This window comes from Nocardioides litoris (genome assembly GCF_006346315.1).
In the GTDB taxonomy this organism is placed as follows: Bacteria; Actinomycetota; Actinomycetes; order Propionibacteriales; family Nocardioidaceae; genus Nocardioides; species Nocardioides litoris.
The window spans coordinates 55,265-110,410 of sequence record NZ_VDMR01000010.1 but is presented as its reverse complement, the minus strand read 5'-3'; the positions used below and the strand labels follow the sequence as shown (position 1 = coordinate 110,410).

General features: G+C 74.2%; 58 protein-coding genes (2 of these 58 only partly in view). 17 read left to right on the top strand and 41 right to left on the bottom strand.

All coding sequences use genetic code 11. The features are described 5' to 3' along the window. The 3 genes in view from FJQ57_RS21555 to FJQ57_RS21545 are tightly spaced (at most 59 nt apart) and all read left to right on the top strand, a layout consistent with a single transcriptional unit that may run on beyond the window. Positions 1 to 664 carry the 3' portion of a cryptochrome/photolyase family protein gene (locus FJQ57_RS21555; protein WP_246081963.1) on the top strand. Its footprint begins 662 nt before the window's first position, so the window shows 664 of its 1,326 coding nt (coding positions 663–1,326); the start codon falls outside the window, past its left edge; the stop codon is at positions 662 to 664. Positions 665 to 723: 59 nt separating this feature from the next. Next, entirely contained in the window at positions 724 to 1,431 is a 708-nt protein-coding gene (locus FJQ57_RS21550; RefSeq protein ID WP_139984356.1) for a hotdog family protein, read from the top strand. Next, complete coding sequence (locus tag FJQ57_RS21545) at positions 1,428 to 3,041, top strand: glycoside hydrolase family 13 protein (RefSeq protein ID WP_139984354.1); 1,614 nt, start codon at positions 1,428 to 1,430, stop codon at positions 3,039 to 3,041. The genes FJQ57_RS21550 and FJQ57_RS21545 overlap by 4 nt, the downstream gene beginning before the upstream one ends. On the opposite strand, the gene FJQ57_RS21540 is transcribed toward FJQ57_RS21545, so the two are convergent. Together FJQ57_RS21540 and FJQ57_RS21535 are read right to left on the bottom strand one after the other, a co-directional pair. Then, a complete protein-coding gene (locus FJQ57_RS21540) occupies positions 3,038 to 3,493 on the bottom strand; it encodes a MarR family winged helix-turn-helix transcriptional regulator (RefSeq protein WP_139984352.1) in 456 nt (151 codons plus the stop codon). The two genes, FJQ57_RS21545 and FJQ57_RS21540, sit on opposite strands and share 4 nt — an antisense overlap. Positions 3,494 to 3,500: 7 nt before the next feature. Then, positions 3,501 to 5,075 (bottom strand): MDR family MFS transporter, encoded by a 1,575-nt coding sequence (locus FJQ57_RS21535; RefSeq protein WP_139984350.1) that lies wholly within the window; start codon positions 5,073 to 5,075, stop codon positions 3,501 to 3,503. Between the two features lie 490 nt (positions 5,076 to 5,565). On the opposite strand from FJQ57_RS21535, the gene FJQ57_RS21530 reads away from it, so the two are divergent. Further along, positions 5,566 to 6,351: a crotonase/enoyl-CoA hydratase family protein gene (locus FJQ57_RS21530; protein WP_139984349.1), complete on the top strand. Its 786-nt coding sequence runs from the start codon at positions 5,566 to 5,568 to the stop codon at positions 6,349 to 6,351. On the opposite strand, the gene FJQ57_RS21525 is transcribed toward FJQ57_RS21530, so the two are convergent. The 17 genes from FJQ57_RS21525 to FJQ57_RS21445 form a co-directional block, all read right to left on the bottom strand. Further along, positions 6,348 to 8,321, bottom strand: coding sequence for an ABC transporter ATP-binding protein (locus FJQ57_RS21525; protein ID WP_139984347.1), 1,974 nt, complete (start codon positions 8,319 to 8,321; stop codon positions 6,348 to 6,350). The two genes, FJQ57_RS21530 and FJQ57_RS21525, sit on opposite strands and share 4 nt — an antisense overlap. Next, positions 8,318 to 10,057 (bottom strand): ABC transporter ATP-binding protein, encoded by a 1,740-nt coding sequence (locus FJQ57_RS21520; protein ID WP_139984345.1) that lies wholly within the window; start codon positions 10,055 to 10,057, stop codon positions 8,318 to 8,320. The genes FJQ57_RS21525 and FJQ57_RS21520 overlap by 4 nt, the downstream gene beginning before the upstream one ends. After that, positions 10,057 to 10,665, bottom strand: a complete 609-nt coding sequence (locus FJQ57_RS21515) for a TetR/AcrR family transcriptional regulator (RefSeq protein ID WP_139984343.1) — start codon at positions 10,663 to 10,665, stop codon at positions 10,057 to 10,059. Before FJQ57_RS21515 ends, FJQ57_RS21520 begins: the two co-directional genes overlap by 1 nt. Before the next feature lie 53 nt (positions 10,666 to 10,718). Continuing rightward, on the bottom strand, positions 10,719 to 11,999 hold the full coding sequence (locus FJQ57_RS21510; RefSeq protein ID WP_139984341.1) for a hypothetical protein: 1,281 nt from the start codon (positions 11,997 to 11,999) through the stop codon (positions 10,719 to 10,721). A gap of 48 nt (positions 12,000 to 12,047) precedes the next feature. Beyond that, complete coding sequence (locus FJQ57_RS21505; RefSeq protein ID WP_139984339.1) at positions 12,048 to 12,623, bottom strand: hypothetical protein; 576 nt, start codon at positions 12,621 to 12,623, stop codon at positions 12,048 to 12,050. Between the two features lie 258 nt (positions 12,624 to 12,881). After that, entirely contained in the window at positions 12,882 to 13,334 is a 453-nt protein-coding gene (locus FJQ57_RS21500) for a pilus assembly protein TadG-related protein (RefSeq protein ID WP_246081962.1), read from the bottom strand. Continuing rightward, entirely contained in the window at positions 13,327 to 13,782 is a 456-nt protein-coding gene (locus tag FJQ57_RS21495; RefSeq protein ID WP_139984338.1) for a hypothetical protein, read from the bottom strand. Before FJQ57_RS21495 ends, FJQ57_RS21500 begins: the two co-directional genes overlap by 8 nt. Continuing rightward, entirely contained in the window at positions 13,779 to 14,165 is a 387-nt protein-coding gene (locus tag FJQ57_RS21490; protein ID WP_139984336.1) for a TadE/TadG family type IV pilus assembly protein, read from the bottom strand. Before FJQ57_RS21490 ends, FJQ57_RS21495 begins: the two co-directional genes overlap by 4 nt. Positions 14,166 to 14,167: 2 nt before the next feature. Then, positions 14,168 to 14,362 carry an Abi family protein gene (locus FJQ57_RS21485; protein WP_139984334.1) on the bottom strand — a complete coding sequence of 65 codons (195 nt, stop codon included), beginning with the start codon at positions 14,360 to 14,362 and terminating at the stop codon, positions 14,168 to 14,170. A 42-nt stretch (positions 14,363 to 14,404) separates the two neighbouring features. Further along, positions 14,405 to 15,349 carry a type II secretion system F family protein gene (locus tag FJQ57_RS21480; RefSeq protein ID WP_139984332.1) on the bottom strand — a complete coding sequence of 315 codons (945 nt, stop codon included), beginning with the start codon at positions 15,347 to 15,349 and terminating at the stop codon, positions 14,405 to 14,407. Then, positions 15,346 to 16,200: a type II secretion system F family protein gene (locus FJQ57_RS21475; RefSeq protein WP_139984330.1), complete on the bottom strand. Its 855-nt coding sequence runs from the start codon at positions 16,198 to 16,200 to the stop codon at positions 15,346 to 15,348. Before FJQ57_RS21475 ends, FJQ57_RS21480 begins: the two co-directional genes overlap by 4 nt. A 4-nt stretch (positions 16,201 to 16,204) precedes the next feature. After that, positions 16,205 to 17,482 (bottom strand): TadA family conjugal transfer-associated ATPase, encoded by a 1,278-nt coding sequence (locus FJQ57_RS21470; protein WP_139984329.1) that lies wholly within the window; start codon positions 17,480 to 17,482, stop codon positions 16,205 to 16,207. Between the two features lie 156 nt (positions 17,483 to 17,638). After that, the gene (locus tag FJQ57_RS21465) at positions 17,639 to 17,878 is read right to left on the bottom strand and encodes a hypothetical protein (RefSeq protein WP_139984327.1); all 240 of its coding nucleotides are present in this window, start codon (positions 17,876 to 17,878) and stop codon (positions 17,639 to 17,641) included. Between the two features lie 49 nt (positions 17,879 to 17,927). After that, positions 17,928 to 18,350 carry a cupin domain-containing protein gene (locus FJQ57_RS21460; protein WP_211349294.1) on the bottom strand — a complete coding sequence of 141 codons (423 nt, stop codon included), beginning with the start codon at positions 18,348 to 18,350 and terminating at the stop codon, positions 17,928 to 17,930. Between the two features lie 38 nt (positions 18,351 to 18,388). Next, positions 18,389 to 19,210 carry a phosphoenolpyruvate hydrolase family protein gene (locus FJQ57_RS21455; RefSeq protein WP_139984325.1) on the bottom strand — a complete coding sequence of 274 codons (822 nt, stop codon included), beginning with the start codon at positions 19,208 to 19,210 and terminating at the stop codon, positions 18,389 to 18,391. Continuing rightward, complete coding sequence (locus FJQ57_RS21450; RefSeq protein WP_139984323.1) at positions 19,207 to 20,445, bottom strand: Tm-1-like ATP-binding domain-containing protein; 1,239 nt, start codon at positions 20,443 to 20,445, stop codon at positions 19,207 to 19,209. Before FJQ57_RS21450 ends, FJQ57_RS21455 begins: the two co-directional genes overlap by 4 nt. A gap of 262 nt (positions 20,446 to 20,707) precedes the next feature. Continuing rightward, positions 20,708 to 21,577 (bottom strand): methyltransferase domain-containing protein, encoded by an 870-nt coding sequence (locus tag FJQ57_RS21445; RefSeq protein ID WP_170219554.1) that lies wholly within the window; start codon positions 21,575 to 21,577, stop codon positions 20,708 to 20,710. 72 nt (positions 21,578 to 21,649) lie between these two features. On the opposite strand from FJQ57_RS21445, the gene FJQ57_RS21440 reads away from it, so the two are divergent. Genes FJQ57_RS21440 through FJQ57_RS21430 form a run of 3 tightly spaced genes read left to right on the top strand, consistent with a single transcriptional unit; the run spans position 21,650 to position 24,283 of the window. Next, a complete protein-coding gene (locus tag FJQ57_RS21440) occupies positions 21,650 to 22,486 on the top strand; it encodes a class I SAM-dependent methyltransferase (protein WP_170219553.1) in 837 nt (278 codons plus the stop codon). Continuing rightward, positions 22,477 to 23,481: a phytanoyl-CoA dioxygenase family protein gene (locus tag FJQ57_RS21435; RefSeq protein WP_139984317.1), complete on the top strand. Its 1,005-nt coding sequence runs from the start codon at positions 22,477 to 22,479 to the stop codon at positions 23,479 to 23,481. Before FJQ57_RS21440 ends, FJQ57_RS21435 begins: the two co-directional genes overlap by 10 nt. 1 nt (position 23,482) lies before the next feature. Next, complete coding sequence (locus FJQ57_RS21430) at positions 23,483 to 24,283, top strand: endonuclease/exonuclease/phosphatase family protein (RefSeq protein WP_139984315.1); 801 nt, start codon at positions 23,483 to 23,485, stop codon at positions 24,281 to 24,283. An 82-nt stretch (positions 24,284 to 24,365) separates the two neighbouring features. Here FJQ57_RS21430 and FJQ57_RS21425 read toward each other — a convergent pair whose 3' ends face one another. From FJQ57_RS21425 to ligD (FJQ57_RS21415), 3 genes are all read right to left on the bottom strand, one after another. Further along, complete coding sequence (locus FJQ57_RS21425; RefSeq protein WP_139984313.1) at positions 24,366 to 25,046, bottom strand: response regulator transcription factor; 681 nt, start codon at positions 25,044 to 25,046, stop codon at positions 24,366 to 24,368. Positions 25,047 to 25,113: 67 nt separating this feature from the next. Continuing rightward, on the bottom strand, positions 25,114 to 26,052 hold the full coding sequence (ligD, locus tag FJQ57_RS21420; protein WP_139984311.1) for a non-homologous end-joining DNA ligase: 939 nt from the start codon (positions 26,050 to 26,052) through the stop codon (positions 25,114 to 25,116). Continuing rightward, entirely contained in the window at positions 26,049 to 26,984 is a 936-nt protein-coding gene (gene ligD / locus FJQ57_RS21415) for a non-homologous end-joining DNA ligase (RefSeq protein WP_139984450.1), read from the bottom strand. The genes ligD (FJQ57_RS21420) and ligD (FJQ57_RS21415) overlap by 4 nt, the downstream gene beginning before the upstream one ends. A gap of 121 nt (positions 26,985 to 27,105) precedes the next feature. Between ligD (FJQ57_RS21415) and ku the strand changes: the two genes are divergently transcribed. Further along, positions 27,106 to 28,086: a non-homologous end joining protein Ku gene (ku, locus tag FJQ57_RS21410; RefSeq protein WP_139984309.1), complete on the top strand. Its 981-nt coding sequence runs from the start codon at positions 27,106 to 27,108 to the stop codon at positions 28,084 to 28,086. 26 nt (positions 28,087 to 28,112) lie between these two features. On the opposite strand, the gene FJQ57_RS21405 is transcribed toward ku, so the two are convergent. Next, positions 28,113 to 28,694 (bottom strand): hypothetical protein, encoded by a 582-nt coding sequence (locus tag FJQ57_RS21405; RefSeq protein ID WP_139984308.1) that lies wholly within the window; start codon positions 28,692 to 28,694, stop codon positions 28,113 to 28,115. Between the two features lie 66 nt (positions 28,695 to 28,760). Here FJQ57_RS21405 and FJQ57_RS21400 point away from each other — a divergent pair, with 66 nt between their 5' ends. Next, positions 28,761 to 29,555 (top strand): protein phosphatase 2C domain-containing protein, encoded by a 795-nt coding sequence (locus FJQ57_RS21400; protein ID WP_139984306.1) that lies wholly within the window; start codon positions 28,761 to 28,763, stop codon positions 29,553 to 29,555. A gap of 186 nt (positions 29,556 to 29,741) precedes the next feature. Here the strand turns inward: FJQ57_RS21400 and FJQ57_RS21395 are convergent, their stop codons facing one another. Both FJQ57_RS21395 and FJQ57_RS21390 read right to left on the bottom strand, forming a co-directional pair. Next, on the bottom strand, positions 29,742 to 34,622 hold the full coding sequence (locus FJQ57_RS21395; protein WP_139984304.1) for an NAD-glutamate dehydrogenase: 4,881 nt from the start codon (positions 34,620 to 34,622) through the stop codon (positions 29,742 to 29,744). Positions 34,623 to 34,875: 253 nt separating this feature from the next. Continuing rightward, complete coding sequence (locus tag FJQ57_RS21390) at positions 34,876 to 35,691, bottom strand: tryptophan 2,3-dioxygenase family protein (RefSeq protein ID WP_246081961.1); 816 nt, start codon at positions 35,689 to 35,691, stop codon at positions 34,876 to 34,878. 51 nt (positions 35,692 to 35,742) lie between these two features. Between FJQ57_RS21390 and FJQ57_RS21385 the strand changes: the two genes are divergently transcribed. Then, positions 35,743 to 36,237: a DUF2505 domain-containing protein gene (locus FJQ57_RS21385; RefSeq protein WP_139984303.1), complete on the top strand. Its 495-nt coding sequence runs from the start codon at positions 35,743 to 35,745 to the stop codon at positions 36,235 to 36,237. Further along, entirely contained in the window at positions 36,237 to 36,719 is a 483-nt protein-coding gene (locus FJQ57_RS21380; RefSeq protein WP_139984301.1) for a DUF2505 domain-containing protein, read from the top strand. Before FJQ57_RS21385 ends, FJQ57_RS21380 begins: the two co-directional genes overlap by 1 nt. Here FJQ57_RS21380 and FJQ57_RS22755 read toward each other — a convergent pair. Further along, a complete protein-coding gene (locus FJQ57_RS22755; protein ID WP_170219552.1) occupies positions 36,704 to 36,916 on the bottom strand; it encodes a hypothetical protein in 213 nt (70 codons plus the stop codon). The two genes, FJQ57_RS21380 and FJQ57_RS22755, sit on opposite strands and share 16 nt — an antisense overlap. A gap of 111 nt (positions 36,917 to 37,027) precedes the next feature. On the opposite strand from FJQ57_RS22755, the gene FJQ57_RS21370 reads away from it, so the two are divergent. Further along, positions 37,028 to 38,104 (top strand): alkene reductase, encoded by a 1,077-nt coding sequence (locus tag FJQ57_RS21370; RefSeq protein ID WP_139984299.1) that lies wholly within the window; start codon positions 37,028 to 37,030, stop codon positions 38,102 to 38,104. Between the two features lie 76 nt (positions 38,105 to 38,180). Here the strand turns inward: FJQ57_RS21370 and pruA are convergent, their stop codons facing one another. The 3 genes from pruA to FJQ57_RS21355 are packed head-to-tail and all read right to left on the bottom strand — an operon-like array spanning position 38,181 to position 41,717. Next, on the bottom strand, positions 38,181 to 39,809 hold the full coding sequence (pruA, locus tag FJQ57_RS21365) for an L-glutamate gamma-semialdehyde dehydrogenase (protein ID WP_139984297.1): 1,629 nt from the start codon (positions 39,807 to 39,809) through the stop codon (positions 38,181 to 38,183). Between the two features lie 58 nt (positions 39,810 to 39,867). Then, complete coding sequence (locus tag FJQ57_RS21360) at positions 39,868 to 40,245, bottom strand: DUF6912 family protein (protein WP_139984295.1); 378 nt, start codon at positions 40,243 to 40,245, stop codon at positions 39,868 to 39,870. Continuing rightward, on the bottom strand, positions 40,242 to 41,717 hold the full coding sequence (locus FJQ57_RS21355; RefSeq protein WP_139984293.1) for a WS/DGAT/MGAT family O-acyltransferase: 1,476 nt from the start codon (positions 41,715 to 41,717) through the stop codon (positions 40,242 to 40,244). The genes FJQ57_RS21360 and FJQ57_RS21355 overlap by 4 nt, the downstream gene beginning before the upstream one ends. 153 nt (positions 41,718 to 41,870) lie before the next feature. On the opposite strand from FJQ57_RS21355, the gene FJQ57_RS21350 reads away from it, so the two are divergent. After that, complete coding sequence (locus FJQ57_RS21350) at positions 41,871 to 42,242, top strand: hypothetical protein (RefSeq protein WP_139984291.1); 372 nt, start codon at positions 41,871 to 41,873, stop codon at positions 42,240 to 42,242. Between the two features lie 4 nt (positions 42,243 to 42,246). Then, complete coding sequence (locus tag FJQ57_RS21345; protein ID WP_139984289.1) at positions 42,247 to 43,599, top strand: hypothetical protein; 1,353 nt, start codon at positions 42,247 to 42,249, stop codon at positions 43,597 to 43,599. Between the two features lie 499 nt (positions 43,600 to 44,098). Here FJQ57_RS21345 and FJQ57_RS22750 read toward each other — a convergent pair whose 3' ends face one another. Both FJQ57_RS22750 and FJQ57_RS21340 read right to left on the bottom strand, forming a co-directional pair. After that, entirely contained in the window at positions 44,099 to 45,304 is a 1,206-nt protein-coding gene (locus FJQ57_RS22750) for a CpaE/TadZ family protein (protein ID WP_170219551.1), read from the bottom strand. After that, entirely contained in the window at positions 45,304 to 45,981 is a 678-nt protein-coding gene (locus FJQ57_RS21340) for a CpaB family protein (RefSeq protein ID WP_139984287.1), read from the bottom strand. Before FJQ57_RS21340 ends, FJQ57_RS22750 begins: the two co-directional genes overlap by 1 nt. Before the next feature lie 131 nt (positions 45,982 to 46,112). On the opposite strand from FJQ57_RS21340, the gene FJQ57_RS21335 reads away from it, so the two are divergent. Beyond that, positions 46,113 to 46,358: a helix-turn-helix domain-containing protein gene (locus FJQ57_RS21335; RefSeq protein ID WP_139984285.1), complete on the top strand. Its 246-nt coding sequence runs from the start codon at positions 46,113 to 46,115 to the stop codon at positions 46,356 to 46,358. A gap of 29 nt (positions 46,359 to 46,387) precedes the next feature. Here the strand turns inward: FJQ57_RS21335 and FJQ57_RS21330 are convergent, their stop codons facing one another. The 3 genes from FJQ57_RS21330 to sigE are packed head-to-tail and all read right to left on the bottom strand — an operon-like array spanning position 46,388 to position 49,114. Beyond that, complete coding sequence (locus FJQ57_RS21330) at positions 46,388 to 47,944, bottom strand: S1C family serine protease (RefSeq protein WP_139984283.1); 1,557 nt, start codon at positions 47,942 to 47,944, stop codon at positions 46,388 to 46,390. Between the two features lie 52 nt (positions 47,945 to 47,996). Next, complete coding sequence (locus FJQ57_RS21325; RefSeq protein WP_139984281.1) at positions 47,997 to 48,473, bottom strand: hypothetical protein; 477 nt, start codon at positions 48,471 to 48,473, stop codon at positions 47,997 to 47,999. Next, positions 48,470 to 49,114, bottom strand: coding sequence for an RNA polymerase sigma factor SigE (sigE, locus tag FJQ57_RS21320; RefSeq protein WP_139984279.1), 645 nt, complete (start codon positions 49,112 to 49,114; stop codon positions 48,470 to 48,472). The genes FJQ57_RS21325 and sigE overlap by 4 nt, the downstream gene beginning before the upstream one ends. Before the next feature lie 149 nt (positions 49,115 to 49,263). On the opposite strand from sigE, the gene FJQ57_RS21315 reads away from it, so the two are divergent. Beyond that, on the top strand, positions 49,264 to 49,908 hold the full coding sequence (locus FJQ57_RS21315; protein WP_139984277.1) for an O-methyltransferase: 645 nt from the start codon (positions 49,264 to 49,266) through the stop codon (positions 49,906 to 49,908). Between the two features lie 32 nt (positions 49,909 to 49,940). Here the strand turns inward: FJQ57_RS21315 and FJQ57_RS21310 are convergent, their stop codons facing one another. Genes FJQ57_RS21310 through FJQ57_RS21300 form a run of 3 tightly spaced genes read right to left on the bottom strand, consistent with a single transcriptional unit; the run spans position 49,941 to position 52,014 of the window. Continuing rightward, entirely contained in the window at positions 49,941 to 50,279 is a 339-nt protein-coding gene (locus FJQ57_RS21310) for a hypothetical protein (RefSeq protein ID WP_139984275.1), read from the bottom strand. Continuing rightward, positions 50,276 to 51,850 carry a leucyl aminopeptidase family protein gene (locus FJQ57_RS21305; RefSeq protein WP_211349292.1) on the bottom strand — a complete coding sequence of 525 codons (1,575 nt, stop codon included), beginning with the start codon at positions 51,848 to 51,850 and terminating at the stop codon, positions 50,276 to 50,278. The genes FJQ57_RS21310 and FJQ57_RS21305 overlap by 4 nt, the downstream gene beginning before the upstream one ends. Further along, complete coding sequence (locus tag FJQ57_RS21300; RefSeq protein ID WP_139984273.1) at positions 51,847 to 52,014, bottom strand: DUF3117 domain-containing protein; 168 nt, start codon at positions 52,012 to 52,014, stop codon at positions 51,847 to 51,849. The genes FJQ57_RS21305 and FJQ57_RS21300 overlap by 4 nt, the downstream gene beginning before the upstream one ends. A gap of 158 nt (positions 52,015 to 52,172) precedes the next feature. Between FJQ57_RS21300 and FJQ57_RS21295 the strand changes: the two genes are divergently transcribed. Then, a complete protein-coding gene (locus tag FJQ57_RS21295; RefSeq protein WP_139984271.1) occupies positions 52,173 to 52,967 on the top strand; it encodes an enoyl-CoA hydratase/isomerase family protein in 795 nt (264 codons plus the stop codon). 206 nt (positions 52,968 to 53,173) lie between these two features. Here FJQ57_RS21295 and FJQ57_RS21290 read toward each other — a convergent pair whose 3' ends face one another. The 4 genes in view from FJQ57_RS21290 to FJQ57_RS21275 are tightly spaced (at most 13 nt apart) and all read right to left on the bottom strand, a layout consistent with a single transcriptional unit that may run on beyond the window. After that, positions 53,174 to 53,956: a M14 family zinc carboxypeptidase gene (locus FJQ57_RS21290; RefSeq protein ID WP_139984269.1), complete on the bottom strand. Its 783-nt coding sequence runs from the start codon at positions 53,954 to 53,956 to the stop codon at positions 53,174 to 53,176. Between the two features lies 1 nt (position 53,957). Then, the gene (locus FJQ57_RS21285; RefSeq protein ID WP_139984267.1) at positions 53,958 to 54,383 is read right to left on the bottom strand and encodes a hypothetical protein; all 426 of its coding nucleotides are present in this window, start codon (positions 54,381 to 54,383) and stop codon (positions 53,958 to 53,960) included. A gap of 13 nt (positions 54,384 to 54,396) precedes the next feature. After that, on the bottom strand, positions 54,397 to 54,711 hold the full coding sequence (locus FJQ57_RS21280; RefSeq protein WP_246081959.1) for a DivIVA domain-containing protein: 315 nt from the start codon (positions 54,709 to 54,711) through the stop codon (positions 54,397 to 54,399). Further along, positions 54,708 to 55,146, bottom strand: the 3' portion of a protein-coding gene (locus FJQ57_RS21275) for an LOG family protein (RefSeq protein ID WP_139984265.1). It continues 287 nt past the right edge of the window; the window shows 439 of its 726 coding nt (coding positions 288–726); the start codon falls outside the window, past its right edge — the gene reads right to left on this strand; its stop codon occupies positions 54,708 to 54,710. The genes FJQ57_RS21280 and FJQ57_RS21275 overlap by 4 nt, the downstream gene beginning before the upstream one ends.

Sequence of the window (55,146 nt, the reverse complement as noted above, 5' to 3'; positions counted from 1 at the left end):
GAGCCACCACCTCAAGTACGGCGAGATCCACCCGCGCACGATCCTGGCCGACCTCGCCCGCCGCCGCGGCAACGGCGTCGACACCTACCGCGACGAGATCGCTTGGCGCGAGTTCTACGCCGACGTGCTCTACCAGCGGCCCGACTCCGCCCGGGAGTACTACCGCCCCGAGTTCGCGAAGATGACTTACGACGACCCCGGCGAGGGCTTCGACGCCTGGCGCGAGGGCCGCACCGGCTTCCCGATCGTCGACGCCGGCATGCGCCAGCTGCGCCACACCGGCTGGATGCACAACCGGCTCCGGATGATCACCGCCAGCTTCCTGGTCAAGGACCTGCACGTCGAGTGGCAGCACGGCGCCCGCCACTTCCTGCACTGGCTGGTCGACGGCGACCTCGCCTCCAACAACCACGGCTGGCAGTGGACCGCCGGCAGCGGCACCGACGCCGCGCCGTACTTCCGCGTCTTCAACCCCACCACCCAGGGCCGCAAGTTCGACCCGAAGGCCGCCTACGTCCTGGAGTGGGTCCCCGAGCTCGCCGACGCCGAGGACCCGCACGAGCCCAGCGCCGAGGACCGCGAGGCCGCCGGCTACCCCGCGCCGATCGTCGACCACAAGGCCGAGCGGCAAGAAGCCCTCGACCGGTACGCCGCCATCCGCTGAGCAGCTCCGGCGGCTCCGGCGGCTCCGGGGGCCCCGGCGCCCCCGGATAGCGTGGCGCGGTGCCCGCTCCCGTCACCGTCCCGTCCCGCTTCAACGGGCCTCCCTCGTCCGGCAACGGCGGATGGGTCGCCGGGGCCCTGGCGGCCCACGTCGGCCGCGGGCCGGTCCGGGTCACCCTGCGCACCCCTCCCCCGCTCGAGACGCCGATGACCGTCGAGGTCGACGGCGGCACCGCCACGATGACCCACGGCGACGTGCTCGTCGCCGTCGCCGAGCCGGGCGCCGAGGTCACCGCGCCAGCGCCGGTCGACGCCGCCACGGCCGCGGCCGCCGAGGCGTCGTACGCCGGGCTGCGCTCGCACCCGTTCCCGGGCTGCTTCGTGTGCGGCACCGGGCGGGCCGAGGGTGACGGGCTGCGGATCTTCCCGGGCCGCGTCGACGACACCGCCGACGGCCGGGCGCGGGTGGCCGCGACCTGGACCCCCGCCACCGCCGCGGACACCGACCTGCCGACCACGTGGGCGGCGCTCGACTGCGCGGGCGGCTGGGCGGGCGACCTGGAGGAGCGTCTGATGGTGCTGGGCCGCATCGTGGCCCACGTGCACGACCTGCCCCGGGCGGGCGAGCGGCTCGTCGTCGTCGGCGAGGCCCGCGGCACCGACGGGCGCCGTACGCACACCGCCACCGCCCTCTACACCGAGAGCGGCCGGCTGCTCGGCGCCGCCGAGCACACCTGGTTCGCCGTCGACCCGAAGGACTTCGCATGACCGAGACCCCGCCGACCGACGAGCACCGCCCCTGGTGGCGCGACGCCGTCGTCTACCAGGTCTACCCCCGCAGCTTCGCCTCCTCCGGCACCCGCGGCGGCGGCGCCGGCATCGGCGACCTGCCCGGCATCACCAGCCGGCTGCCCTACCTGCGCGACCTCGGCGTCGACGCCCTGTGGCTGACGCCCTTCTACACCTCGCCCCAGCACGACCACGGGTACGACGTGGCCGACTACCGCGACGTGGAGCGGCTCTTCGGCACCCTCGACGACGCCGACGCCCTGGTCGCGGGCGCCCACGAGCACGGCCTCAAGGTCGTCGTCGACCTCGTGCCCAACCACACCTCCGACGAGCACGCCTGGTTCCGCGCCGCGCTCGCGGCGGGCCCGGGCGGCCCCGAGCGGGCGCGCTACCTGTTCCGCGAGGGCCGCGGCCAGGGCGGCGACGAACCGCCCAACAACTGGCAGTCGGTCTTCGGCGGGCCGGCCTGGACCCGGGTCGACGACGGCCAGTGGTACCTCCACCTGTTCGACTCCACCCAGCCCGACCTCGACTGGCGCAACCCCGAGGTCGGCGACATGTTCGAGGACGTGCTGCGCTTCTGGCTCGACCGCGGCGTCGACGGGTTCCGGGTCGACGTGGCCCACGGCCTGTTCAAGGAGGAGTCGCTGCGCGACCAGGAGCGCGTGGTGCCGCCGCCCGGTCCCGACTCCCCGCCCGAGACCTCGATGGTCGAGCGCACCGAGGTCGACGAGCCCATGTGGGACCAGCCCGAGGTGCACGAGGTCTACCGCCGCTGGCACCGCGTCCTCGCCGACTACCCCGGCGACCGCATGGACGTCGCCGAGGCCTGGACCCGCACCCCCGAGTCGATGGCCCGCTACGTGCGGCCCGACGAGATGCAGCAGGCCTTCAACTTCGCCTGGCTGCTCGCGCCGTGGTCGGCCGAGGCCTTCGCCGACGTCGTCACCGGCACCTTCGCCGCCCTCGCCCCCGTCGGCGCCTCGCCGACCTGGGTCCTGAGCAACCACGACGTGATCCGCCACCCCACCCGGTACGGCGGCGGGCTGGTGGGCCTGGCCCGGGCCCGCGCGGCGACGCTGGCCATGCTCGCGCTGCCCGGGTCGTCGTACCTCTACCAGGGCGAGGAGCTCGGCCTGGAGCAGGTCGACGTGGCGCCCGAGGACCGGCAGGACCCGTCCTGGTTCCGCACCGGCGAGGTGGGCCGCGACGGGTGCCGGGTGCCGATCCCGTGGTCGGGCGACGCGCCGCCGTACGGCTTCGGGCCGGGCGGGGAGCAGCCCTGGATCCCGCAGCCCGCCGACTGGGCCGGCCTGACCGTCGAGGCCCAGACCGGCGACGACGGCTCGACGCTCGAGCTGTACCGCGCCGCGCTGGCCGCCCGGCGCGCCCTCCCGACGGCCGACGCGGTGGAGGTGTCCGTCGAGGGCGACGTGCTGCGCCTCGAGCGCGACGGCCTGGTCGTCCTGGTCAACTGCGGCACCACCGACGTGCCGCTGCCCGCCGGCGACGACACCCGGGTGGTCGTCGCGAGCGGGCAGGTGACCGACACGCTGCCGCCGGACACGGCGGTCTGGCTGCGGGGCTAGGGCGCGCCCTGGTCGGTGCGGTCGAGCGAGGCGTTGTAGCGGCTGAGCTCGGCCACGAACGTCGTCAGGTCGGCGTCGGACCAGTCGGCGAGCCGCTCGTCGAGGTACTTGCGCCGGTGCTCGACGACGTCGGCCAGGCGGCTGCGGGCCTCGTCGGTCGCGCTGAGCAGCGAGGCGCGCGCGTCGGAGGGGTCCTTGTCGGCGACGAGCAGCCCCAGGTCGAGCAGGTGCTTGACCTGGCGGCTGATCGCCCCCTTGTCGATGTCGAAGGTCTCCGAGAGCACCGAGGCGCGCAGCGGGCCCTCCTCGGCCACCATGGCCAGGATCAGGTACGACGGCGGCTGCAGGTCGGGGTGGACCGCCCGGGCCCGCTCGCCGATGACCCGGCGGACCCGGCGGATGAGGACCGCGACCTCGTGCTCGAGCTCGCGGAGGGTCTCGACTCGGACCATGACGGGCTCAGCGCTCCTTGTCGGCCGGGACCGGGGTCGTGGCCCCACGACCCTCGATCGCGTCCTTGACCGGGTCGCCGACCGACGTCCGCAACGGGGTCTCCTTGATGAACAGCACGCTCACGAGGGCCAGGATCGCAAACGGGACGGCGACGAGGAAGATGTGGCCGATCGCGGTGCCGAAGGCGTGCTCGTAGAGGTCGCGCCAGGGGCCGGGCAGGGCCGAGAGGTCCGGGATCGCGCTGGTCTGGTGCTGCTGGGCCGGCGGGGCCACGCCGTCGGCCGCCAGGCGGGCACCGCCCTCGGCGACGGAGTCGGCCACCTGGTGCGAGAGCAGGGCCCCCAGCACGCTCACGCCGATCGAGCCGCCGAGGGAGCGGAAGAAGGCCACGGTGGAGCTGGCAGCACCCATGTCGGACAGGGCGGTGACGTTCTGCACGGCGAGCACGAGGTTCTGCATGGTGGCGCCGAGGCCGATGCCGACCAGGGCCATGAACCCGGCCACCTCGAGCAGCGGGGTGTCGGCGTCGATCGTGCCGAGCAGGGCGAAGCCGACCACGACGAGCACGAGGCCGCCGACCAGCCAGCGCTTCCACACGCCGGTGCGGGAGATGATCCGGCCGCTGGTGATGCTGGAGACGAGCAGGCCACCGACCATGAAGATCGACATCAGGCCGGCCTCGGTCGGGCTCATGCCGCGGGCGAGCTGGAAGTACTGGCTGAGGTAGACCGTCGAGCCGAACATGGCGACGCCGATCATGATCGAGGCGGTCGTGGCCAGCGCGGTGGTGCGGTCGCGGAAGAGCCGGAGCGGGATGACGGGCTCGCGGGCGACCCGCGCCTCGACGTACACCGCGGCCGCGATGACCAGGAGCCCGCCGACCACCAGGAGCGCGGAGGTGGTGGAGACCCAGTCGAACTGCGCGCCGGCGAGCGAGACCCAGATGAGCAGCAGGCTGACGCCGCCGACGATGAGGGTGGCGCCGAGGTAGTCGATGGAGACGTCGTCGCGCTTGACGACGGGCAGGTGGAGGCGACGCTGGAGCACGACGAAGGCGGCCACGGCGAACGGCAGGCCGACGAAGAAGCATCCGCGCCAGCCCAGCGGGCTGTCGACGACCAGGCCACCGATGAGCGGGCCGGAGACGGTCGCGGTGGCGAAGACGGCCCCGATGTAGCCGGAGTAGCGGCCGCGCTCGCGCGGGCTGACCATCGAGGCGATGACCACCTGCACCAGCGCGGTGAGACCGCCGACGCCGAGGCCCTGGATGACGCGACCGCCGATGAGGACGCCCATGCTGGGCGCGAACGCCGCCACGAGCGAGCCGGCGGTGTAGATGACCAGGGCCGCCTGGACGAGCAGCTTCTTGCTCATCAGGTCGGCGAGCTTGCCCCACAGCGGCGTGGTGGCGGTCATGGCCAGCAGCGTCGCCACGACCACCCACGTGTACCCGGACTGCGACCCCTCGAGGTCGGTCACGATGCGCGGGAGGGCGTTGGTCACGACGGTGCTGGACAGCATCGCGACGAACATCGCGAGGAGGAGGCCGCTGAGCGCCTCCAGCACCTCGCGGTGCGTCATCGGGGCGGGTGCGGCTGGAGCCGCGGGCGTGGTCGAGGACATCGGTTCTTGCTCCATACGGACTAGAAGGTTGTTGCTGGCAACCTTATTCCGCATTAGTTGCCTGCAGCAACCACCCGTGAGGTGGGTCACGCTGGCGGTAGTCCCTGGCAAGAATCACGGGTGCAGGCTGAGCGACCCGTGATCCTTGCCAGGGACTATCGCGGTCTGTGAGCCCGAGCGTGACCGGCAAAACGGACGAACCGCCGGCGTGGCCCCTCGTGGAGGGGCCGCCCCCGGGGACGTGGGTTCCGGGTTCGCCGACGGTTCGGGTGACTGCGGGGTATTCGCCAGCAGCCGACGGGGACGTTGGACCCCGCCTTGGTGCTGGGCTGCTAGCGGGCAGCCACCTCACGCGTCCTAGAGCAATGCATTCTTCGGACCACCTCCTTTCCCGTGTACGACGAGCGTAGGCCGGGCCGCGGGACCGCTCAAGTGGTTTGCTCTCGCCATGAGCGAACAGGTGCGCACGACCCACGACGGTGCGGTCGCGGTCGTCACGATCGACCGGCCCGAGCGGCGCAACGCCGTCGACAGCACCACCGCCGCGCTGCTCGCCGACGCCGTCGAGGCCGCCGACGCCGACGACGCGGTGAGCGTCGTCGTGCTCACCGGTGCGGGCGGCACCTTCTGCGCCGGCGCCGACCTGCAGGCCCTGGCCGGCGGCGACCGCGCCGACCTCGACCCCGGCGAGGCGGGCGCGACCGGCCGCGGGCCGATGGGGCCCACCCGCCTGCGCACCACCAAGCCGGTCGTCGCCGCCGTCGAGGGGTACGCCGTGGCCGGCGGGCTCGAGCTGGCGCTGTGGGCCGACCTGCGGGTGGCGGCGAGCGACGCGACGTTCGGGGTGTTCTGCCGGCGCTTCGGGGTGCCGCTGATCGACCTCGGCACGGTCCGGCTGCCGCGGCTCATCGGGCACAGCCGGGCGATGGACCTCATCCTCACCGGCCGCGGGATCGACGGTGTCGAGGCCGAGCGGATCGGCCTGGTCAACCGGGTCACCGCGCCCGGCGAGGCCCTGGCCACCGCGGTCGCCCTCGGCCACGAGCTGGCCGCGCTCCCCCAGCGCTGCCTGCGCAGCGACCGGCGCTCGGCCATCGACCAGTGGTCGCTGGACGAGGACGAGGCCACCCGGCTGGAGTGGCGGCTCGGGCTCGCGACCGTGACCTCGGGCGAGACGCTCGACGGTGCGTCCCGGTTCGCCGGCGGCGCCGGGCGTGGCGGCGCCCGGGCCTAGCCGTCCCCGGCCCCCGCGCCGGCCGCCGCGAACTGCGCCCGGTGCAACCGGGCGTAGGCGCCGTCGGCGGCCAACAGCTCGTCGTGCGTGCCCTGCTCGACGATCGCGCCGTCCTCCATGACCAGGATCAGGTCGGCGTCGCGAATCGTGGAGAGCCGGTGGGCGATGACGAACGAGGTGCGGTCGCTGCGCAGGGCCGCCATCGCCTGCTGCAGCAGCAGCTCGGTGCGGGTGTCGACCGAGGAGGTCGCCTCGTCGAGGATCAGCAGCGCCGGGTCGGTGAGGAAGGCCCGGGCGATGGTGACCAGCTGCCGCTCGCCGGCCGAGAGGTTGGAGCCCTCCTCGTCGACCACCGTGTCGTAGCCCTCGGGCAGGGAGTGCACGAACCGGTCGACGTACGTCGCCCGCGCGGCCGCGCGCACCTCCTCGTCGGTCGCGCCGGGGCGGCCGTAGGCGATGTTGTCGCGGATGGTGCCGCCGAAGAGCCAGGTGTCCTGCAGCACCATGCCGATCCGGCCGCGCAGCTCCGCGCGGGGCAGGTCGGTGATGTCGGTGCCGTCGACGGTGATCCGGCCGCCGTCGAGCTCGTAGAAGCGCATGACCAGGTTGACCAGCGTCGTCTTGCCGGCGCCGGTGGGTCCGACGATGGCGACCGTCTGGCCGGGCCGGGCGACGAGCGAGAGGTCGGTGATGAGCGGGCGGTCGGTGTAGGAGAACGACACGTGCTCGAAGGCCACCTCGCCGCGGGTGACCCGCGACCCGCCGGCCCCGGCGGTCGCCGGGGCGTCCTCGACTTCCTCGTCGGCGTCGAGCAGCTCGAAGACCCGCTCGGCCGAGGCGACCCCCGACTGCAGCAGGTTGGCCATCGAGGCGACCGTGGTCAGCGGCTGGGTGAACTGCCGCGTGTACTGCACGAACGCCTGCACCTCGCCCAGCGTGAGCGACCCGCTGGCCACCCGGAGCGCGCCGACGACGGCGACCGCGACGTAGTTGAGGTTCCCCACGAACATCATCGCCGGCATGATCAGGCCGCTGATGAACTGCGCCTTGAAGCTGACCTCGAACAGCTCGGCGTTCTGCCGGTCGAACTCGGTCTGCACCGCCTCCTGGCGACCGAGGACCTTGACCAGCGCGTGCCCGGAGAAGGTCTCCTCGATGTGGCCGTTGAGGGTGCCCGTACGTCGCCACTGGGCGACGAACTGTCCCTGGGAGCGCTTCATGATGGCCCGGGTGACCACGAGCGAGATCGGCACGCTGACCAGGGCGATGAGGGCCAGCAGCGGGGAGATCCACAGCATCATGGCCAGCACGCCGACCACCGTCAGCAGCGAGGTCAGCAGCTGGCTCATCGTCTGCTGCAGCGTCGTGGACACGTTGTCGATGTCGTTGGTGACCCTGGAGAGCAGCTCGCCGCGGGGCGAGCGGTCGAAGTACCCCAGCGGCAGCCGGTTGATCTTGTCCTCGACGTCCTGGCGCATCCGTCGCACGGTGCGCTGCACGACGCCGTTGAGCACGTAGCCGGCCAACCACGACAGCAACGAGGCGACGACGTAGATCGCCAGCACCCCGAGCAGGACCTCGCCGACCGCACCGAAGTCGACGCCCCGGCCCGGCACGATGTCCTGCCCCTGCACGGCGTCGGGCCACTGGCTCTCGGGGGTGCCGGGCGCGAGCTGGCGCCCCACGAACCCGTTGAACACGAGGTCGGTGGCGTGCCCGAGCACCCGCGGGCCCACCGACATCAGCGCGACGCTGCCGACGGTGAGCACGACGACGGCGACGACGGGCAGCCGGTCGGGCGTGAGCCGGGCCAGCAGCCGCTTGGCCGACGGACCGAAGTCCATCGCCTTCTGGGCGACCATGGCCCCGCCCATCGGCCCGCGGCCCGGGCCGCCCTGGGGCGACTCGATGCGCTCGGTGGCCTCGAGCACGTGCTCCTTCTTCTTCGCACCCTCGCTCATGCCGGTCATGCCACGGCCTCCTCGGCGGTCAGCTGGGAGGCGACGATCTCCTGGTACGTCGCGCAGGTCTCGAGCAGCTCCTCGTGCGTGCCGTGGCCGACGACGCGGCCGTCGTCGAGCACGACGATCTCCTCGGCGTCGCGGATGGTCGACACCCGCTGGGCGATCACGACCACGGTGGCGTCGGTGGTCACCCCGGCCAGCGCCGCGCGCACCCGGGCGTCGGTGGCCAGGTCGAGGGCGGAGAACGCGTCGTCGAACAGGTAGATCCCGGGCCGCCGTACGACGGCGCGGGCGATGGCCAGCCGCTGCCGCTGGCCGCCGCTGAAGTTGGTGCCGCCCTGGGCGACCGGGGCGTCGAGGCCCTCGGGCAGCGCCTCGACGAAGTCGCGGCCCTGCGCGACCTCGAGCGCGGCCCACAGCTCCTCGTCGGTGGCGTCGGCGCGGCCGTGGCGCAGGTTGTCGCCGACGGTGCCGGTGAACAGGTAGCCCTTCTGCGGCACGAGGCCGATCTGCCCCCACAGCACCTGCGGGTCGAGGTCGCGCACGTCGACGCCGGCGACCCGGACGGTGCCCCCGGTGGCGTCGAAGAGCCGCGGCACGAGGTTGACCAGGGTGGTCTTGCCCGAGCCGGTGGACCCGATGACCGCGAGCGTGCGGCCGGGTCGGGCGCGGAGGGTGACGTCGCTGAGGACGGGGGCCTCGGCGCCGGGGTAGCTGAAGGTGACGCCCTCGAGGTCGAGCTCGCCGCGGCGGGCCGGGTCGGGGGGGACGGGCTCGGCCGGCGGGACGACGGAGGACTCGGTGTCGAGCACCTCGATGATGCGGTCGGCGCACACCGCGGAGCGAGGCACCTGCATCAGCATGAACGTGCCCATCATGATCGACATCAGGATCTGCATCAGGTAGCTCAGGAACGCCGTCAGCGCGCCCACGCCCATCTCGCCGCTGTCGACGCGGTGGCCGCCGAACCAGACGACACCGACGCTGGCAACGTTGACCACGAGCATCACCAGCGGGAACATCGTGGCCATCCAGCGGCCGGCGCGGGTGGCGACCTCGGTGAGGTCGTCGTTGGCGCGGCCGAACCGCTCGCGCTCGTGGGGCTCGCGCACGAACGCCCGCACCACGCGGATGCCTGTGATCTGCTCGCGCAGCACCCGGTTGACCTCGTCGATGCGGCCCTGCATGAGCCGGAAGCTCGGCACCATCCGGCTGATGACGAACCCGACGGAGAGGAACAGCGCCGGCACGACGACGGCGAGGATCCACCCGAGGCCGACGTCCTCGCGCAGCGCCATCACGACGCCGCCGACCATCATGATCGGCGCGGACGCGGCGATCAGGCAGGTCATCAGCACCAGCATCTGCACCTGGGTGACGTCGTTGGTGCCGCGGGTGATGAGCGAGGGCGCACCGAGCTGGTTGAGCTCGCGGGCCGAGAACGTGCCGACGCGTGCGAAGACCTCGCCGCGCAGGTCGCGCCCGAACGCCATGGCCGTGCGGGCGCCGTACCAGGCGGCGCCGACGGAGCCCGCGATCTGCAGGACCGAGACGCCGAGCATGATCGCGCCGAGGCGGACGATCTCGCCGGTGTCGCCGGTGGCGATGCCGTCGTCGATGATGCGCGCGTTGAGGCTGGGCAGGTAGAGCATCGCGACGACGCTGACCAGCTGCAGGCCGACGACGGCCAGCAACCAGGACCGGTACGCCGGGAGGCGCTCGCGCAGGAGGCGGAGCAGCATCAGGCCACCTCGTCCCGGTCGTCGCGGTCGTCGCGGTCGAGCAGGCCGTGCAGGACGGTGTCGACGATCTGCTCGGGCGTGAGCAGCCGGTCGTCGGCGACGTGCTGGTGGCTGCCGGCGAAGGTGAGCAGCCGGAGCACGTGGACGGCGTGGTCGACCCCGCCGGCGAACCGGTCGGCGTCGTCGCCGATGACGTCGGTGAGCAGCCCGGCGAGCCGGGCCCGCCAGGCGTCTGCCTCGGCGCTGTCGTGGAGGTGGTCGGGCGGGCGCACCAGCCCGACCTTCGCCATCAGCGCGAACGTCGCGCGGAACCGCTGCTGCAGGATCGAGGTGACCATGACCAGCCGCCGCTCGAGCGGCAGGGTGCGGTCGACCTCCTCGAGGCGTCGTACGAGGTCGCCGGGCTGGAAGGCGCGGGCGATGGCCGCGTCGACCAGCTCGTCCTTGGACTCCACGACCCGGAAGATCGTCCCCTCGGCCACGCCTGCGGCCTCGGCGATCTGCCGCGTCGTGACCTGCCGGCCGTGCTCGCGCATCAGCCGGAGCGTGGTGTCGACCAGCGCCTCGCGCCGGTCCTCGGGCGCCATCGCGCGCGCTCGTGGGCTCATGCCGACGAGCGTAAGTGAGTGAGCACTCACTCACAAATGCGTTTGCGCCCGGCTCAGGCGCCGATGCGCTCCTTGACCTGGCGGATCTGCTCGGCGTTCGCGGCCTCCTGCTGCAGGTAGGTCTCCATGACCTGGCGCAGCTTGGTGCTGATGGCCGCGGTCTGGGTCGACCCGCGGCGCAGCACGTCGGTCTCGAGCCGGTTGCTGAGGCCGTTGAGCGCGATCGACTGGTCGGCGGAGAACGTCGGCACGCGGGTGTACATCACGGGCAGCTCCACCGTGCCGCCGGCCTGGGTGCTCAACGTGCTGAGGGTCGAGGACATGTCGTCCCAGAAGGCAGCGTGGTCGAGGAAGTACTGCGCGTGGGTGACGAGCTGGGCGTCGGTCGGGTCGCCCTCGTCGGTGTAGGTCACCGCGATCGGGGCCGGCCAGCCGTTCTCGCCGGAGGTCTCCCCCATGCCGTTGATCTCGTTGCTCAGGGTCTCGATCTGCAGGAGCGCCTGGATGGTGCTGTTGAGCATCGAGCCGAACGTCTGGGCGGTGCTGACCTCCTGCTCCTTCAGGCCGTTGACCGCGGTGAAGCCCAGGTCGATGGCGTCGCTGACCAGCCCGAACGACGGCTTCTCCATGCCGGTCACGATGCCGGCGCCCTTGCTGACCAGGTCGCTGTAGTAGCGGTCGAGGTCGAGGGTGAGGGCGGCGAACCCGGCCAGGCTCTCCTGCAGGCTGGCCAGGAACGCGGCGGCGTTGTCGAGCAGGCCGCTCATCACGTCGACGGCGGTGTCGGCGGCGCTGTTCTGCGACCCGACGACGGTGGCGTACGCCGCAGCAGCGGACGGGCTCGACCAGCCGGCGATGCTGCCGGAGGTCGGGATGTAGGCGACGTCGGAGGGGATGCCCTGCGCGACCTGCTGGGTGAAGGTGTCGCGGATCGTGAGCCAGCCGCCCAGCAGCTGGCCCAGCACCCGCGGCGTCTGGGCGATGTCGTCCATGTCGAGCTCGAACTGGGCGTCGTTGGCGTTGGCCACGCCCAGGAGCTCCTGCACCCGAGCCCGCGCCTCGTCGGCGCGCGGGTGCGGCACCTCCTCCTCGGTCCACGACATCCCGCCGAACCACATGACGGCCTTCTCCCAGCCGTTGTACTGGGTGTCGCGGTACTCGGTCATCGGGGGCCCGCCGTTGACCCGGCTGACGTACTTCCACTGCCGGATGCGACCGATGGTCGTGGTCAGCTCGTCCATCGCGGGCGCGGCGCTCTCGGCGAGGGTGGCGTAGGCGTCGACCATGTCGTCGCACGCCTGGTTGATCATCTGGATCGTCTGCTCGACGGACACGGGTCCTCCTGGGAGTCGGCTGGCGTTGGCTGCGGCGGGCCGGCGGCGTCAGCCGCGGAGCAGGTCGCGGACGGCGGCGCGGTGCTCGTCGAGCCGGGCGGCGTCGGGGTCGGCCCGTTGCGACCGGTCGAGCTCGACGCCGCGCAGCGTCTCGGACAGCAGGTCGGTGAGCTTCTGCCCGGTCGCGCCGACCAGGGCGCGGGGGCTCAGCGCGATCGCGTCGACGCGCCCGGCGGCGTCGTACCCGAGGAAGCAGCGGCCCTGGCTGTCAGCGACCGGGTCGGGAGCGCGCCAGAGCGGCTGCGGGTCGGTGCGGGCCCGCTCGCGGCGGCGCTGCAGCAGCCGCCGGTGGGCGTGGATCTCGTCCCAGACCACGCGGGCGCGGGCCGGGTCCATCGGCTGCAGGGTGGGGCGCCAGGTCGCGTCACCGTCGGTGCCGTCGGTGGTGGGCGCCCTGTCGGCCGCGGGCTGGAGGGCGCGGCGCACCAGCGCCGTCAACGCCCGGGAGATCGACTCGGCGTCGGGGTGGTGGTCACGCCAGCTGGCCCGGACCAGCACGCTGTCGAGCCGTCCGTCGTGGACCCGGACGGTCAGCACGCCGGCCGGGTCGGTGAGCTCCTGCATGAGGCTCCTCGGGTCGCGGATGTCCCGGGGGGCATGACCGGTCGGGCCGGCCGTCAAACCTCGGGGTCGACCGCGTACCGCTGCGCGAGGCGTCGTACGACGCCGCACGGCACAGCCAGTCGGGCGCGAGCGGGCCCTCGGAGTCGAGCGCGTCGGCCACGGGGCCACGACGACCCGGTCGCCGGCCGCGGAGGTGTCGGTGGTCTCGTCGCCGTCCACGAGGGCAGCGTGCCTGGCCCCTCCGAACAGGGCGTCGGCTCACGTCTCGGGGTCGGTGACGGCCGAGCCGCGGCCGGTGACGCTGGCGGTCTCGCTGGCGCCGGGGAAGGTCAGGGGCAGCTCGGCGGGGGCGGTGAGCTCGACGGTGACCCGCGGCCCCTCGACCCGCACGGCGACGGCCAGGCCGGGGTGGGCGTCGTACGCGCCGACCTGGCGCAGGTAGGTGCGGACGGCGGCGGAGGCGGCCGAGGGCGTGACCCGCAGCGGCGCGTCGGTGAGCCCGCCGGTGTAGACCTCGCGGCCCTCGGCGCCGAGGTCGGCGCCCTGCAAGGCGGCGCCCTCGGCGAGGGTGCCGAGGTCCTGGCGCTTGACGAAGGCGGCGCTGGCGTCGAGCACGACGGCGACCAGCACCATGAGGATCACCGCGAACCCGATGATGAGCGGGGTCACCGACCCGCGCTCGCCGCGGGCCCAGCGGCACGACTCAGCCACCGGTGACCTCCTGGTACTGCCCGATCGGCACCGTGTGGGTCGCGTCGAGCGAGAAGGTCGGCCGGCCGCCGCCGAGCACGTCGGGCAGCCGCAGGTCGACCGCGGTGTCGACGCGGACGGTGATGACCGAGGTGCCGCTGTGGCACTGCCGGGGGTACGGCGTGCAGCTGACCGCCACCTCGACAGGCACGTCCCGCACGCCCTGGTCAGCCAGGGCCTGGCGCGCCGCCTCCGTCGCCGCCCGGGCGCCAGCGGCGTCGGTGGGCGCGAGCGCGTAGGCCCGGGCGGCGGACCGGGCGGCCGAGGTGGTGGCGAACGCCCCGCGCTGCACGTCGAAGACCGACACCACGACCCAGGTCAGCGGCACCAGCAGCAGGAACCCGAGCCAGACCATCTCGACCACGGCGCTCCCCCGGTCGTCACGGGTCCGGTAGGCACGGCGGGTCACGGGTCGGGCTCCAGCGGCGCGTGGCCCTCGACGCTGACCTCGATGCCCGGTCCGCCGAGCCCGAGCGCCGGGACCTTCGCCGACACCCGGACCTCCACGCTCGGCACCCCGCCCACGTCGACCCGCCGTGCGGTGACGCCGTCGGCAAACCGTCCCGAGACCACACCCCGCACCTGCTCGCGGGTGCGCGCGGTCGCGTCGGCCGGCGTACGACCCTGGGTGGCGCCGTACCGGGCGCCCTCCGCGGCGGCCGAGGCGAGCGTGTTGCGCACGTGCAGGGTCAGCGCCACCTGCACGACGCCCAGGACGAGCGGCAGCAGGATGACGAGCACCAGCACGAAGTCGACGACGGCCGCGCCGCGCTCGTCGCGTCGGCGCGCCACGGCTACTGCACCGAGCTGAGGGCCGCGTCGAGCATGCCCTTGAGCTGCGGCTTGGCGAAGGAGTAGAGCACGCCGACGATGCCGGCCGACATCACGGTGACGAGCACCCAGCCGGGCACGTCGCCGCGCTCGCGCTCGCGCGGCGGCAGCAGGAGCGCGACGCAGAGCCGCAGGAACAGGTCGTGGAGTCTCCCCATGGTGGTTCCTTCCGAGAGTGGGGGGTGCGGTCGGGTGGTGGGTCAGGTGGTGAGCGAGAGCCCGATGAAGCCGGGGTAGAACGCGAAGAGAACGGTGACGGGGAGCACGAGGAAGACGACGGGCACCATCATCAGCACCTCGCGGCGCGCCGCGACCTCGATGAGCTCGCGGCGCCCGGCCTCGCGGACGTCGCCGGCCTGGGCGTGGAGCACGTCGGCGAGCGGGGTGCCGCGCTCGATGGCGATGGCCACGCCCTGGGCGAAGCGGGAGACCAGCGGCAGGCCCGAGGTCGCGGCCATCCGGTCGAAGGCCGGCCCGACGGGTTCGCCGGTGCGGACCGCGGCCAGCACTCGGGCGAGGTCGCGGGACAGCTCGCCGCCGCTGCGCCGTACGACGCGGTCGAGCGCGGCGACCGGACCCTCACCGGCCGCGACGGCGAGGGCGAGGAGCTCGGCGACGGTCGGGAACTCGGCCAGGATGCGACGCTCCCGGGCCGTGGCCTGGCTGGTCAACCACGAGTCGCGGGCCAGCACCCCGCTGGCGAACGCGACCAGGCAGAGCAGGCCCGCGCCGGCGAGCGAGATCGGCCCGGCGAGCGCACGCAGCAGCGACCAGGCTGCGACCACGGCGAACGCGACCAGGCCCCAGACCACCTGCTCGACGCGGAGCTCGAGCACGGTCTTGTCGATCCCGGCGCGCTCGAGCCGCCGCTCGACCGAGCGTGCCCCGCCGAGCACCCGCTCGACCGACTGGGCCGCCGAGCGCAGCAGCGGCCCGAACACCCCCGCCACGGCCGAGCGTGACGCCGGCTCCTCCCCGATCCCGAGCGGCCGGGGCGTCCCGCCGACCGTCGCGACGTCGCGCACGTAGGGCAGCACCCGCTGGGCCAGCGACGGGCGGCGGATCGCCACAACCCGGCGTACGACGAGCAGCAGGCTGAGCCCGGCCGTGGCGCCGAGCACCGCGCCCCACACGGCCGGGGTCACGACAGCACCCGCCGCTCGGTCGGGAGCCGCCCGATGCGCATCATCACGCGGTAGGCGACGAGGCACGTGCCGGCGCCGACGGCCAGGACGAGGGCGCCGGTGGCCGAGCGGTAGCGCTGGATGACGTCGGACTGCAGCGACATGAGCAGCAGCACGACCCAGGGCGAGGCGACCGCCAGCCGTGCGCCGTTGACGGCCCAGGACTGCCTGGACTCGAGCTCGGAGCGGGTGCGCAGGTCGTCGCGCAGGTAGCCGGAGAGGTTGCGCAGCAGGCGGCCGAGCTCGCCGCCGCCGACCTCACGAGCGATCCGCAGGCCCTCGACGACGCGGTCGCCGACGGGGTCGGCCAGCCGGACCTTGAGCCGGTCGAGGCTCTCGCCGAACCGGCCCGTGACCTGGTAGTCCAGCGCGAACGCGTCGAAGAACGCCCGCAGCGGCTCGGGCCCGCGGGTGGCCAGCCCCGACAGCGCGTCGGGCAGGGACAGCCCGGCCCGGACGGCCGAGGCGAGGTTGTCGATGGCCTCGGGCCAGACCTCGGCCAGCTCGCGCAGCCGCCGGCGGGCGCGGCCGGTGACGATGGCGACCGGCAGGTAGGCACCGATGGCGGCGAAGGCCAGGGCCACCGGCGGCGTGGTCGACGCCGCCTGCACCACCACGCCGACCACGGCCCCGCAGCCCAGGCAGAGCACGGCGGAGCCAGCGGTCGAGACCTCCCTCAGGCCCGCGGAGTCGAGCAGCCGGCGTACACGTCCCGGTGGACGCTGGACCGGCTCGACCGGCCGCGGCAGCGCGAACGCCGACCACACCAGCAGCAGCCCGACCCCCACGCCGAGCCCGACGAGCGCTCCCACGCCGTCACCGCCCGTCCTGCAGCAGGGCGTGCACGTCGATCCCCACCCGCTCGAACAGCTCCAGCCGCGGCGGCAGCCCGTGGGTGCGGCGCAGCTCCTGGCCGTGGCGCACGAAGATCGGGGTGACCTCGATGACGTCGTTCTCGACCCGCCCCGGCACGCCGGCGATCTCGTTGACCCGGCGCACGCCGTGCGCGTCGACGCCGAGGTGCACGACGAGGTCGACCGACGAGGCGACGGTGGGCACCACGAAGCGAGCACTGATGTTCTCGCCGGCCAGGAGCGGCAGCGTGCACATCTTGACCAGCGCCTCCCGGGCGCTGTTGGCGTGGATGGTCGCCATGCCCGGCAGACCCGCGTTGAGCGCCAGCAGCAGGTCGAGGCACTCCGCGGCCCGGACCTCGCCGACGATGATGCGGCTGGGCCGCATCCGCAGCGACTCCTTGACCAGGTCGCGCAGCCGGATCTCGCCCGTGCCCTCCAGCCCGGCCTGCCGGGTCTGCATCGGCACCCAGTCGGGGTGCGGGAACTTGATCTCGAAGACCTCCTCGCACGAGACGACCCGCTCCCCACCCGGGACCGCAGCGGCCAGGCAGTTGAGCATCGTCGTCTTGCCCGCCTGGGTGCCGCCGGCCACGACCACGTTGAGCCCGGCCCGCACGCTGGCCTCGAGGAACGCCGCCGCCCGCGGGCTCAGGCTCCCCAGCTCGACCAGGTCACCCAGCTGCGCGGCCCGCAGCACGAACTTGCGGATGTTGACCGCCGAGAACCCCCGGCTGATGCCCTCCAGCACCACGTGCAGCCGGTGCCCCTCGGGCAGCATCGCGTCGACGAACGGCGCGGACACGTCGAGCCGGCGGCCGCTGGACTTCAGCATCCGCTCCACCAGCTCGGTCACCTGCGCCGGCGTCAGCACCAGGTTGGTCAGCTCGTGCTTGCCCCGCCGCGCCACGAACACCCGGCTGGGGTCGTTGATCCAGATCTCCTCCACCGCCGGGTCGTCGAGGAACGGCTGCAGCGGCCCGAACCCCGAGACCCGCGCCACCAGCTCCCCGACCACGGCCCCCACGTCGGCCACCGGCGCCACCGCCCCGGTCAGGCTCCGCTCGTCGTGGGCCCGCACCACCGACTCCGCCAACCGGCGTACGACGGCGGCGTCGCGCTGCGGGTCGACCCCCTCACGACGCACCAGCTCGCGGACCGACCGGTCGAGGTCGTCGAGCAGTGCGTCGTGGGACCGACCGGCGCGGGCCGGGGCGTCACCAGGGTGCGTCAGTGTCATCCGCGGCCTGCCTTTCCCGAGGTGCGAGAGCGCGTGACCCGCCGACGATAAGCAGCCCACCCGCCCGGGTGACAGACCCCCGGGCACATCTGTGGACAACGTCGTGACAGATGTCCACCCGAGTGAACGGTGGGACGGGCGAGCCGCCGGTCGCGGCTAGCGACCGCGGCGGGCGTTCCTGGCCAGGAGAGCCGCCACCACGGTCGACCCGAGTGCCATCCCGACGCCGATGCCGACGGCGAGGTTGCCGAGGAGGAGCCCGAGCCCGGCGCCGACCCCCATGCCGATCGCGATGCCCGAGGAGAGGTAGACCGCCGCCCGCTCGCCCTCGTCGTCCGTCGGCTCGGGCGGCTCGGGCGGCTCGGGCGGCTGGTCGGGGCGGTCGTCGTCGGTCATGGCGACCAGCCTGCCCGCCCCGACCCCAGCCCGTGGACCGGGACGGGGGTCAGGCGTCGTGGCCGGCGGCCCGCTCCCACACCGGCACCTCGCCGGCGGGCAGCTCGACGAAGTCGGGCAGGCCGCGCAGGGCCTGCTCCTCCCCGCCGGGGGTGTAGGTCGCGATGAGGCGCAGCTGCTTCCACCCGGTGTTGAAGGTCGAGTGCAGGGTCCCCTTCGGCACCCAGATCGAGTCGCCGGCCACGATGTCGAACTCCGGCCCGTCGCCCACGGTCTGGCGGCCGGTGCCCTCGACGACGTACAGCACCTCGTCGGCGTCGGGGTGCTCGTGGCGGGCGTGGCCCTTGGTCGGGTTGATGACGACCTCGCCGAACGACGACGTCGCGCCCGGCACGGTGCTCGGGGAGACGAACCAGGTGATCGACCCCCAGTCGAGCACCATCGTGGGCAGGTCCAGCGGGCGACGGTGCACGGCGGGTCTCCTCGGCTCGGGTCGGGGTCGGGCTCGGGTCAGACGGGCAGGGTCTTGAACTGCTGCAGCTGGTCGGCGATGGCGCGCTCGGTGGGCAGCCGCTCCATCGACGAGGCGCCGAAGAAGCCGACGACGCCGGTGGTGCGCTCGAGCACGAACCGCACGTCGTCGGGCTCGGCGATGGGGCCGCCGTGGCAGAGCACCAGCACGTCGGGGTCGACCTCGTGGGCGGCGTCGGCCATCGCCTGCACGCGCTCGACCGACTCCTCCAGCGTGATCGCCGTCGTCGCGCCGATCGCGCCCTTGGTGGTCAGGCCCATGTGCGGCACCAGCACGTCGGCGCCGGCCTCGGTCATGGCGCGGGCCTGCTCGACGTCGAAGACGTACGGCGAGGTGAGCAGGTCGCGCTCGTGGGCCAGGCGGATCATCTCGACCTCGAGGTCGAAGCCCATCCCGGTCTCCTCCAGGTTGGCCCGGAAGACGCCGTCGACCAGGCCGACGGTGGGGAAGTTCTGCACGCCGGCGAACCCGGTGCGGGCCACCTCGTCGAGGAACTGCGGCATCAGCCGGAAGGGGTCGGTGCCGCACACGCCCGCCAGCACCGGCACACGACGCACGACGGGCAGCACCTCGGCGGCCATCTCCATCACGATCGCGTTGGCGTCGCCGTAGGGCATCATCCCGGCCAGCGAGCCGCGGCCGGCCATCCGGAAGCGCCCGGAGTTGTAGATGATGATGAGGTCGGCGCCGCCGGCCTCGGCCGACTTGGCCGACAGCCCGGTGCCCGCGCCGGCCCCGACGACGGGCAGGCCCTGCTCGACCTGGCCGCGCAGTGCGCGGAGGGCCTCGGTGCGGTTCATGACGTCTCTCCTCGGGTGCCGTTGACCAGGTCGTGCAGCCGGCGCGCCATCGCGCGGGCGAAGGTGGGGGCGTTGACGTCGTCGTCGCTCTCGACGACCTCGACGGTGCCGGCGAGCGCCTCGCGGAACGCCGCCGCGGCGGCCCGGTCGGCCTCGGGATCCCAGAACGGGCCGTCGACCACGTCGATGGCCGACGTGCCGCCGGCCGGCACGAACGCAACCACCGGGCCGGTGCTGCGCGCCACCCGCTCCCCGATCGTGCGGCCGATGACGGTCGCCTCCTCGGGGGTCGTGCGCATCAGGGTGACGGTGTCGTTGTGCACGAGCAGCGTGCGGTCGTCGAACTGCGGCGGCACCGAGTCGCGGGGGCCGAAGTTGACCATGTCGACCGCGCCCAGGCTGACCACCTGCGGCACGCCGAGCTCGGCGGCGCCGGTGAGCCGGCCGGGCCCGGCCGAGAGCACACCGCCGACCACCTCGTCGGCGACCTCGGTCGTGGTCAGGTCGAGCACGCCGGCGAAGAACCCGCTGCGCACCAGCGCCTCCATGGCCCGCCCGCCCGAGCCGGTGGCGTGGAAGACCACGACGTCGTACCCCCGCTCCTCCAGCTCGGCCTTGGCCACCTCGACCGCGGGCGTGGTGACGCCGAACATGGTGGCCGCCACCAGCGGCCGTCCCCCGGCCTCGGGGGGCGCGGTGCGGGCGGCGGCGTACGACGAGGCCATCGCGCCGATCGCGGCGGCGGCGTTGCGCAGCACCGCGCGCGAGATGACGTTGAGGCCGGCCAGGTCGACGACGCTGTGCATGAGGGTCAGGTCGCCCTCGCCGACGTAGGCCGACACGTCGCCGCTGGCCATGGTCGAGACGAGCAGCTTGGGCAGGCCGACCGGCAGCTCGCGGACGACCTCGGCGACCACCGAGGACCCGCCGCTGCCGCCGAGGCCGAGCAGGCCGTCGACCTCGCCGCGGGCGACCAGGTCGCGCACCAGCGCGGCCGCGCCACGGGCCATGGCGCGCAGGGCCGCGCCGCGGTCACCGGCCGCGCGCAGGGCCTCGAGGTCGGCTCCCCCGGCGGCGGCCACCTCGGCCGCGCCGACGTCGGCCGGCACGTCGCCCTCGCGGAGCACGCCGACGTCGAGCACCAGCACGGTCGAGCCGTCGCGCTCGAGCAGGTCGCGCACGAAGGCGACCTCGGCGCCCTTGGTGTCCAGGGTCCCCACGACGAGCACGGCCACGGTCGGTCCTCCCTGGTGCGGCACGGCCCGCGGGAGACGGGCCCCGGCCACCCTAGGGGCCGTGCCGGGGGTCCGTCAGCGACGAGCCCCAGGCGGGTCAGGCAGGTCAGGCGGGTCAGGCCCGACACCCCGGTAAGTCCCCGGCCGGGGTGTCGGCACTTCGATCACCCCAGCGGCGGACCGCGGAGTGGAACGACCACCCGGGTCGTGGTGGGTCACTCGAAGGTGGTCACAGTGTGGGCCCGACGACGGTGGGGGCGGCTCACCCCGAGCAGGGTCGGCGGACCACCCGGTGCACGTCGACGGGGTGGGGCACCCGGTCGCCGGGCGAGGCGGCCGAGACGACCGAGAGGTAGGAGCGGACGGTCGGGCGGAGGTCGTCGGTCAGCCGGGCCTGGACGGCGAAGTCGAGCACCTCGTCGTCGGCCGCGGCCGCGTCCCAGCGCGCGCCGAGGGTGGTGGGGGTGTCGGCGCGCAGGCCGGTCGCCCGCACCCCGGCCGCGACGTCGTCGCTGAACCACTGCTCGTGGCCCTCCACCGGCGGGGCGAGCACCTCGACCAGCGCGTTGAGCTCGGCGCGCGGGGCGCTCAGCACCAGCAGCTCGCCGCCGGGGCGGAGCAGGTCGTGCGCGCGCCGCACGGCGGCGGCGACGTCGGGCACGTAGTACATCGAGTGCACGAACGTGATGACGTCGAACGGCCCGGCCACCGGCGCCTCGTCGAACGTCGTCGCGTGCACCTCGAGGTCGAGCCCGCGACCGGTGAGCCGGCCGAGCCGCTCGGCGAAGGCGGCCGCGCTGCCGGCGTACGGCTCCACCCCGGTCCACCGGACCCGACGCCCGGGGTCGGCGTCGACCAGGGCTGTGGCCAGCGCGGCGTCGAGGGTGCCGTCGCCGCAGCCGACCGAGAGCACCGAGACGTCGCCCTCGTGGCGCAGCAGCCGGGCGGCCAGGTCGGCCGCGATCAGCTGGCGCTGGTCGGAGAGCCGCTCGAACCCCTCGTGGCTGCGCGCGTACGTCGCCGGGTCGAGCCCCGGGAGCGGCGCCGCCCCCGCCCGCGCGGCCCGGAGCTCGTCGAGGAGGTCACCGGCGGGGTCAACCGGAGGGGTGAGCGGCCGGGCTAGGTTGGACACCGCTGGAGTCAAGCAGGCACCAGCGCCCCACCTCGCTCCAAGGGGTGACCCCGCGCCGACGAGAGGCCCTGCGTGACGACCGGAGACACCGCCGAGCGGAGCCTCGCCCACTGGAGCGAGGCCGGACGCACCGGCATGGAGGCGTTCTACGCCCTCGCCACCGAGGACTACCGCCAGCTCGCCCTCGCCGCCGACTGGCCGACGCTGCTGCGCGAGCGCGCCCACGAGGGCTGGTCGCTGCTCGACGTGGCCTGCGGCAGCGGCAAGTTCCCCACCGCCCTGCTGCGCCACGCCGGCCTCGCCGAGGCCGGCCTCCCTGACCTGGCCTACGACCTGCTCGACCCCTCGGCCTTCTCCGTCGCCGAGGCCCGCGGCGTGCTCGCGCCGCCGTTCGTGGCCCGCCACGACCTGGTGATGACGCTGCAGGACCTGCCCACCGACGACCCCGACCAGCCCGACCACGCGTCGTACGACGTCGTGTGGGCCACCCACGCCCTCTACGCCCTGCCGCCCGACGAGCTCGACGCCGCGGCCGAGAAGTTCGTCGCGGCGCTCGCCCCCGGCGGCCTGGGACTGATAGCGCAGGCCACCTCGACCTCGCACTACCTCGCCTTCTACGACGCGTTCCGCGCCGGGGTGCGCGAGGCGACGCCGTACACCACGGCCGAGCAGGTGCGCGACGCGCTCGTGCGCGCCGGTGCCGACGTGCGCGAGCAGCGCGTCACCTACCAGACCGGCACCAGCGACCGCGCCGTCGCCGAGGGGTTCCTGCAGCGCTGCGCCTTCGACGACTCCGTCTCCCTGGAGGAGATGGAGGCCGCGCCCGTGCTCGGCGACTACCTGTCCTCCTGCCGCGACGCGGCCGGTTCCTACACCTTCTCCCACGAGGCGGCCCTGCTGTGGCTCTGACCGACCAGCCCGAGAACCTCCGCCTCCCCGAGGCCAACCGCGCCGGCGGCATCGACCAGGACTGGGCGGGCGACGACCAGGACTGGTGGGACTGGTACGTCACGCTCGCCGCCAACGACCACGACCCCGCCGACCTCGTGCCCGGCCCGGGCCTGCCCGACGTCGAGCCCGCCAGTGACGAGCAGGTCGAGCGCGAGCTGGCCGAGCCCTACGACCTCGACCCGGCCGCCGTGGAGGCCTTCGCCCGCGACGCGTTCGTCAAGGTGCCCGGGGTGCTCTCCCCCGCCGTCGTGCGCCGCCTCGCCGAGCGCCTCCAGGAGCTGCTGGTCGCCGAGCACGGCGACGACGTGGCCGGCCGGTTCACCGCGCTGGAGCAGATGTGGCTGCACGACGACCTGATGCGCGCCGTCGCCCTCTCGCCGCGCATCGGAGGCCTGGCCGCGGCGCTGCTCGGCGAGCCGGGCGTGCGGCTCTACCACGACAACGCGCTGTCCAAGGAGCCCGGCTGCGGCCGCACGCCGTGGCACCACGACGCCGAGCACTTCCCCCTGCAGACCACCCAGGCCGTCACCGCGTGGATGCCGATGTCGGCCGTCCCGGGCCGCATGGGACCGCTCTCCTTCGCCCGCGGGATGCGGGTGCTCGACGAGATGGACGACCTCGCGTTCGACAAGGTCGGCACCACCTACGACGTCGCGGTCTCCCAGCGGCTGGCCGAGCGGGGGGTGCCGGTCGAGTCGAGCCCGTTCGCGATCGGCGAGGTGTCCTTCCACTCCGCGCTGTGCTTCCACACCGCTGGCCCCAACCTGACCACCCAGCCGCGCCGCGCGCTGGCCACGACGTACTTCGCCGACGGCGCCCGCGTCGTCGAGTCCCCCACGCTCATCAGCGGCACCTGGCGGGAGTTCCTGCCCGGCGTCGAGCCCGGCGGGCTGGCCGCCTCCGAGCTCAACCCGGTGGTCGGGCGCACCTCGGGCAGCACCGGCCCCGCCTGACGTGCTGCGCGTCGCGACCGCCAACGGCGCCAGCGGGCGCGACAGCCGCGGCACCTGGAGCGTCGAGGGCTGGGAGTCCTGGTGCGCGGCCGCGGCCGGCCTCGACGTCGACGTGCTGGCCGTCCAGGAGGTCGACCACCTGCTGCCGCGCAGCGGCGGCGTCGACCAGGCCGCGGTGCTGGACCGCACCCTCGCCGGCAGCGGCCCGCGGTGGGAGCACCGGTTCGCCGCCGCCGTGCACGGCACGCCCGGCCGGGCCGTCGACTTCCGGTCGGCTCCGGCGACCGACCCCGCCGAGCCGTCGTACGGCGTCGCGCTGGCCTCCCGGCACCCGGTGCGCGAGTGGCGCGAGCTGCGGTTGGCGCCCTCGCGCATCAAGCTGCCCCTGCCGCTGCCGCCCGAGTCGGGCCAGCGGGTGCTGTGGGTGCCCGACGAGCAGCGGGTGGCGCTCGCGGCGGTCGTCGAGGCGCCCGACGGCCCGGTCTCGGTGGTGACGACGCACTTGTCGTTCGCGCCGACCCGGGCGCCCGCGCAGCTGCGCGAGCTGGTGGCGTGGGCGGCCGACCTGCCCCGGCCGCTGGTGCTGCTCGGCGACCTCAACCTCCCGCCGGTGCTGCTGCGCACGGTCGGGCCGGTGCGGGCCTGGACGACCGCGCTGGCCGAGGCGACCTACCCCGCACCCGAGCCGAGGGTGCAGCTCGACCACGTGCTGCTCGACGGCCTGCGGGCCACCGGGGCCGGCACGCACCGGTTGGCCGACAGCGACCACCTCGCGGTGCGGGCCGAGCTCGAGCGGGGCTGAGCGGCGGCGCACCTGCGGAGGCTTCGAGGCTCGTCGCTGGCGCTCCTCGCACCTCAGCCACCTCGAGCACCGGGTGGTCGGGTCAGTCGGCGGGCTGGTCCTCCAGGCGGAACCCGACCCCCCGCACGGCGACGACCCGCTCGGGGGCGCCGGCGGCCTCGAGCTTCTGCCGCAGGCGGCCGATGGTCACGTCGAGGGTCTTGGTGGAGCCGTACCAGTTCTCGTCCCACACGTCGGCCATCAGCCGGCCGCGGCTGACGACCTTGTCGCGGTTGGCGGCCAGGATCGACAGCACGTCGAACTCCTTGCCGGTCAGCGCGACCTCGACCTCGCCGACGTGCACGCGGCGGGCAGGACCGTCGATGCGCAGGCCGTCGGGCGGGGTGGCGGTGGAGGCACCGGTGCGGCGCAGCAGGGCGCGCACCCGGGCCTGCAGCTCGGCCAGGCCGAACGGCTTCTCCAGGTAGTCGTCGGCGCCCTGGTCGAGCCCGACGACGCGGTCGAGCTCGCCGCCGCGCGTCGAGACGATCATGATGGCGCCCTCGTAGCCGCCGTCGCGGGCCTGCCGGCAGACCTCGAGGCCGTCGATGTCGGGCAGCCCGAGGTCGAGGATGACCACCTCGGCCGAGCGGCCGCCGAGCTCGACGAGCGCCTGCTGGCCGGTGTCGACCCAGCCGACGTCGTACCCCTCGCGCTCCAGCGTGCGGACGAGCGGGAACGCGATGTCCTCGTCGTCCTCCACGACGAGAACCCGGTGCCCCATGGTCCCCCACCATAGGGGGTCGACCTGGTGGCCACCCGTGACGTCTCGCCTCCCCGGGCGACCCCCCTCAGGCGAAGAGGTCGCCGTGCTCGGCCGCCCGCTCCAGCACGACGTCGAAGCGCAGCTGGTCGAGGCCGAACGGGTCGTCGGCGCCCTCGGCGACCTCGTCCCAGGTGACGGGGGCGGCGACGGTGGGACGCTCGCGGCCGCGCAGCGAGTACGGCGCGATGGTGGTCTTGAAGCCGGCGTTCTGCGACCAGTCGAGGAAGACCTTGCCGCCGCGCTTGGCCTTGGCCATGACCGAGGTGACCAGCTGGGGGTGCGAGGCCTGGAGGCCGTCGGCGAGCGCCTTGGCCACCTCGGAGGCCTCCTCCGAGGGCAGCCGCTGGGGCAGGTCGGCGTACAGGTGCAGGCCCTTGCTGCCGCTGAGCACCGGCTTGGCCATCAGCCCCTGCTCGCCCAGGACGTCGCGGGCCAGCAGCGCCACCTGGCAGCACTCGTGCAGCCCGGCCGGCTCGCCGGGGTCGAGGTCGACGACGATGCGGTCGGCGTTGCGGGGGCGGCCGTTGCGCCCGACCCGCCACTGGTGCACGTGCAGCTCGAGGGCGGCCAGGTTGCCCAGCCAGGTGAGCGTGGCCAGGTCGTCGACGACCGGGAAGGTGATCTCGTCGTTGTCGACCTGGCCGTAGCGCCCGGACCGGCGCCCGCCGGTGGGCACCGTGACCGTGCGGACCCACGACGGGGTGCCGGCGGGGACGTTCTTCTCGAAGAAGCTGATGTCCTGCACGCCGTGCGGCCAGCGGATGCGGGTCACGGCCCGGTCGGCGAGGTGCGGCAGCAGCACCGGCGCGATGCGGGCGTAGTAGTCGAGCACCTCGCCCTTGGTCGTGCCGGTCTGCGGGTAGAGCACCTTGCCCAGGTTCTTCAGGGTCAGCGTGCGTCCGTCGACCTCGACGTGCACCTCCTCCGACGGGGCTGCCGGGGGCGGCGGGGGCGGCGGGGTCACAGGTCCTCCGGGGTCAGGTCGGTGCGCAGTCCACGGAACGACGGCTGGCGCAGCCGCGGATACCCCCGTCCGTGCGAGTCGACGTCGACCACGAGCCGCGGCTCGAGCCAGTGCGTGCCGCGCGCGTCGACCCGCGGCACCTCGTCGTCGAACGGGCTGTCGTCGCGCACCAGCCCCGCGACGGCCTGGGTCAGCACCGCGCTCTGCTTGGCCGCGATGCCGCTGCCGACCCGCCCGCGGTAGAGCAGCCCGTCGGGCGTCACCTCCCCGACCAGCAACGAGGCCAGCCGGTCGCTCGTGCCCTCCTGCGGCCGCCAGCCGCCGACGACGAACGAGACGCGGTGGCGGTGGGCGAACTTCAGCCACGCCGGGCTCCGCTCCCCCGGCCGGTAGGCCGACCCCAGCCGCTTGCTGACGATCCCCTCGAGGCCCTGCTGGAGGGTCGCTGCGTGCAGCATCGGCCCGTCGTCGTAGGACGGCGGCACCTGCCACGGGCTGCCGTCGAGGGCCTCGGTGAGCAGGGCGCGGCGCTGCTCGAGCGGCTCCCGGGTGAGGTCGCGGCCGTCGAGGCGGAGCAGGTCGAAGGCCATGAACGTCACCGGCACGCTGGCCACCAGCCGCTGCACCGTCGAGGCGCGACGGACGTGCATCCGCTCCTGCAGCACCCGGAAGTCGGGCACGCCGTCGGCGTTGAGGGCGATCACCTCGCCGTCGACGAGCAGGTCGCGGCGGCGCAGCCCGCGCTGCTCGCGCAGGCCGTCGGCGACGTCGGGCCAGGCCGCGGTCACGTCGTTCTCGTTGCGGCTGGTCAGCCGGAACCGGCCGCGCTCGCCGTGCCCCGCGCTGTCGGCGAGCACCCGCATGCCGTCCCACTTCACCTCGTGCGCCCACTCGTCCCCGGTCGGGACGTGGTCGCCGGAGACGGCGAGCATGGGGCGCACGAGCCCATCCTGCCGGTCCTGCCGGTGCGTCGCGGTGCCCAGCCCGCGCGGGCGATGACTTCGTGGCCCCGGACCGGTCAGACTGGGGTCCTCGCGAACGAAAGGCTTCCCCATGCGCGCGATCTGGAAGGGTGCGGTCTCCTTCGGGCTGGTCAGCGTCCCCGTCAAGCTGTACGCCGCCACCGAGAGCCACGACATCTCCTTCCGGCAGGTGCACGCGGCCGACGGCGGCCGGATCAAGTACCAGCGGGTCTGCTCCATCGACGGCGAGGAGGTGCCCTACTCCGAGATCGCCAAGGGCTACGAGACCGAGGACGGCGAGATGGTCGTCCTCGACGACGACGACCTGGCCGCGCTGCCGTCGTCGTCCTCGCGGGAGATCGCGGTCGAGAAGTTCGTGCCGAGCGACCAGATCGACCCGATGCTGTTCGAGAAGTCCTACTACCTCGAGCCGGAGAAGACCGGCGCCAAGCCGTACGCGCTGCTGCGCCAGGCGCTGCTCGAGGCCGACCGGATGGCCGTGGTCACCGTGGCCATCCGCAACCGCACCTCGGTCGCGGTGCTGCGCGTGCGCGACGACGTGATCGTGCTGCAGACGATGATGTGGCCCGACGAGATCCGCACCCCCGACTTCCAGGTCGACCCCGGCGAGGTCAAGGACTCCGAGGTCAAGATGGCCCAGATGCTCGTCGAGACGCTGGCCGGCGACTTCGACGCCAGCGAGTTCGAGGACGACTACGCCGGCGCGGTCGAGGCCGTGGTCAAGGCCAAGATCGAGGGCGGCGAGGTCAAGCGCACGCCCACCTCGACCAAGACCGGCGGCGAGGTCGTCGACCTGCTCGCGGCGCTGCAGCGCTCGGTCGCCGCGGCCAAGACGGCGCGGGGCGAGTCGGTGCCGGACGAGGCCGAGGACGACTCCGACGACTCCGACCAGACCGACGAGACCGACGACGAGCCGGCCGCCAAGAAGACGACGAAGAAGGCGCCGGCCAAGAAGGCCGACAAGAAGGCCCCGGCCAAGAAGACCGCCGCCAAGAAGACCGCGGCCAAGAAGACGGCGAGCAAGAAGACGGCGGCCAAGAAGGCCAGCTGACCCCGGTCACCCGGGGTGGTCCCGGGCTACCCGGCCCGGCGGGGCCGGGTCACACCGACCGCCAGGGCGACCAGGCCGACGCCGCCCACCCCGAGCAGGGTGAGGGCGGCCGCCCAGAGCAGCGCCCGGTCACCGCGGGGCTCGAGCGCGTCCGTCGGTACGTCGCGCGCCTGGCCCGACCCGAGGGCCGCCTCGACCTCCGCGAGCGCCTCGGGCGAGGCCGTCGTGACCGGACCGCCGCACGCACCGTCGGGGACGACGCCGTCCGCGGCCTCCTCGGCGGAGACGTCGACCAGCACCTCGCGACCCGCCTCCATGCTGCTGCGGCCGCAGGACGTCAGGTCGGACCAGGTCGAGATCTCGACCTCGGTCGGCACGTCGTCGCCGCGGTAGACGTGGGTGACCACGGCGGTGACCTCCGTGGCGTACCCGTCGACCTCCCGCCCGTCGTCGACGTCGTCGACCACCGTGGCGACGTACACCTCGTCGGACCACACGTGCGGCTCCACGGGCGGCGCGCAGTCGCAGGCGGTGGCCGGCGAGGCGGTCGACAGGACCACCACGGGGACGGCGAGGAGGGGCAGCAGGACCAGGCGGAGGAGGGCCACGAGACGCGTCATGGGGGTGGGACGGGCGCGGGCGCCGACCGGTTCCCGGCCGACTACGGTGACCGGATGCGCAGCACACCCGGCACCACGTGGGGGGTCGCCTCGGCGACGACGATCGGGTCCTTCCACGTGCGCGAGCACCTGCCCAACCAGGACTCCGTGGCCACCTGGGCCGCCGAGGACGGCAGCGCCGCGGTGGCGGTCGTCGCCGACGGGCACGGTCACCCGGCCCACTTCCGCAGCGACGTCGGCTCCTCGCTCGCCGCCGAGCTGGCGCTCGAGGCCCTGCAACGGGCGGTCGCCGCGGGCGATCCCGACCCGGTCGCGGCCGGCCGCGAGGTGGTCGAGGCCTGGCGGGCCGCGGTGCTCGAGCACGTCGAGTCCCACCCGCTCCGCTCCGACGAGGCCCGCCGCGGCCCCCTCGTGCCCTACGGCTCCACCCTCGTCGCCACCGCCGCCACCGCCACCCGGCTCGTCGTCGTGCAGGTCGGCGACGGCGACGCGGTCGTCGTCCGCGCCTCCGGGGCGGCCGAGCAGCCCCTGCCCGACGACCCCGACCTCGACGGCGTCCACACCTCGTCCCTGTGCCAGCCCGACCCGCTCGCCTCCCTGCGCACCGCCGTCATCGACCTCGACCCCGACGACCACGACCCCGTCGCGCTGGCCTACGTCTGCACCGACGGCTACGGCAAGGCCCGCGTCGACGCCCGCACCTGGTGGCGTGCTGCCGCCCGCGACCTCGTCACCGCCGCCGCCCAGGCCGGCCTCGACGGCGTGCGCCGCCGGCTGCCCGCCGACGTCGCCGAACCCGCCCGCGTGGGCGGCGACGACACCACCATCGCCGTCCTCGCCCGCGCCTGACGCTGACGGCGCCGGCCGCGGACCCCACCGCCCTGAGGCGCCCGGACCACAGCCCGACCGGGCCACAGGGCGCACGGAGCGGAGGGGGTGGCAGGGTGCCGGTCGGCCCCGCCGGACCATGCCGCGGCAGCCCTCAGGAAGACGAGCGGGGCCGCGGCACGGCCGTCCCCGCAGCGACCAGCCAGATCAGGTCAGCAGGGACCTGACCACCCGGAGGCCGACGGACATCCGGGCGAGGTCGGCGGCGTCCTCGGCGCAGATCTGGCCCAGGGTGTCGGCGGCGCGGCCGACGAGCACGGCGTTGTCGGCCTCCCAGTCGGCGACCCGTGCCGGGGCAGGGTCGTCGGCGACGGTGGCCGCGAGGACCTGAGAGGTCAGCTGGGCGTGGACCGAGTGCAGGTCGTCGCGCAGCGCGGCCCGGGCCATCGTCTGCCACTGGTCGGCGCGGGGCAGGGTGAGGATCTGCTCGGTGAGCCGGGCCAGCCCGAGCCGCTCGCCGAGCGCGAACCACACCCGCGCCACGTCGGCCACCGCGAGGTCCTCGCGCTGCGAGATCTCGACGACGTTGAGCAGCGCCGACGCGGTCGGCAGCACCGCGACCCGGGTGGCCAGGTCGTCGGGCACCCCGCCCTCGACCAGGCGCTCGCGCCGCGCGTCGTACGCCGTCAGCTCGGCGCCGACCATGAGGCCGGGCAGCTCGCCCATCGCCTCCTGCACCGGCCCGGAGAAGCGGTCGACCTCGCCCTGGCTGTCGAGCGGGGGCCGCCGGTTGGTGACCAGCCAGCGTGAGCCGCGCTCGACCAGCGTGCGCATCTCGAGCCGCATGTGGGTCTGCACGGCGGCGTCGATGCGGTTGTCGAGGGCGGCGACCTCCTCGCGCAGGGGCAGCGACCCGAAGATCTCGCGGGCCACGAAGTTGGCCCGGGTCAGCTCGGCCGGCGTCGCCCCGGTCTCGCGGGCCAGCCGCGGCCAGAAGGTCATGCCGGCGCCGTTGACCAGGTCGTTGACGACCTGGGTCACGATGATCTCGCGGCGCAGCGGGTGCTCGTGGACCCGGTCGGCGAACCCCTCCCGCACCGGGGTCGGGAAGTAGGCGCGCAGGTCGAGGTCGAGGTAGGGGTCGTCGGGCAGGTCGGAGTCGATGAGCTCCTGGGCCAGCACGATCTTGGTCCAGGCCAGCAGCACCGACAGCTCGGGCACGGTCAGGCCCTCGCCGCGCTCGACCCGCCGCGCGACCTGGCGCCGGGTCGGCAGGTCCTCGAGGTCGCGGTTGAGCACGCCCCGCGACTCCAGCTCGCGCATCCAGGTCTCGTGCACGTGCAGCATGCTCGGCGCGTGGGAGGCCGCGTTGGCCAGCGCGAGGTTCTGCTCGTAGTTGTCGCGCAGCACCAGCGCGGCGACCTCGTCGGTCATCTCGGCCAGCACGCCGTTGCGCTGCTTGGCGGTCAGGTCGCCGGCGGCGACCACCCGGTCGAGCAGGATCTTGATGTTGACCTCGTGGTCGGAGGTGTCGACGCCGGCGGAGTTGTCGATGAAGTCGGTGTTGGCCCGGCCGCCCTCCCGCGCGTACTCGATCCGCCCGAGCTGGGTCAGCCCCAGGTTGCCGCCCTCGCCGACGCACTTGACGCGCAGCTGCTCGCCGTCGACCCGGATCGCGTCGTTGGCCTTGTCGCCGACCTCGAGGTGCGACTCGGTGGAGGCCTTGACGTAGGTGCCGATGCCGCCGTTCCAGAGCAGGTCGACGGGCGCGAGCAGGATCGCGCGCATCAGCTCGGCGGGCGTCATCGTCTCGACCTCTCCCTCGATGCCGAGCGCGTCGCGGACCTGCGGGGTCAGCCGCACCTTCTTGGCCGACCGGGAGACCACGCCGCCGCCCTCGGAGATCAGCGAGGCGTCGTAGTCCTGCCAGCTCGAGCGGGGCAGCTCGAAGAGCCGCTTGCGCTCGGCGTACGACGTGGCGGGGTCGGGATCGGGGTCGAGGAAGATGTCGCGGTGGTCGAAGGCGGCCACCAGCCTGGTCTGCTCCGAGCACAGCAGGCCGTTGCCGAAGACGTCGCCCGACATGTCGCCGACGCCGACGCAGGTGATGGGCTCGGTCTGGCAGTCGACTCCCATCTCGCGGAAGTGCCGCCGCACCGAGACCCACGCGCCGCGGGCGGTGATGCCCATCGCCTTGTGGTCGTAGCCGACCGACCCGCCGCTGGCGAACGCGTCGCCGAGCCAGAAGCCGTAGTCGTGGGCCACGCCGTTGGCGATGTCGCTGAACGTCGCGGTGCCCTTGTCGGCGGCCACGACGAGGTAGGAGTCGTCGCCGTCGTGGCGCACCACGCGCTCGGGCGGCACCGTCGCGCCGTCGACGAGGTTGTCGGTGACGTCGAGCAGGCCCGAGATGAACGTCTTGTACGCCGCCACCCCCTCGGCCAGCCAGGCGTCGCGGTCGGCGCCGGCGTCGGGCAGCTGCTTGGCGAAGAACCCGCCCTTGGCGCCCACCGGCACGATCACGGTGTTCTTGACCATCTGCGCCTTGACCAGGCCCAGCACCTCGGTGCGGAAGTCGTCGCGCCGGTCGCTCCACCGCAGGCCACCGCGGGCGACCGCGCCGAAGCGCAGGTGGACGCCCTCGACCCGCGGGGAGTGCACGAAGATCTCGAACCGCGGCCGCGGCTCGGGCAGCTCGGGGATCGCCGAGGGCTCCATCTTCAGCGACATGTAGGCGTGCGGGCGGCCCGCCTGGTCGAGCTGGAAGTAGTTGGTGCGCAGCGTGGCCTTCACGTGGGTGAGGTAGGAGCGCAGGATGCGGTCGTGGTCGAGGCTGACCACGTCGTCGAGCGCGGACAGGATGCGCCGCTCGACGCCGGCCTCGGCCTCCTCCCGCTCCGCCCGGCCCGGGTCGGTCTCGGCGTGGCGGTCGGGGTCGAAGCGGGTCTCGAACAGCTCGACCAGCAGCCGGGTGATGTCGACGTTGCCCGCCAGCGCGCCCTCGATGTAGTCGAGCGCGAACGGCGAGCCGCCCTGCTTCATGTACTTCGCGTAGGCCCGCAGCACCACCGCCTGCCGCCAGTCGAGGCGCGCCCCGAGCACCAGCGCGTTGAAGCCGTCGATCTCGGTGAAGCCGTCCCACACCGCGCGGATCGCGTCCTGGAACAGCTCGCGGGCCCGGTCGGGCAGCTCGCCGGCGTACCGGAGACCGAACTCGTAGACGTGGGAGGGCCGCTCGAGCCCGGTCAATGTGTAGGGCCGCTCGTCGACGACCTCGACGCCCATCGAGCCCAGGGCGGGCAGCACCTGGCTCAGCGAGAGCTGCGGGCCGATGCGGTAGAGCTTGAGCCGGGCCTCGCCGCGGCCGGCGTCGATCTCCTCGTAGAGCGCGTGGTCGAGGCCCTCGTCGCCCTCGATGCCCTCGAGGCGGCCGAGGTCGATGGAGGCGACCCGCGGGGAGAAGTCCTCCTTGTAGGCCTCGGGGAACGAGTCGAGGTAGCGCCGACCGAGGATCGAGCCGACCTCCTCGCCGTACTCGGCGACGACGGCGGAGGTGAAGTCGTCGCGCCAGGACCGCGACGCCTCGGCCAGCCGCCGCTCGAGGTCGGAGTGGTCGACGTCGGGGATCGGTACGCCGACCGGCTGGTGCACCACGAAGTGCACCCGCGCGGTGGTGGACTCGTTGATGCGGACGTTGAACTCGACGTTGTCGGCCCCGAAGCGGTCGCGCAGGATCGCCACGAACTTCTCGCGGACGCCGGTGTTGTAGCGGTCGCGGGGCAGGTAGACGAGGACCGAGGAGTAGCGGCCGTAGGTGTCGTGGCGCACGAACATGCGCAGCGTGCGCCGCTCGCGGGCCTGCATCGCAGCCTCGGCCAGCGGCCCGAGCTCCTCGACGGGCGTGTGGAAGAGGTCGTCGCGCGGATAGGTCTCGAGGGTGTCGAGCAGCGCCTTGCCGGCGTGGCTCTGGGGGTCGAACCCACTGCGCTGCAGCACCGTGGCGACCTTCTCGCGCACGAGCGGGATGCGCAGCAGCGACTCGGTGTAGGCGGCGCTGGAGAACAGGCCGAGGAAGCGGCGCTCGCCGGTCACCTCGCCGCCGGCGCCGAACGTCTTGACGCCGACGTAGTCGAGGTAGGCCGGACGGTGCACGGTGGCGCGCGAGTTGGCCTTGGCCAGCACCAGCAGGGTCTTGTCGCGGGCCCGCGCCTTGACCGGCCCGGGCAGCCGCCCGAACGAGGCCGACATCGGCTGGTCGGAGCGCAGGATGCCCAGGCCCGTGCCGGGCACCGCGCGCAGGACGTCGTCGTCGACACCGTCGAAGGAGGCCTGCTCGAGGGTGTACTCGCGGTAGCCGAGGAAGGTGAAGTGCCCGTCGGCCAGCCAGGTCAGCAGCTCGCCCGACTGGCGCAGCTCGGCCTCGTCGAGCGGCGGCGGGTCGGTGGTGAGCCCGTCGACGATCTCGCGGACCCGCTCGGTCATCTTGTCCCAGTCCTCGACGGCCTCGCGGACGTCGCGCAGCACCCGCTGCACGTCGTCGACGATCGCGGCCGGGTCGTCGCCCTCCCGCAGGCGGTCGACCTCGACGTGCATCCAGGACTCCCGGACCGCCTCACCCTCCGGCGGCGACGCGCCGTCGGCCACGGGCGCCAGCGACTTGAGCTCGCCGGCGACGTCGCGGACGACGTCGAAGGAGGGGTGCACGACCAGGTGGACGTCGCGCAGCTGACGGCCCAGCTCCATCGTCAGGCTGTCGACCAGGAAGGGCATGTCGTCGACGACGACCTCGACGACCGTGTGCCCGCCCGCGCTCCAGCCGTGCTCGCCCGGCGTCGGGGTGGAGACCCGGACCTGCGCGGTGCCCTGGGGCCGCTGGGCGGCCAGCTTGTAGTGCGAGGCGAGGCCGCCGTAGACGTCGGCGTCGGAGCGCTCGAGGAGGTCCTCGGGGGCCACGTGGCGGTAGTAGGCCCGCAGCAGCTCCCCCACCTGCTCGTGCGGCGGTCCCCCGCTCCCGCGGCCCTGCTGGGCCAGCGCTGCTGCCTTGCCGATCAGGTCGGCCTTGTCGGATTCGTGCGTCGCCGTTGACACCCTGCTCACGCTAGGGGGACGCACCGACAGCGACAACTGGGGGCCGCCACCCGCCGGTCACCTCGCCGTCCGCTGTGGTCCGCTGTGGTCCGCTGTGGTCCGGAGGCTGCGAGGCCCGCTCCGCTCGCACCTCAGCCACCGGCTCCGCCCCGCTGGCCCACCCCGCTGGCAGAGGTGTGAGGAGCGCCAGCGACGAGCCTCGAAGCCACCCCAGCCGACGCACCGGTCCGGGCGGTCCGGGCACGTGCGAGCGTCACAGGCGGCTGCGCACGTCCCAGAGCAGGGGGTAGTACTGCAGGGCCAGCCGCCCGCGCAGGTAGGCCGAGCCGCTGGAGCCGCCGGTGCCGGACTTGCCCCCGATCATCCGCTCGACCATCACGACGTGCCGCGCGCGCCAGCTCGCGGCGAGCTCGTCATGCTGCAGCAGCGCCTCGGCGAGCGCCCAGACCGCGGCGTACGACGACCGGTCGTGGGCGGTGGTGCGCACCGACTCGACGACCTCGGCGTCGGTGCCGGCGGGCAGGTCGTGGGCGCGCAGGACGTCGAGGAAGGCGTCCCACAGCGTGGGCTCGTCGAGGCGTCGCCGCAGCCGCTGCTGCTCGGTGTCGGTCAGGCCGCGGAAGCGGTCGAGGTAGGCGGGGTCCTTGGCCCCGGAGAGGAACTCCAGCTCGCGGAACTGGACGCTCTGGAACCCGCTCGCCGGCGCCAGCCGCTGCCGGAACTCCAGGAAGTCCTGCGGCGTCATCGTCTCCAGCACGTCGACCTGCTGCACCAGCGTGCGCTCGATGACGTGGACGCGCGCCAGCAGGTGCTGGGCCCACCACAGCTCGCCGCCCGTCATCGCCTCCCGGGCGGCGGTGACCTCGTGCAGCAGCTGCTTGAACCACAGCTCGTAGACCTGGTGGATGGTGATGAACAGCAGCTCGTCGTGGGCCGGCGGGTCGGACTCGAGGTGCTGGGCGTCGAGCAGCGTCGGCAGCCGCAGGTAGCTGCCGTAGGTCAGCTGCGCGCCCTGCTCGCCGAAGGAGACGAACCGCTCGTCGGGCGGCGCGGACGGGGTCTCGGTCACACCGTCACCCAAGCACACCCGCGCGGGCCGCCCGGGCGGCATGATGCGCGCATGGAGTTCCGCCACGAGCTCGCGTACGACGCGCCGCCCGACGAGGTCTACGCGATGCTGGCCGACCCGGCGTTCCGGGAGAAGGTCTGCGCCGCGCAGGGCGTCGTCTCCGCCGACGTGCGCCTGGCCCCGCGGGGCGCCGACGCCGCCGAGGGGTTCGACCTCGAGGTCGAGCAGGTGCAGGACACCGCCGGGCTGCCCGCCATCGCCAAGAAGATCGCCGGCGACACCACGCAGGTCACGGTCGTCGAGGCCTGGTCCTCGCGCACCGGCGGCACCCTCGAGATCGTCGCGCCCGGCAAGCCGACCTCGGCGCGGGGGACCGTGGCGCTAGCCTCCTCCCCTGGCGGCACCACCCACGTGGTGGAGCTGCAGATCAAGGTCCGGGTGCCGCTCGTGGGCGGCAAGCTGGAGCAGCTGATGGCCGACAACGTCAAGGCCGGGCTGGACGTCGAGCACACGGTCGGCGCCGCCTGGCTGGCAGGAGAGCACTGATGGCGAAGACGATCCGCTACGAGATGGCCTACGACGCCCCGGTGGAGCGGGTGGCGGCCATGCTGGCCGACCCGAAGTTCCGCGAGGACGTGTGCGCCTACCAGGGCGTGACGAAGGTCGAGGTGACCATCGACGTCGACGGCGAGACCAAGGAGGTCACCGTCGACCAGGTCCAGCCGACGGCCGGCGTGCCGTCGTTCGCCAAGAAGATCGTGGGCGACGAGACCAACATCGTCCAGCGCGAGTCCTGGAGCAGCCCGACCCACGGCGACGTCACGGTGACCATCCCGGGCAAGCCCGGCGAGATGACCGGCACCGCGGTCCTCACCCCCACCGACGCCGGCACGCTCGAGGTCGTCGAGCTGACCGTCAAGGTCAAGATCCCGATCGTCAGCGGCAAGCTGGAGAGCCTGATCGGCGACCTGCTGCTCAAGGCCCTCAAGGCCGAGTACAAGGTCGGCCGGGACTACCTCTCGGCCTGACGGCCCTCGGCCGGGGCGTCCGCCTCGGCCTCCGCGCCCTCCCCGCCCGCGGCCCGCGCGGCGGCGGCGTCCTCGGCGTCCTCGACCCGGCGGCGCCACCACACCACGGCGCCGAGCACGAGGAACGGCCCGAACGCCAGCACGAGGGTCAGCACCTGCTCGATCGGGTGCATCGGCCCGAGGTGCATCGGGGTCATGGCGTCATCACCCTCCCGATTGTGCGCCGGTGAGATGACTCACGGAACACCGGGGACCCGTGCCCGGGTTCTCCCTTCGTCACATCTGCCCCCGAGACGAGGAGACGGCCCGTGCCTGACCTGTTCGAGCCCCTGACCGCCGGCGCCTGGACGCTGCCCAACCGCATCGTGATGGCCCCGCTGACCCGCAGCCGCGCCGACGACGCCGGCGTGCCCGGCGACCTCGCGGTGGAGTACTACCGCCAGCGCGCCACGGCCGGCCTCATCATCACCGAGGGCACCCAGCCCAGCGCGGTGGGCAAGGGCTACACCAACACCCCGGGCCTCCACTCCCCCGAGCAGGTCGAGGGCTGGCGCCGCGTCGCCGACGCCGTGCACGAGCGCGGCGGCCGGATCGTGGCCCAGCTCATGCACGTCGGACGCGTGTCCCACCCCGACAACAAGGACGGCCTCGAGGCCGTCGCCCCGAGCGCGCTGGCCGCGCCGGGCGAGATGTTCACCAAGGGCGGCATGAAGGAGCACCCGGCGCCGCGCGCGCTGGAGACCTCCGAGATCGCCGGGGTCGTCGAGGAGTTCGCCCAGGCCGCCCGCAACGCGATCGAGGCCGGCCTGGACGGCGTCGAGGTGCACGGCGCCAACGGCTACCTCATCCACCAGTTCCTCGCCCCGGGCTCCAACGAGCGCACCGACGAGTACGGCGGGTCGCCGGAGAACCGGGCCCGCTTCGGCATCGAGGTCGTCCGCGCCGTGGTCGACGCGATCGGCGCCGACCGGGTGGGCATCCGCCTCTCCCCCGCGCACAACATCCAGGGCTGCACCGAGGACGACCCGGCCGACGTCGAGGCGACGTACGCCGCCCTCTCGGCCGCGATCGCCCCGCTCGGCCTGGCCTACGTCAGCGTCCTGTCGGCCGACCCGCGCAGCGAGGCCGTGACCCGGATCCGCAAGGAGTTCGGCGGCACCTTCATCATCAACACCGGCTTCGGCGACGTGACCACCCGCGAGAGCGCCCAGGCGCTGCTCGACGACGACCTCGGCGACGCCGTGGCCGTGGGCCGGCTGTTCATCGCCAACCCCGACCTGCCCCGCCGCTGGGAGACCGGCGCCGAGCTCAACGAGCCCGACCCCGACACCTTCTACACCCCCGGTGCGAAGGGCTACACCGACTACCCCGCGCTCGACGACTGAGCCACCCACCGACGACGGCGGCGCCCGACCAGGTCCCTGGTCGGGCGCCGTCGCGCTGTGCGGGGGGACCGTCCGCTCAGCCCATGTAGGGGTAGCGGTGGTCGGTCGGCGGGACGAACGTCTCCTTGATCGAGCGCGGCGAGGTCCAGCGCAGCAGGTTGACCGCGGCGCCGGCCTTGTCGTTGGTGCCCGAGGCCCGGCCGCCGCCGAAGGGCTGCTGCCCCACGACTGCGCCGGTCGGCTTGTCGTTGACGTAGAAGTTGCCGGCCGCGAAGCGCAGCTCCTCGCTCGCCCAGGCGATGACCTTGCGGTCGCGGGCCAGCACGGCGCCCGTCAGCGCGTACGGCGCGATCGACTCCATCTGGCGCACGACGGACTCGAAGTCGGCGTCGTCGTACACGTGGACGGCGAGGATCGGGCCGAAGTACTCGGTCGTGAACACCTCGTCGGTCGGGTCGCCGCCGACCACGACCGTCGGCCGCACGAAGAAGCCCTGGGAGTCGTCGGTCTGGCCGCCGGCGACGACCTCGAGGCCGTCGGTCGACCTCGCCCGGGCGATCGCCTCCTCGTGCTTGGCGAACGCGCGGCCGTCGATGACCGCGCCCATGAAGTGGGACAGGTCGGTCGGGTCGCCCATCGAGAGCGCCTCGACCTCGGCCACGAGCAGGTCGCCGATCTTGGCCCACAGGCTGCGCGGCACGTAGGCCCGGGACGCGGCCGAGCACTTCTGGCCCTGGAACTCGAACGCGCCGCGGATCATCGCCACCCGCAGCACGTCGGGGTCGGCGGAGGGGTGGGCGACGATGAAGTCCTTGCCGCCGGTCTCCCCGACGACGCGCGGGTAGGAGCGGTAGGAGGCGATGTTGTCGCCGACCGTGCGCCACAGGTGCTGGAACGTCGGCGTGGAGCCGGTGAAGTGGATGCCGGCCAGGTCAGGGCTGGCCAGCGCGACCTGCGAGACGTCGAGGCCGTCGCCGGGGAGCATGTTGATCACCCCGGGCGGCATCCCGGCCTCCTCCAGCAGCTCCATCGTCAGCGACGCGGCGAGCTGCTGGGTGGGGCTCGGCTTCCACAGCACCGTGTTGCCCATCAGCGCGGGAGCGGTGGGCAGGTTGCCCGCGATGGCGGTGAAGTTGAACGGCGTGATCGCGTAGACGAAGCCCTCGAGCGGGCGGTGGTCGGTGCGGTTCCACACGCCAGGGCTGTTGGCGATCGGCTGGTCGGCCAGCACCTGGCGGGCGTAGTGGACGTTGAAGCGCCAGAAGTCGATGAGCTCGCAGGCGGCGTCGATCTCGGCCTGGAACGCCGTCTTGGACTGCCCCAGCACGGTGGCGGCGTTGAGGCGCTGGCGCCACGGGCCCGCCAGCAGGTCGGCCGCCTTGAGCAGCACCGCCGCCCGCTCGTCGAAGGGCAGCGAGCGCCAGTCGGGGGCGGCGTCGCGGGCGGCCGCGATCGCGGCCTCGGTGTCGGCGGTCGAGGCGTTGCGGAGCGTGCCGAGCACGTGCTGGTGGTCGTGCGGCTGCACCACGGCGACGTCGGCGCCGCTGCCCTCGCGGCGCTCGCCGCCCACGACGGCGGGGAACGTGCGCTGGGTGCTCTCGAGCTCGGCGATCTGCGCGAGCAGGGCGTCCCGTTCGGGGGTGCCCGGCGCGTAGGTCAGGTTCGGCTCGTTGGTGGGAGCCGGGGGGTGGGTCACTGCGTCCATGCCCGCGACCCTACTGAGGCCGACGCCCGGTTCCGAGCCGGCAGCAGCCGGCCGTGGGTCAGCCGAGGAGGTCGGAGACCTCCTGCGTGGCGTACCACGCGAGGTCGTCGTCGGGGTCGGCGTCGGCGGGCCGCTCACGCGGGTCGGCGTGCACCGCGACCACTCGCCGCAGAGGTACGCCGCCGCCTGCTGCGCCAGCGCCTGGACCCAGGACCCGCTCGGCCTCGGCCTCGCTGACCTCGGCCACCACGACGACCCGACGCCCGGCACCGGCCAGCCGCTCGGCCGAGGCGTCGGCGGCGGTCATCAGCGCGTCGTACTCGGCCTCCTCGTCGTCGCTCTCGGCGACGACCACGTCGTCGCCGGGCACGAGCTCGCCGGCGGCCCAGGCGTCGCGGAGGCCGTCGAGGGTGAGCGGCACGTAGAGGCGGGTCACTCGGAGTCCTGGCCGCCGCGGCTGCCCTGGCCCGCAGGCTTCTTGGCCACCCGGGGCCGACGGCGCCCGCGCGGGGCCCGGGCGGCCGTGGTCGTGGCCAGCAGCTCCTCGAGGGCCTCGCGCAGGCAGGTGCCGAGCAGGTCGGCGTCGGGCAGCGCGTCGCGGTCGGCGGTGACGCCGAAGAACACCCCGCCGTCGTACGACGTCACGCCGATGGCCAGCGGGTGGCCCTCGTGCAGCGGGGGGACGGGGTAGGTGGCGACCATGCGGGCCCCGGCGGCGTACAGCGGCGACTGCGGGCCGGGGACGTTGGTGACGCTGAGGTGGTAGCCGCGGCGCAGCTCCTGCGCCGCGACCCGCGAGCCGATGGCGTGGAACGTCGTCGGCGCGAAGCCGGCGATGCCGGCGAGCCGGTTGGCGGCGACGCTGCGGCCTGTGTCGGCGTGGGCCTGGAAGGAGTAGGAGACCTGGTGCAGCCGCACGAGCGGGCTCGGCTCGCCCACCGGCAGCTCGACGTAGTGGGCGGCGATCTGGCTGCCCAGCGAGGTGGCCTCGAGCTCGCGGTCGATGACGGAGACGGGGACGACGGCGCGCAGCTCGCGGCTGCCGCCGAGGGACTCGGCCCGGGTCATCAGCCAGGCCCGCAGGCCGCCGGTCACCACGGCCAGGATGACGTCGTTGACCGTGCCGCCGTGGGCCTCGCGGATCGTGCGGAAGTCCTTCAGGCAGGTCTCGAGGGTGACGACCCGGCGGTGCTGGGAGAGCGGGCCGACCACGGGTCCGCGGGCCGGGCCACGGCTCAGCAGGGCGCCGCTGACCGCCTTGGCCCGTCGCCCGACCCCACCGACCGTGCGGCGGGCCGACTCGGCCGCGACCGAGGCGGTCTCGACGACGGTGCGGGGCGAGGTCACCGACTCCACCACGGCGCCGGCGACGAGGCCGGCGGCCGACGGCGCCGGGCGCGGGCGCCAGTCGTCGGGCTCGAGGTCCTTCGGCTCGGGGCTCATGTCGAGGAGCAGCTGGCCGAGGTCGACGGTGTGGACGCCGTCGACCAGGGCCTGGTGGCTCTTGGACAGCAGCGCGACCCGGTCGCCCTCGAGGCCCTCGACGACGTAGATCTCCCACAGCGGCCGGCTGCGGTCGAGGCGGCGGGAGACGATGCGCGAGACCAGCTCGCGCAGCTGGTCGTCGCTCCCGGGGCGGGGCAGCGCCGAGCGGCGTACGTGGTAGTCGAGGTCGAAGTGGTCGTCGTCGACCCACACCGGCGTGGCCAGCCCACCGGGCACCTGCGCCAGGCGCTGGCGGTAGCGGGGGACGAACGCGATGCGGTCGGCCACCAGGGCCACGAGCCGCTCGAAGTCGAAGCCGGACTCCCCCGGCTCCAGGATCTCCACCGTCGCGTTGTGCCGGGGCGCGTTGGCCGTCTCGGTGGTCAGGAAGGCCAGGTCGCGCGCCCGGAGCCGCTCGCTCATCCCCATGTCCCTTCTCGCCACGGCCAGCCCCCGACCGCGTCCACGACGGAGGGCCACGTCCGCCCGCTTGTCCGTCCGTGGGATTCTCGCAGAGGACGGGCCTCACCCGAGCATCCCGTCCGGACCGTCGTCCTCACCCCGAAGGGACCCACCGTGATCCGCCGTGGCCCGCGCCTCGCCGCCGCCTGCCTTGCCGTCCTCGCCCTCACGACCGCGTGCGGCGACGGAGGCGGCGGGAGCACCGAGGTCGAGACCATCGACGTCGACGTCCAGGGCGACACGGTCACCGTCGGGGGCGAGCCGGCCGGCGAGCGGATCGAGGTCGACCGCGGCCAGCCGGTCGACATCGTGGTGACCTCCGACGAGGCCGGCGAGCTGCACGTGCACTCCTCGCCCGAGACCACGGCGGACTTCGAGCCCGGCACCAACGACCCGGTCAAGCTGCAGTTCGACCGGGCGGGGGTCGTCGAGATCGAGCTGCACGAGCCGTTCGAGGGGCCGGTCGTCTCGCTCGAGGTGAAGTGACCCGGTGATCTCCCCGGTCTCGCCGCTCGTGGGTGACCTGCAGGCCCACGGCATCGGCGGTCAGCAGGACCTGCCCATCTCCCTCGGCCTCGCCGTCTCCGGCGCGGTCGCCGCCCTCGTCGTCTCCTTCACCGTCCTCGCCGCGGCCTGGCGCAAGCCCCGGTACGCCGCGGCCGGCGACGAGGCCCCCGGCCGCCCGGCCCCGGCGTGGGTCCAGTCCCTCGTCGACCGCGGCGTGCTGCTGGTCGTGGGCCGGGTCTTCGGCATGGTGCTGTTCCTCTTCACCGTCGTGGTCTCGGTGGCCGGTGAGGACACCGTCATCAACCCGTTCTTCGGCATCGTCTACGTCTGGCTCTGGGTCGGCATCGTGCCGATGTCGCTGCTGCTCGGCCCGTTCTGGCGCACCATCAGCCCGGTCCGCACCATCAACGCGCTCTTCGCGCGGCTCTCGGGCAGCGACCCGCGCGAGGGCCTCTACCGCTACCCGGCCCGCCTCGGCTACTGGCCGGCCGCGTTCGGCCTGCTCGCCTTCGTCTGGCTCGAGCTGGTCTTCCCCTCCTCCACCGAGCTCAGCCCGGTGCGGCTGTGGTTCGCGGTGTACGTCGCCGTCATGCTCGTCGGCGGGGCGCTGTTCGGCCACGCCTTCTTCGAGCACGCCGACCCGTTCGAGGTCTACTCCACCCTCGTCGGCAAGCTCTCGGTCTGGGGCCGGCACGAGGACCGCGTCGTCGTGCTCAGCCCGCTGGCCAACCTCGCCACCACCCGCGTCGCCCCCGGCCTCGTGGGCGTGGTCGGCGTGCTCTTCGGCAGCACCGGCTTCGACTCCTTCGGGGAGTCGCCGACCTGGGTGAAGTTCCTGCAGGGCACCGAGGTCAGCGGCTACCTGCTGACCAACCTCGCCCTGCTCGCCTTCTGCGCCGGTGCCACGGCGATCTTCGCCCTCGGCTGCGTGCTGACCGGCGTCGGCCCCGACACCCCGCGCCGCGCCCTGCCCGACCTGCTCGCCCACAGCATCGTGCCGATCATCGTCGGCTACGTCGTCGCGCACTACCTGAGCTACTTCCTCGAGGTCGGCTCCCGCACCCTGGCCTACGCCAGCGACCCCTTCAGCACCGGCGCCAACTACTTCGGCACCGCCGACCTCCCCGACCTGGTCTGGCTCTCCTACCACCCGACCCTGCTGGCGACCATCAAGGTCGGCGCCGTCGTCGCCGGCCACGTCGTCGCGGCGACCGCCGCGCACGACCGGGCCCTGCAGCTCCTCCCCCGCCGCCACCAGCTCACCGGGCAGATCCCGTTGCTGATCGCGATGGTCGGGTTCACCAGCGGTGGGTTGCTGCTGCTGTTCTCGAGCTGACCGCTGCTCCTGTGGCTGGTGTGGGCGGCCGCGCGCGTAGTCGATCGGGTCTCCGCGTCAAGGACGCTCGCTGCGCTCGCGCCGGCTCCGCCGGCCGCTTCGCGGTCCTGGACCCGGAGCCTCGCCCGATCGACTGACGGCGCGCTCAACGGCACGGGCTCCGCCCGCGCCGCCGCTGGCGCGGCCGCCCCTGACTCCTGCTGCCGATCTCCCACTTCTGGTGGGTAATTACCGACCAGGAGCGGGAGATCCCCGTCAGGAGTGGAGCGGTCGGGTCACGTGTGACTGGTGGGGCGGGTGGCCGCGCCAGCGGAGGCGCGCCGGGCACGGGACACGAGGCGTCGCCGACAGCGCGCAGACAGGCGGGCCGCGCGAGGCTCGGGGTCAAGGAAGCGAAGCAGCGGCGCCGCAGGCGTCCTTGACGCCGAGACGCGGCCTGCCACGCGCGCGGCCACCCGACCCACCCACGGCCGCCCACACCAGCCACGAGGACGAGGAGCTAGGCCGGAGCCCGCAGCGCCGCCACCAGCCCCGCGACCGCCTTGGTCAACGGGCCCTCGCCGGACTCGACGAGCGTCCGCCCCGCGACGATCGCCCGGTCGACGGCGGCGCGGTCGTCGGGCAGGAAGTGCAGGCCGGCGAGGCGCGTGAACCCCGAGACCATGCCGGCGACGTCCTTCTCCGACCAGCCCAGGCTCGGGCGCATCCGGTTGACGACGACCTGCACGGGCGCGGGACCGACGACCTCGCGCAGGTCGACCAGGCCGCGGGCCAGTCGGGCCAGGCCGACGGGGTCGGCGGCGCCGACGACGAGCACCTGGTCGGCCACCTCGAGCGCCCCCAGGGTCAGCTGGTTGCGGCCGCGGCCGGACAGCTCGCCCACGGGGTCGCCCTCCAGGCTGAACCCGGTGTCGACGACGACCTCCCCGGTCGCACGGCCGAGCTCGAGCAGGTGCTCCACCGTGCCTGCCCGGACCTCGGTCCACCGGTCGGGACGCGGGAGCCCGGTGACCACCGACAGCCGGGCGTCGAGGCCGCGCTGCACCGAGGCGAACCGCTCCTCCAGCTGGCCCGCCGTGGCCAGCCGCGCCGCGGCGAGCAGGCCGGACACCTCGTCCATCACGCCGAGCTGCTGGCCGATCGACCCGCCGTAGGGGTCGGCGTCGACCAGCACCGTACGCCGACCGGCCCGGGCCAGCTCGGCCGCGACGGACGCCGCGACCGTGCTGCGCCCGGGGGCGCCGGCGGGGCCCCAGACCGCCAGCACCCGGCCGCCGGGCTGCGGGGCGGTCGGGCCGGCCTGGGTGGGGTCGGCGTCGGCGTACCCGGGCGGCGGGGCGGTGGGGCGCGGGCCGAGCCCGGCGGCCTGGACCGCGTCGGGCAGGCCGTCGAGGCCCGAGACGGGCACGACCGCGCGCACCCCGATGCGGCCGGCCCGGGCGGTCGCACCCTCGACCTGGTCGTCGGGCACCACCGCGACCGGCCAGACGCCGTGGTCGGCCAGTCGCGCCACGGCCGGCGCGTCGAGGCCCCGCGCCTCGAGCCCCACCACGGCGGCCTGCGCCTGGCCGGACGACGCCGCGGCGAGCAGGTCGTCGACGTCGACGCACCGCTTGAGCACGACGGTGGCGGGGTGGTCGCCGAGGACCTCCAGGGCGCGGGACTCCCAGGCCGCCCCGGCGGCCACCACCAGGACGACGATCATCAGCTCTCCTGCACCAGCGAGACCACGGGCGTGGTCAGGGTGCCGACCAGCGCGTAGTAGGCGCCGACCTGCTCGCGGGGGACGGCCAGCTCGACCTGGCGCTCGCCGCCGGGCGAGACGGTCTGGTCGGCCGGCGGGGCGGAGACCACCCGGACGTCGTCGAGCACGGGATCGCCGGGGTCGCGCGGCTCGGCTCCCCCGCCGGTGCCTCCACCCGCACCGGCACCTGGGCCAGCGCCGTCCACCTCGTCGGCGGTGACGTAGACGTCGACGACCGACCCGGCCGTGACGTCGGTGGGCACGAGCAGCGGCGCCACCCCGAGCGACAGGGTCACCGTCGTCTCGTCGTCGGCCTCGCCGAGGGCCGAGCGCGGGAGCAGCTCGCCGGCGCCGAGCGGTCGGGCGACGACCAGCTCGGCGGGCAGGTCCTCGCCGACCTCCAGGTAGCGGCCGAGGTCGTCGGCGTCGGCGAACCGCAGCCGGCGCGCCTCGAGGTCGTCCTCGGTGAGCTGCTGCCCGGGCTGCACGTCGGCCGCGACGGCCCAGACCTGGACGGTGTCGTCGGCCGAGGCGAGCACCCGGCTGCCGACGAGCACCGACGCGGCGACGATGGCGACGCCGACCCACAGGCGCGGGTCGCGCCAGCCGGGTCGGGTGGCGCGGACGGCGGGGGGCACCGGTGCGGGAGCTCCGAGATCTCGTGGCACGGGCACATCATCACCTCGACCCCGGTCCCGGGTCACCTGTCTCTCCACAGGGACGGGACCGGGTGCACCCCCGGGGGCGTCGGGGGTGCGACGATGGCGCCATGGCCGGTGCCCCGCGCTTCCTCACCCTCGCCGACGTCGCCGAGGTGCTCAACACCTCGAGCGCGCAGGTCTACGCGATGGTGCGCCGCGGCGAGCTCGAGGCCATCAAGATCGGCGGCCGCGGCCAGTGGCGCGTCGAGGCGTCCAAGCTCGAGGAGTACATCGCCCGGGCCTACCGCGACACCAAGGCGTTCGTCGACGACCACCCGTTCGTCGAGGACGGCACGGGCGTCGAGGTCGACTGACCTGTCGTGGACCGACGACGGGTCGGCTCTCAGCCGACCTCGGAGTCGAGCTCGACCTCGGTCGTGCGCTCCTGCCCGTTGCGCAGGTAGGTGAACTCGACCCGCTCGCCCGGCTGGTAGCTGCGGATGCTCACGATGAGCGAGATGCCGTCGGTGACGCGGCGGCCCTCCACCTCGGTCACCACGTCGCCGTCCTCCAGGCCGGCGCGCTCGGCCGGGGTGTCGGCCAGCACGTCGTCGAGGTAGGCACCGGCGACGTCCTGGCTGTCGGGTCCACCCACCTGGGCCCCGATGACGGGGTAGCGCGCCTCGCCGGTCTTGAGGATCTGGTCGGTGGTGATGCGCACCTGCTCGACCGGGATGGCGAAGCCGACGCCGATGTTGCCGGCCTCTCCGTTGGTGGCACCGCCGCTGGTGGCGATGGCGGAGTTGACGCCCACGACCTGGCCGCGGAGGTTGACCAGGGGGCCACCGGAGTTGCCGGGGTTGATGGCGGCGTCGGTCTGCACGGCGTTGATGTAGGACGACTCGTCGCCGCTGCGGCCGGTGGTGACGGGGCGGTTGAGGGCGCTGACGATGCCGGCGGTGACCGTGGAGCTCAGGCCGAGCGGCGAGCCGATGGCCACGACGCCGTCGCCGACGCGCAGACCCTCGGAACGGCCGAGCGCCGCGGGCTCGAGGCCAGCGTCGTCGGGGATCTTGAGGACCGCGATGTCGTAGACCGGGCTGCGGCCGACGATCTCGGCGTCGAAGGTGTTGCCCTCCTGGTCGACGACCCGCACGGGCCCGTCGTCCTCGGCGGCGCCGGCGACCACGTGGTTGTTGGTCACGACGTGGCCCTGGGTGTCGACGACGAACCCAGAACCCGTGGCGCCGTCGGCCTGGCCGCCGAGCTCGGCGAGGATCTGCACCGTGCTCGGCAGCACGGCCTCGGCCACGGCGGAGATGCCGCCCTCGGTGACCGGGGGGAGCTCCACGATGTCGTCGTCGGAGAGCCCCTCGTAGGCGCTGGGGGCGCCGTCGGAGGTGCGGTTGTAGACCACGCTGCCCGCGACGCCGCCGAGCAGGCCGACGACCAGCGCGATGACCGCCGCGACCGGCCAGACCCAGCCCGAGACCCGGCTGCCGCCGCGATGGCCGTGCGACGTCGCCGCCGGCGCGGCGGGGAAGGGCGCGCGGGACAGGTCGGACCACGGCTGCAGCGGCGCGGTGGGTAGCGGGCCCGACGGCGGCGCCCAGCCCGCGCTCGGCGCCGGGGGCGCGCCGGGAGCCGGGGGCGGAGCGGGCGCGGGGGACGAGGAGGACGAGGTCGACGAGGTCGCGGGCTGGCCCGGCTCGACGTACGACGGCGCGGGCCGCTCCGTGGCCGGTTCGCCCCAGGAGTCGGCGCCGTCGTCCAGCGGGTCGGTCAACGGGTCGGGGCGCGCGGCGACCGGCTCGGTCTCGACCCGGTCGGGGTCGTCGGCGTCGCGGACGCCGCCGAGGTGCAGCGGCTGGGTCGACCCGGCGTCGTCGGCCCCGGGGCCCGCGGTGGCGGCGTCGTGGCCGTCCGTCCCGGGCTCGGGGTCACGGTGCTCCTCGTTCACCGGCACATCATCCCCCGCGGGTGGTCACCGCGCGCCACCCGACCGCAGGTGTCTACGGCGTCGTCCCGCGGCGGACCGGCACCGGACCACGGAACGCGGGCTGGGGCGCCTGCTGGGTGACCGGCTGCTGCCGGCGGTCGGCGGGTGAGGGCAGGTCGGCCGCGGGGGCCGGGCCGAGGGCGAGCACGCCCATGACGGCCGCTCCGGCCGCACCCCCGCCGAGCGCGGCGATGCCGGCGACCCCGCCGCGCACCCGCGGACGGGCCCGGTGGCGCAGGTCGTCGCAGGGACCGAGCAGCCGTTCGGGCGGCAGGCCGAGCAGCGCCCCCTTGAGCCCGTCAGGAGCCGAGCAGGCGGCCGGGCCGGGGTCGTGGGCCAGGGCGACGAGCTGGGTCTTGACCCAGCCCTCGCGCTCGACGTCGTCACGGCAGGCGTGGCAGACGTGCACGTGGGCCCAGGCGGCCTCGGTCTCGGCGGGCGAGAGCTGGCCGTCGAGGAGGTCGCTGACCTTGCGTCCGAGGTGGGTCATCCGCGCCCCCTCCCGACCGTCTCGGTGGGGCCGTGGTGCCCGGGGGCGGGGCCGGAGTAGCGCGCGCGGCCGTCGGTCGGGGCGCGGTGCGCCAGCGCCGTGCGGAGCATGGCGCGGCCGCGGTGGATGCGCGAGCGCACGGTGCCGAGCTTGGCGCCGAGGATCTCCGCGATCTCCTCGTAGGTCAGGCCCTCGACGTCGCACAGCACGACCGCCACCCGGAAGTCGGGCGGCAGCGTGGCCAGCGCGCGCTCGACGTCGTCGTCGAACGTGCGGTCGACGTAGGCCGAGTCGGGCGCCGGGGCCGGGCTCGAGAGCCGGTCGGCGCGCTCGTCGGACAGGGCGTCGAAGCGGATGCGCTGCTTGCGGCGGGCCTGGTCGAGGAAGAGGTTGGTGGTGATGCGGTGCAGCCAGCCCTCGAAGGTGCCGGGCGTGTAGGACGACAGCGACCGGAAGACGCGCACGAAGACCTCCTGGGTGAGGTCCTCGGCGTCGGGGCGGTTGCCGGTCAGGCGGTAGGCCAGGCGGTAGACGCGGTCGGAGTGGCGCTCGACGATCTCGTCCCAGGTCGGCACGCCCTCCTGGGGCGGCTGGTCCCCGGGATGGGTCCCCTCGCTCACGGCACTCCTCGCTCGGCGCACTGCTTCCTCCGCTGTCTGGCCCCTCACGGTAGGGGTCACGGCTGAGGGTTCCCTGTGAGCGCCCTCGACCCGTGCAACGTGCGGGGTGCGGCCGGGGTTCCCGGGCGCGGTGGCCGGTCGGCGTACGTCGCGGGCGATAGCGTGCCGCCATGAGCACGCCCACGGCGCCGGTCGCCGCCAGCAGCTGGACCTACGCCGAGACCTACGTCGGCGAGGACGAGGTGCTGGCGGCCGCCCGCGAGCGGGCGCACGAGGTCGGGGTCGTCGCGATCGGCAGCGGCGGCGGCGCGACCCTGCGGTTCCTGGCCGCGGTCCTCGAGGCCCGCGCGGTCGTCGAGATCGGCACCGGCACCGGCGTCTCCGGCCTGTGGATGCTGCGCGGCATGGCCGCCGACGGCGTCCTGACCACCGTCGACCTCGAGGCCGAGCACCAGCGGCTGGCCCGCGAGACCTTCACCGAGGCGGGCGTCCCCGCCCAGCGGGTGCGCACCATCCCCGGCGCCGCCCTCGACGTCCTCCCCCGCCTGACCGACGGCCACTACGACCTCGTCTTCGCCGACGGCGACAAGACCGAGTACGCCGCCTACCTCACCGAGGCCCTGCGCCTGCTGCGCCCCGGCGGCGTCGTGGCGTTCGACAACGCGCTGTGGCACGACCGGGTCGCCGACCCCGCCCAGCGCGACCCCGAGACCGTCGCCGTGCGCGACCTGCTCACCGCTGTCGCCGAGCACGAAGGCCTGGTGCCGCTGCTCCTCCCCGTCGGCGACGGGCTGCTGGTCGCGCAGAAGCGCTGAGCCTGCCTGCCTGCCTGCGCGGTCGGGCGCGGTCAGGCGCGGGCCGAGGGCGCGAAGCCGTCCCAGCCCTCGGCGACGGCGACGACCTCGGAGGCCTCGACGAGCACGGGCTCGGCACCGACGATGCGGGTGCCGGGGGCCTCGGACGCGGTCTCGCGGAAGGCGCGCTCGAACTCCGCACGCGCATCGTCGGTCGCGAAGACGTAGAAGCCCTCGAACCACTCACCGGGGCGCACCCGCCAGACCTTGTAGCGCAGGCCCGCCATGCCGGTGAAGCGGGCGTGCGAGGTCTCCTCGACGTACGACGCCAGCTCGTCCTCGACGCCGGCGGGGGCGTCGGCGAGCGACCAGCGGATGGTCAGCGACCTCACGAGCCGACGCCGGCGAGCGGGTCGGGCGACCCGAGCCAGGCCAGCAGCGCGCGGACGCCGTAGCCGGTGGGGCCCAGCGTCCACTCGTGCTTGTCCTCCGGCGAGTCACCGACGGAGGCGATGTCGAGGTGGGCCCACGGCACGTCACCGACGAACGCCTTGAGGAACAGTGCCGCCATGATCGCCGCCGGCCCGGAGGCACCGTTGTCGGCGTCGGCGACCTTGGAGGCCAGCTTGTCCTCGTAGCCCGACCACAGCGGCAGCCGCCACAGCGGCTCGCCGGCGTGCTCGCCGGCGGCGAGCAGCGAGGCGGCCAGGGCGTCGTCGCTGGCGAAGAGCCCGCCGACCTGCTGGCCCAGCGCGACCTTCACGCCGCCGGTGAGCGTGGCGACGTCGACGATCGCGGCGGGCGCGAGCTCGGCGACGGCGTAGGCCAAGGCGTCGCCCAGGACCAGGCGGCCCTCGGCGTCGGTGTTGGTGACCTCGGTGGTGCGGCCTCCGTAGTGGCGCAGCACGTCGCCGGGACGCATCGCGGAGCCCGAGACGGCGTTCTCGGCGGCGGGCACGAGGCCCACGACCTTGACCGGGCAGCCGACCGCGGCCAGCGCGGCCATGGTGGCGATGACGACGCCACCGCCGGTCATGTCGCGCTTCATGGTGGTCATGCCCTGGGCGGGCTTGATGGAGATGCCGCCGGAGTCGAAGGTGATGCCCTTGCCGACCAGCACCACCGTCGGCACCCGACGCGACGCCTTGCGCGGGGTGTAGTCGAGGCGCACCAGGCGCGGCGGCGTGGCCGAGCCCTGGCCGACGCCGACGATGCCGCCGAACCCACCGGCCCGCAGCTCGTCGTCGTCCCACACGCGGTAGCCGAGCCCGGCCTCCTCGGCGACCTGGCGGGCCTGGTCGGCCAGCCAGGCGGGGTTCTTCAGGTTGGAGGGCACGGTGGCCAGGGCGCGGGCGCGCCAGCTGGCGCCGGCGGCGGCGACCGCGCGCTGCAGAGCGGCCTGGGCGTCCGGGCCGGCGGCACCGGACGGGACCGACAGCACCACGCGCTCGACCGGCACCACGTCGGCCGCGCCCTGGCGCCAGGAGAAGGTGAACGAGCCGAGCACCAGCCCTCCGACGACCGCCTCGAGAGCATCGTCGTGGAGCCCTGTCAGCGTGGTCGCGACGGCGGAGCGCCCGCGCGTGGCGCGGGCGACCGCGGCCGCGGCCCGGCGCAGCTCGGTGGGGCCGGCCGCGCCGACCCCGACGAGCAGCACGAGGCGCAGGTCGGGCTGGTCGGGACCCCCGAGGGGCACCGGCAGGGTCACGACCTGGCCGACCTCGCCGGTGGCCCGGCCGGCCTCGGCGGCGGCGACCAGGTCGAGCCCGAGGGCGTCACCGACCTCGGCCGCGCCGGGCCCGAGCAACGGGGCGGCGTGCTCGTCGTCCCCGGACGCGGGCAGCACCGGGAGCGCGACCACCTCGACGCCCGCGAGGGCGTGGACGGGGTGATCGGTGAGCGCGACCTCCGGCGGCGAGGCCTGGGCCGGCAGCGTAGGGGGCGGAACGGTGGCCCGGGTCACCCGACGACGGCGTGGAGGGCGTCGCCGAGGGCTGCGGCCTCCTCCGCGTTGAGCTCCACCACGAGGCGGCCACCACCTTCGAGGGGCACGCGCATCACGATGCCGCGACCCTCCTTGGTGACCTCCAGCGGGCCGTCCCCGGTCCGGGGCTTCATCGCCGCCATGCGGCACCTCTTCCGTCGTCGCGCCGGAGCCCGGGCGGCAGGGCGCCGCTCCGTGGCTCATGTGATCTCCATTATCCCTCATCGCCCAGGTCGTCCGCACGCACCTCGCTCCACACGCCCCGGGGCACGGTGGCCCGCGGGTGGCAGACTCCTCTGGCATGACCGACGCGCCCGTGCTCCTCGACCTCACCGACGGGGTCGCCACCATCACGTTCAACCGTCCCGACGCCATGAACAGCCTCGACGTGGCGACCAAGGAGCTGCTGCTCGAGACCGTCCGCGCGGTCGCCGACGACCCCGCGGCGCGGTGCGTCGTGCTGACCGGCACCGGCCGGGCCTTCTGCACCGGCCAGGACCTCAAGGAGCACGTGCAGCTGCTCCGCAACGGGGGCAGCGACCAGCTCTTCACCACGGTCGACGACCACTACAACCCGATCGTCACCGCGCTCGCCCGCATGGAGAAGCCGGTCCTGGCGGCGGTCAACGGGATCGCGGCCGGCGCCGGGGCCTCGCTCGCCTTCGCCTGCGACCTGCGCATCGTGGCCGACACCGCCGGGTTCAACCTGGCCTTTGCCAACGTCGCGCTGTCCTGCGACACCGGCGCCTCCTACCACCTGCCGATGCTCGTGGGCCGGGCCAAGGCGATGGAGCTGCTCTACTTCCCGCGCACCGTCCCCGCAGCCGAGGCGCTCGAGCTCGGCCTCGCGACGCAGGTCGTGCCCGCCGACGAGCTGACCGCCGTGGTCTCGGCGATGGCCACCAAGCTGGCGACCGGTCCCACCGTGGCGCTGGGCGCCATGCGCCGCTCGGTGTCGTACGCCGCGGGCGCGACGCTCGAGGAGGCGCTGGAGCTCGAGAGCGCCATGATGACCAAGACCGGCGCCACCGCCGACCACGAGGCCGCCGTCGCGGCGTTCGTGGCCAAGGAGAAGCCGAGCTTCGAGGGGCGGTAGCGGGCTGGCGCTGGATGCCGAGACCCGGGCGGCAAATTCTCCGGTTAAGCGGAGAAACTGCCACTTCTGAGACGGAACTACCCACCAGGAGTGGGAGATCCTCCGCTTAACCGGAGAAACTGCCACCTCTGAGACGGAACTACCCACCAGGAGTGGGAGATCCTCCGCTTAACCGGAAAATCTGCCAGCAGCGAGCACGAGGCGGGTCAGAACCCCGCGCGGTCGGCACCGACCTGGCCGCGGCCGGCGCCGAAGACCCGCAGCACAAGGTCGGGCACCGTCCGGGTCAGGTGCCGGCGCGAGGGACGGGCGCCGTACTCGACGGTGAGGGCGGCGCCGTCGAAGTGGGCGTTGAACCACCCCGTCATGGTGCCGTGGCAGGTGCCGCCGCAGTCGAGGGTGCGGGTGGGCAGGCCGAGGGTGCGCGCGACGCGACGGGCGAACGCCGGCCGCTTGGTGTCGGTGTCGACACCGAGCAGCGGCTGGTGGAAGCTCAGCACCCAGTCGGGGTCGACGCGGCGCAGGAAGCGCATGGTTGCGCGGGTCTCGGGCTCCGAGGCGGGTCCACGGCCGGACTCGTAGCTGCCGTCGAGGTCAGCCCAGGCGTGGGGGAAGTTGCGGTTGAGGTCGACGCCGCGGGCGTTGCGGCGGGTGCCGGCGGCGAGGCCGTCGGGGTTGTAGACCGGCACGACCCACAGGTCGAGGCCGATGACCTGCGGCCCGTCGACCAGGGCGCGCAGGGCGTGCCGGGTGTCGGGCTCGTTGCCGTGCATCGTGGAGAACAGCACGACGGTCTCGCGACGCGTGGCGACCTCGGGGCTCGCGAGGTGGAAGGCCACGAGCGGGCGGCCGTCGACCGAGCGGCCGTAGACCTCCCGGCTGAACCAGGCGTCGGCCGAGGCCGGCGCCGGCGCCGCCACCACCGCCAGCAGCGGCGCGAGCAGCCCCAGCAGCACCACCAGCGCGGACGTCGTACGCCGGGCGCCCACCTCAGACCGCCTTGACGAGGTAGGCGTAGGTGAAGACGAGGACGCCGGCGACCATGCCGACGTGGCCGAGCAGCGACAGGCCAGGCCCGGAGGACCAGGAGTCCTCGACGGCGCCGGAGGCGTGCCGGCCGCGGGCGGGCAGCCAGCGCAGCAGCAGCATCAGCCCCGCCAGCGCGACCACCCACCACAGCACGAGGGCGAGGATGCCGAGCAGGGTGGAGGTGTTCTCGGAGACGACGTCGCCGGTGAGCAGGAACGCGACCCACAGGAGCAGCGCGAGGGTGCCGGCGACGGTGTGCACGGCGACCGGGCCGCGCGCGATCGTCACCCGGCCGGCGCCGGCACGCTCGCGGCGCAGCCGCAGCCGGGTCAGCACGACGACCACCGCGGCCAGCGCGGTGAGCACGTAGACGATGACGGGCGACACGCGGGTGAGTGTGTCAGGCCCCGGGGCCGGTGTCCCCGCGGCTCTCCGGCGCGGGACGCAGGGCCTCCCCGGGCTGGGCCCCGGGCTGGGCCTCGAGCTGGGCGGCCAACCGGGACAGCAGGGCGTCGACCTCCGACATGCGGTAGCCCCGGAAGCCCAGGGAGAAGCGCACCCGTCGCAGGTCGTCGGCCGCGAGCGGGCCCTCGGCCGGGACGAGGGCGTCGGGACGGTCGTCGTGCTCCTCGACCATGGGTTGGCCGAACCCGGCCGCGACCAGGGCGATGCCGCCCATCAGCAGCACCACGACGACGGCGAGGAACCAGGTCACGAGGCCGCCTCGCGGGCCGCGGCCATGAGCGCCACCGCCTCGTCGACGTCGTCGGTGACCACGATCCGGTCGAGGTCGGCGGCCGAGATCATGCCGCCGGCGAGCACGGTCTCGCGCAGCCAGTCCATCAGCCCCGACCAGTACGCCGTGCCGAGCAGGACCACCGGGAAGGCGGTGACCTTCTGGGTCTGGGCGAGCGTGAGCGCCTCGAACAGCTCGTCGAGGGTGCCGAGGCCGCCGGGGAGGACGACGAAGCCCTGGGTGTACTTCACGAACATCGTCTTGCGGACGAAGAAGTAGCGGAAGTTCAGGCCGAGGTCGACGTAGGGGTTGAGGCCGGCCTCGAAGGGCAGCTCGATGCCGAGGCCGACGCTGAGGCCGCCGGCCTCCTGGGCGCCCTTGTTGGCGGCCTCCATCGCGCCGGGACCGCCGCCG

Bases quoted from the DNA above. Each gene is read 5' to 3' on its own strand.
- FJQ57_RS21545 (WP_139984354.1), top strand. From the start codon at position 1,428: ATGACCGAGACCCCGCCGACCGACGAGCACCGCCCCTGGTGGCGCGAC.
- FJQ57_RS21540 (WP_139984352.1), bottom strand. From the start codon at position 3,493: ATGGTCCGAGTCGAGACCCTCCGCGAGCTCGAGCACGAGGTCGCGGTC.
- FJQ57_RS21535 (WP_139984350.1), bottom strand. From the start codon at position 5,075: ATGACGCACCGCGAGGTGCTGGAGGCGCTCAGCGGCCTCCTCCTCGCG.
- FJQ57_RS21530 (WP_139984349.1), top strand. From the start codon at position 5,566: ATGAGCGAACAGGTGCGCACGACCCACGACGGTGCGGTCGCGGTCGTC.
- FJQ57_RS21525 (WP_139984347.1), bottom strand. From the start codon at position 8,321: ATGACCGGCATGAGCGAGGGTGCGAAGAAGAAGGAGCACGTGCTCGAG.
- FJQ57_RS21520 (WP_139984345.1), bottom strand. From the start codon at position 10,057: ATGCTGCTCCGCCTCCTGCGCGAGCGCCTCCCGGCGTACCGGTCCTGG.
- FJQ57_RS21515 (WP_139984343.1), bottom strand. From the start codon at position 10,665: ATGAGCCCACGAGCGCGCGCGATGGCGCCCGAGGACCGGCGCGAGGCG.
- FJQ57_RS21505 (WP_139984339.1), bottom strand. From the start codon at position 12,623: ATGCAGGAGCTCACCGACCCGGCCGGCGTGCTGACCGTCCGGGTCCAC.
- FJQ57_RS21485 (WP_139984334.1), bottom strand. From the start codon at position 14,362: ATGGGGAGACTCCACGACCTGTTCCTGCGGCTCTGCGTCGCGCTCCTG.
- FJQ57_RS21470 (WP_139984329.1), bottom strand. From the start codon at position 17,482: ATGACACTGACGCACCCTGGTGACGCCCCGGCCCGCGCCGGTCGGTCC.
- FJQ57_RS21465 (WP_139984327.1), bottom strand. From the start codon at position 17,878: ATGACCGACGACGACCGCCCCGACCAGCCGCCCGAGCCGCCCGAGCCG.
- FJQ57_RS21455 (WP_139984325.1), bottom strand. From the start codon at position 19,210: ATGAACCGCACCGAGGCCCTCCGCGCACTGCGCGGCCAGGTCGAGCAG.
- FJQ57_RS21425 (WP_139984313.1), bottom strand. From the start codon at position 25,046: ATGGGGCACCGGGTTCTCGTCGTGGAGGACGACGAGGACATCGCGTTC.
- ligD (WP_139984450.1), bottom strand. From the start codon at position 26,984: ATGCTCGCCGTCTCCGGCGACCACGTCCCGACCGGGGACGAGTGGGCG.
- ku (WP_139984309.1), top strand. From the start codon at position 27,106: ATGCGCGCGATCTGGAAGGGTGCGGTCTCCTTCGGGCTGGTCAGCGTC.
- FJQ57_RS21400 (WP_139984306.1), top strand. From the start codon at position 28,761: ATGCGCAGCACACCCGGCACCACGTGGGGGGTCGCCTCGGCGACGACG.
- FJQ57_RS21385 (WP_139984303.1), top strand. From the start codon at position 35,743: ATGGAGTTCCGCCACGAGCTCGCGTACGACGCGCCGCCCGACGAGGTC.
- FJQ57_RS21380 (WP_139984301.1), top strand. From the start codon at position 36,237: ATGGCGAAGACGATCCGCTACGAGATGGCCTACGACGCCCCGGTGGAG.
- FJQ57_RS22755 (WP_170219552.1), bottom strand. From the start codon at position 36,916: ATGACCCCGATGCACCTCGGGCCGATGCACCCGATCGAGCAGGTGCTG.
- pruA (WP_139984297.1), bottom strand. From the start codon at position 39,809: ATGGACGCAGTGACCCACCCCCCGGCTCCCACCAACGAGCCGAACCTG.
- FJQ57_RS21355 (WP_139984293.1), bottom strand. From the start codon at position 41,717: ATGAGCGAGCGGCTCCGGGCGCGCGACCTGGCCTTCCTGACCACCGAG.
- FJQ57_RS22750 (WP_170219551.1), bottom strand. From the start codon at position 45,304: ATGATCGTCGTCCTGGTGGTGGCCGCCGGGGCGGCCTGGGAGTCCCGC.
- FJQ57_RS21335 (WP_139984285.1), top strand. From the start codon at position 46,113: ATGGCCGGTGCCCCGCGCTTCCTCACCCTCGCCGACGTCGCCGAGGTG.
- FJQ57_RS21325 (WP_139984281.1), bottom strand. From the start codon at position 48,473: ATGACCCACCTCGGACGCAAGGTCAGCGACCTCCTCGACGGCCAGCTC.
- FJQ57_RS21315 (WP_139984277.1), top strand. From the start codon at position 49,264: ATGAGCACGCCCACGGCGCCGGTCGCCGCCAGCAGCTGGACCTACGCC.
- FJQ57_RS21300 (WP_139984273.1), bottom strand. From the start codon at position 52,014: ATGGCGGCGATGAAGCCCCGGACCGGGGACGGCCCGCTGGAGGTCACC.
- FJQ57_RS21295 (WP_139984271.1), top strand. From the start codon at position 52,173: ATGACCGACGCGCCCGTGCTCCTCGACCTCACCGACGGGGTCGCCACC.